The following is a 46,638-nucleotide window of genomic DNA, read 5'->3' as shown; positions in this document are numbered from 1 at the left end:
CTGGCCCTGGAGCCGTCTCAGGCGGGGGCCACCGATGCCGCGCCTGCGCCTGAAGCGCCTGCCGCCGCTGCCCCGGCCCCAAGCACCCCGGCCGCACCTGTGGCAGCTGCACCCGCTGCCCCGGCGGCCGTCGTGCCTGCTCCCGCGCCTGCCGCTACCCCGGCTCCGGCCCCTGCAGCCACCCCGGCGGCCCCTGCCGCTGACCCGGCCCCGGCTGCGGGTAGCGCCTCGCTGCAGTTCCAGTTCGTGGCCGATTGCTGGACCTCGGTCACCGATGGCAACGGCAAGGTGCTGCTCAATGCCACCAAGCGCAAGGGCGACACCCTGGAGCTGACCGGCAAGCCGCCGTTCGCCGTACGCCTGGGCTTCGCCCGTGGCGCACAGATCAGTTACAACGGCCAGCCCGTTGACGTGGCACCGTTCATCAGTGGCGAGACTGCTCGCCTGAAGTTGGGACAATAAGTCATGCACGGCGAATCTCCGATCAAACGTCGCGAATCGCGCAAAATCTGGGTGGGTAATGTGCCTGTCGGCGGCGATGCTCCCATCGCGGTCCAGAGCATGACCAACACCGATACCAACGACGTCGATGCCACCGTGGCGCAGATCACCCGCCTGGTCGATGCCGGTGTCGACATCGTGCGCGTCTCGGTACCGGACATGGACGCCGCCGAAGCCTTCGGCCGCATCAAGCAGCGGGTCAGCGTGCCGCTGGTGGCCGATATCCATTTCGACTACCGCATCGCCCTGCGCGTGGCCGAGCTGGGGGTGGACTGCCTGCGCATCAACCCGGGCAACATCGGCCGTGAAGACCGCGTGCGCGCGGTGGTGGATGCGGCACGTGATCGGGGTATCCCGATCCGCATCGGCGTCAACGCCGGTTCCCTGGAAAAAGACCTGCAGAAAAAGTACGGCGAGCCTACCCCGGCCGCGCTGGTCGAATCGGCGCTGCGCCACGTAGAGCACCTCGACCGCCTGAACTTCCCGGATTTCAAGGTCAGCGTGAAGGCCTCCGATGTGTTCATGGCCGTGGAAGCCTACCGCCTGCTGGCCAAGCAGATCGTGCAGCCGCTGCACCTGGGCATCACCGAAGCCGGTGGCCTGCGCTCGGGTACGGTGAAATCGGCGGTCGGCCTCGGTATGCTGCTTGCCGACGGGATTGGCGATACTATCCGCATCTCGCTGGCGGCCGACCCGGTCGAAGAGGTCAAGGTCGGCTACGACATCCTCAAGTCGCTGCACCTGCGTTCGCGTGGCATCAACTTCATCGCCTGCCCGAGCTGCTCGCGGCAGAACTTCGATGTGGTCAAGACCATGAACGAGCTGGAAGGGCGCCTCGAAGACCTGCTGGTACCGCTGGACGTCGCGGTGATCGGCTGTGTGGTCAACGGCCCCGGCGAAGCCAAGGAAGCCCACGTGGGGCTGACCGGCGGCACGCCCAACCTGATCTACATCGACGGCAAGCCGGCGCAGAAGCTGACCAATGACAACCTGGTGGATGAGCTGGAAAAACTCATCCGTCAGAAAGCGGCCGAAAAGGCCGAGGCCGACGCGGCAGTGATTGCCCGCGGTTGACCGATACCGATTTCGTTAAGGATTTACCGTGAGCAAATCGCTGCAAGCCATTCGTGGCATGAACGACATCCTGCCCGAGCAGACGCCGCTATGGCGCTACTTCGAGAGCACCGTGGCCGGCCTGCTGGACAACTACGGCTACCGTCAGATTCGCACGCCCATCGTCGAGCCGACCGAGCTGTTCAAGCGCTCGATCGGTGAAGTCACCGACATCGTCGAAAAAGAGATGTACACCTTCGCCGACCGCAACGGCGACTCGCTGACCCTGCGCCCCGAAGGCACTGCCGCCTGCGTGCGCGCGGTGCTCGAGCACGGTATCAGCGGCGGTGGCCAGGTGCAGAAGCTGTGGTACATCGGCCAGATGTTCCGCCACGAGCGCCCGCAGAAAGGCCGCTATCGCCAGTTCCACCAGATCGGCCTGGAAGTGTTCAACCTCGACGGCCCGGACATCGACGCCGAGCTGATCGTGATGACCTGGCGCCTATGGGGCCTGCTGGGCATCCGTGACGCGGTCAAGCTCGAACTCAACAGCCTGGGCACCAGCCAGGCGCGTGCCCGCTACCGCGACGCGCTGGTCGAATTCCTCTCGGCGCGCCTGGAGCAGCTGGACGAAGACAGCCAGCGTCGCCTCAAGACCAACCCGCTGCGCATCCTCGACAGCAAGGACGCCAATACCCAGGCGGCCCTGGTCGGTGCGCCGAAGCTGGAAGAGTACCTGGACGAAGAATCGCGCGTGCACTTCGAGGGCCTCAAGGCCCGTCTGGACGCCGCCGGCATTCCGTTCGTGATCAACACCAGGCTGGTGCGTGGCCTGGACTACTACAGCAAGACCGTGTTCGAGTGGGTCACCGACCAGCTCGGCTCCCAGGGCACCGTGTGCGCGGGCGGCCGATACGACGGCCTGGTCGAGCAGATGGGCGGCAAGCCGACCCCGGGCGTGGGCTTTGCCATGGGCATCGAGCGCCTGATCCTGCTGATCGAGACCCTGGGCAAGGTCCCCGAGTCGATCGCACGCCAGGTCGATGTGTACCTGTGCGCCTTTGGCGAACAGGCCGAGCTTGCGGGCCTGGCCCTGAGCGAGCGCCTGCGTGACCGCCTGCCGGCCTTGCGCCTGCAGGTCAACGCCGGTGCCGGCAGCTTCAAGAGCCAGTTCAAGAAGGCCGACAAGAGCAACGCTCTGTATGCCTTGATCCTGGGGGACGACGAACTGGCGCAACAAGTGGTAGGTTTCAAACCCCTGCGTGGTCAGGGCGAACAACAAAACATTGCCTGGGATGCTCTGGCCGAGCACCTGGAAGCTTCCCTCGCGCAGGCGTGAAGCGGGTCAACAGCCGATTTGGTGAAAAGGAGTATTGGGGTGTCGAGTAGCGATGATGAACAGCTGGCCGCATTCAAGGATTGGTGGCAGCGCAACGGCAAACCACTGCTGACCGGCGGCCTGTTGGCGCTGGTTGTGGTGTTGGGCTGGAACACCTGGCAGAAGTACCAGGGCAACCAGTCGCAAGGTGCTTCGAACCTCTACCAGGCCTTGCTGGAAACCACCCTGACGCCGACCGGCCAGCCAGACATGGCCAAGGTCGCGGACCTGTCGGGCAAGCTCAAGAGCGAGTTCGGCGGCTCGGCCTACGCGCAGTACGCCAGCCTGTTCGTGGCCAAGGTCGCGGTCGAGAGCGGCAAGCTCGACGACGCCGCAGCCGAGCTCAAGAGCGTGCTCGACAAGCCGGCTGACGCCACCCTGGGCGAAATCGCCCGGCAGCGTCTGGCACGTGTGATGGCTGCGCAGAACAAGGCCGATGACGCGCTCAAGCTGCTCGACGGCGACGCCGACAAGGCGTTCCTGGCCAGCCGCGAAGAGCTCAAGGGCGACCTGCTGGTACAGCTGGGCCGCGCTGACGATGCTCACGCTGCGTATCAAAAGGCCAAGGCCGCGCTGTCTGACGACGCGGCGATCGGTGGCCTGCAACTCAAGCTCGACGACCTGGCCAAAGGGGATGCGTGACGTGATCGGTTGGAAACATGCAGCAGTGCTGGCCGTGGCCCTTCTGGCCGCTGGTTGCAGCAGCAACAGCAAAAAGGAATTGCCGCCGGCCGAGCTGACCAAGTTCACCGAAGAGGTGGTCCTGAAGAAGCAGTGGAGCCGTTCGATCGGTGACGGTCAGGGCGACAGCTTCAACATGCTCGTACCGGCCATCGAAAATGACCGCATCTACGCCGCCGATGTGACCGGGGTGGTCATGGCGATGGACCGCATGAACGGCGACGTGGCCTGGAAACAGGATCTCGACCTGCCTGTCTCCGGCGCTGTGGGCGTGGGTTACGGCATGGTCATGCTCGGCACCCTCAAGGGCGAAGTGATTGCCCTGGATGCCAGCACCGGTGAAGAGAAGTGGCGTTCGAAGGTGACCAGTGAAGTACTGGCGCCGCCGGCGACCAACGGTGACGTGGTGGTGGTGCAGACCCAGGACGATCGCGTGATCGGCCTGGATGCCAGCACCGGCGAGCGCCGCTGGATCTACGAAAGCACCCCGGCGGTCCTCACCCTGCGGGGCACCGGTGCGCCCATCGTGACCAACCGCCTGGCCGTGGCCGGCCTGTCGACCGGCAAGGTCGTCGCGCTGGACACCCAGAACGGCGTACCGGTGTGGGAGCAACGCGTTGCCATTCCGCAAGGTCGTTCGGAGCTGGACCGCGTGGTCGATATCGACGGCGGCTTGCTGCTGTCGGGCGGCACGCTCTACGTGGCCAGCTACCAGGGCCGTGTTGCGGGCCTGGAACTGGAAAGCGGCCGTGTGCTGTGGCAGCGTGATGCCTCCAGCTACGCCGGTGTCGCCCAGGGCTTTGGCAACGTCTACGTGAGCCTGGCAGCGGGTACCGTCGAAGGCATCGACGAGCGTTCGTCGTCGGCACTGTGGAGCAACGATTCGCTGGCTCGTCGCCAGCTGTCGGCGCCGGAAGTGTTCTCCAGCTACGTGGCCGTGGGCGACCTGGAAGGTTACCTGCACCTGCTGAGCCAGGTGGACGGCCGCTTCGTGGGTCGCGAGCGCATCGACAGCGACGGCGTGCGTGCACGGCCGCTGGTGGTGGGTGACATGATTTATGTGTATGGCAACAGCGGCAAACTCCAGGCGCTGACCATTCGCTGAGTCTATGCTTGAGGCCTGCGGGCCTTGGGCTGCGGCGCCTTCGGGGCGCTGCCCGAACTCCGGCCGCTGCACTGCAGCGGCCTTTGTATTTTTTGAATTCAAGCAGTGGAGAGCCGCATGGTTCCCGTAATCGCCCTGGTGGGCCGACCGAACGTCGGCAAATCTACAATGTTCAACCGCCTGACCAGGACCCGCGATGCCATCGTTGGCGACCTGTCTGGCCTGACCCGTGACCGTCAATATGGTGAGGCGCGCTGGCAAGGGCGCTCCTACATCCTGGTCGACACCGGCGGTATCTCCGGTGACGAGCATGGCATGGACGAAAAGATGGCCGAGCAGTCGCTGCTGGCCATTGAAGAAGCGGATGTCGTGCTGTTCCTGGTGGACGCCCGTGCCGGCCTGACCGCTGCCGACCAGATGATTTCCGAGCACTTGCGCAAGCGCAACAAGCGCTCGTACCTGGTGGCCAACAAGATCGACAACATCGATCCGAACACCGCCATCGCCGAGTTCTCGCCGTTGGGCATGGGTAACGCCATCGGTGTGGCCGGCGCCCAGGGCCGCGGCGTGAACAACCTGCTCGAAGCCGTGCTCGGCGACTTCCCGCGGGACAAGGAAGAAGAGATCGACATGAACGTCGCCGAGGGCGAGGAAGCGGTCCGCATTCCTGGCCCCAGCGAGAAGGATGGCATCAAGATCGCCATCATCGGTCGCCCCAACGTCGGCAAGTCGACCCTGGTCAACCGCATGCTCGGTGAAGACCGGGTCATCGTGTATGACGAGCCGGGCACCACCCGCGACAGTATCTACATTCCCTTCGAGCGCAACGAAGAGAAGTACACCCTGATCGACACCGCCGGTGTGCGCAAGCGCGGCAAGATCCACGAGGAAGTCGAAAAGTTCTCGGTGGTGAAAACCCTGCAGGCGATCAAGGACGCCAACGTGGTGATCTTCGTCATGGACGCCCGCGAAGGCGTGGTGGACCACGACCTGAACCTGCTGGGCTTTGCCCTGGAAGCCGGTCGCGCCATCGTGATCGCGCTGAACAAGTGGGACGGCATGCAGCCGGGCGAGCGTGACTATGTGAAGACCGAGCTTGAGCGCCGGTTGTTCTTCGTCGACTTCGCTGACATCCACTTCATCTCGGCGCTGCACGGCACCGGCGTGGGCAACCTGTACCAGTCGGTGCAGAACTCGTTCAAGTCGGCGGTCACCCGCTGGCCGACCAGCCGCCTGACGCAGATCCTCGAAGACGCGGTCGGCGAGCACCAGCCGCCGATGGTCAACAGCCGCCGGATCAAGCTGCGCTATGCCCACCTGGGCGGTGCCAACCCGCCGATCATCGTGATCCACGGCAACCAGGTGGAGAAGGTGCCCAAGTCGTATTCGCGCTACCTGGAAAACACCTACCGTCGTGTGCTCAAGCTGGTCGGTACGCCGATCCGCATCGAGTACAAGGGTGGCGAGAACCCGTATGAGGGCAACAAGAACACCTTGACTGACCGCCAGGTCAACAAGAAGCGCCGCCTGATGTCGCACCACAAGAAGTCGGCCAAGAAGCGCAAGGACAAACGCTGATCTACAGGCCCGCTCCCGCAACCTTTTTCCTGCCGGTCCAATCCGCTATGCTCGGGACCTGACCGCGCAGGAAAGAGGGCTCCATGATCAGCAGCAAGTTGCCGAACGTCGGCACCACCATCTTTACCACCATGTCCCAGCTCGCCGTGCAGACCGGCGCCCTGAACCTGTCCCAGGGCTTTCCCGATTTCAACGGCCCCCCGGCGCTGCTCGACGCGGTAGGGCGGCACATCAGTGCCGGCCACAACCAATATTCCCCCATGACCGGCTTGCCCGCCCTGCGCCAGCAGGTCGCTGTCAAGGTCGCTCGCCAGTATGGCGTGACGGTCGATGCCGACCACGAGGTGACGATCACCCCGGGCGCCACCGCCGCGATCTTCTGCGCCATCCATGCGGTTATCCGTCCGGGCGACGAAGTCATTGTCTTCGACCCCTGCTACGACAGCTACGAACCTGCGGTGGAGCTGGCGGGTGGCCGCTGCGTGCATGTGCAATTGAGCGCCGACACCTTTGCCATCGACTGGCAGAAACTCAGCGATGCCCTGAGCCCGCGTACGCGGATGATTGTCATCAACTCCCCGCACAACCCCAGCGGTGCACTGATCACCCGCGCCGAACTGGACCAGCTCGCGGCCCTGATCGCCGAGCGCGATATCTACCTGCTCAGCGACGAAGTGTACGAGCACCTGGTCTACGACGGCGTGAGCCACGCCAGCGTACTGGCCCATGAGGCGCTGTACCCGCGCGCCTTCGTGGTCAGCTCGTTCGGCAAGACCTACCACGTCACCGGCTGGAAGACCGGCTATGTGATTGCGCCGCCAGCCTTGAGCAACGAGTTGCGCAAGGTGCACCAGTACGTCAACTTCTGCGGCGTGACCCCGCTGCAATGGGCGCTGGCCGATTTCATGGCCGAGCACCCGGAGCATGTTGCCGAGCTGCCGGCGTTTTATCAGGCCAAGCGCGACCTGTTCTGCGACTTGCTCAAGGCATCGCGCTTCCAGTTCACGCGGGCCGCCGGCACCTATTTCCAGCTGGTCGACTATTCGGCGATCCGCCCCGACCTCAATGATGTCGAGATGTCCGTGTGGTTGACCCGCGAGCACGGCGTGGCGACGATTCCGGTGTCGGTGTTCTACCAGCAGCCGATTGCCGAACAGCGCCTGGTGCGCCTGTGCTTTGCCAAACGCGAGGAGACGCTGCGCCAGGCAGCGGAAAAACTATGCGCGATCTGAGCTCATTGCCCAACCTGACCCTCGCCCTGGTGCAGACTACCCTGGCCTGGCAGGACCGTCTGGCCAACTACGAGCATTTCGAGGCGCTGCTGGAGCAGGCCCGTGGTGCAGACCTGGTCATCTTGCCGGAGATGTTCACCAGCGGCTTCTCGATGGATTCCGAACGCCTGGCAGAGCCTGAACACGGGCCCACCTACAAGTGGCTCAAGGCCCAGGCCAGGCGTCTCGACGCGGTGGTGACCGGCAGCGTGATGATCCAGGCCGAGGATGGCAGCCACCGTAACCGCCTGCTGTGGGCGCGCCCGGATGGCGAGATCCTGTTCTACGACAAGCGCCATCTGTTTCGCATGGCCGGCGAGCACAAGCACTACACGCCGGGCGAGCGCCAGGTGCAGTTCGAGCTCAAGGGCTGGCGGGTGCGGCCGCTGATCTGCTACGACCTGCGTTTCCCGGTGTGGAGCCGTGATGCCCAGGACACCGACCTGCTGCTGTACACCGCCAACTGGCCAGCGGCGCGGCGCCAGCACTGGAACCGGCTGCTGCCGGCGCGGGGCATCGAGAACCTGTGCTATGTGGCGGCGGTTAACCGCGTGGGCACCGACGGCAAAGGCTTTGGCTACAGCGGCGACAGCCAGGTGCTGGACTTCCAGGGCGAAAGCCTGCTGAGTGCGGGGGAGGCGGACGGGGTGTTTACCGTGGTGTTGAGTGCGGCGGACCTGGCGGCCTACCGCACGCGGTTCCCGGCCAACCTGGACGCCGATACCTTCGATCTGCACTGACGGTTTATGGGCTGTTTGCGCAGCCCTTCGCTGGCAAGCCAGCTCCCACGGGGGGCTGCGGTGTTCACAAAACCCTGTGGGAGCTGGCTTGCCAGCGAAGAGGCCCTAAAGGCTAGTACACATCCCGCCGGTACCGCCCAAGCTCGATCAACTGCTCAAGCTGTTCAGCCCCCAGCACGTCGGCCAGCACCGTATCCACCCCCGCCGCCATACCCTGCAAACTGCCGCAGATGTAGATCGATGCGCCCTCGTCCAACCACCGTCGCAGTTCATCGGCGTGTTCGCGCAGCTGATCCTGCACATACACCTTGTGCGCCTGATCCCGCGAAAACGCCAGGTCCAGTCGCGCCAGTTCCCCCCCCCGCCAGCCAGCCCTGTAGTTCCTCCTCGCACAGGAAGTCATGTGCCCGGTTGCGCTCGCCAAACAGCAGCCAGTTGCGCTGCTCGCCATCGGCGATCCGCGCCCTGAGCAGGCTGCGCAGCCCCGCCAGCCCGGTGCCGTTGCCAATCAGAATCATCGGTGCAGGCGCCGTCGGCAAATGAAAACCACTGTTGCGCCGCAACCGCACGCTCACGCTCGCGCCCAGCGCCAGGTGCTCGGTCAACCACCCCGAGCCCAGGCCCAGGCTGCCATCCGGATGCCGCTCCTGGCGCACGATCAGCTCCAGCACGCCATCACTGGCAATCGAGGCAATCGAATACTCGCGCGCCGCCACCGGGATCAACGCATCCACCAGCGCCTGTGCATGCAGCCCGATCAGATGGCTGCGGCTGGCCGGCAACAGTCGCCCGCCCAGTGCCTGGTCCAGGCGTTCCTCCAGGCCCTCGACATGCACCAGCGTGTGGCCCTCAAGGCCAAGGCCATCGAGCAGCGCCTGCACTGTCGCCTGGGCATTGCGCGGCAATACATCGACCAGGTCACCGGCATCCCAGCGCTCCGGCCTGGGTGGCTGCAGGCCCAGCAGGTACACCGGTGCGCCCTGGCTGCCGGGGTTGAGCCGTTCGCGTCGGCACAGTTGCCACGAACTGAACTGCGGTGGTTGCCAGGCGGACAGCGGTGGCGCACCGGTCAGCGTCGCCAACTGCTGCTGCCACTGCTGCAGGGCGGCAGGGTCGGCACTGTCGACCTCCACTGGAGTGAAGCTGGCCGTGGCGCCACGTGTCTCCAGCCAATGCTGCAGACGCCGGGCAAAGCCGCAGAAGTGCGGGTACTGCCGGTCACCCAGTGCCAGCAGCGCGTAGTCCAGATTGTCGAGTGTCCAGGGCTGGCCAAGTACCTTGCGTTCAAAGCCGCGGGCGCTGTCCGGTGCCTCGCCGTCGCCAAACGTGCTGACCACGAACAGCGCGCGTTGCGCCTGCTGCAGGTCGGTTTCGCTCAGGGCAGCCAAGGGCTGCACGCGCACCGGGAAGCCGGCGGCCTGCAACTGCCCCGCGCTCTGCCAGGCCAGTTGCTCGGCAAAGCCGCTCTGGCTGGCGAACCCCACCAGCCAGCCAGTGGCGCTATCGTCGGCAGGGTTCAGGCCCTTGCGTGCCGCGCGCACCTGGCGCTGCTTGCGTCGCCGGTCCAGGTACAGCAGCCAGCCGGTGATGAAGAACAGCGGCATGCTCAGGCTGGCAATGGTCACCACGATGCGACCGGTCAGCCCGAAGTAACTGCCTACATGCAAGGCATACACGCTGGCCAGCAATTGCGCCTTGAAGGATTTGTCGGTGTAGCGCTCATGCTTGCTTACCACGCCGGTTGCAGGGTCCAGCGTCAGCGTGTTGAGCGCGCGCGGGTGCTCGGCATCGTCGAGCAGGTAGAACAGCGTCGCCGGTTGCCCGCCGGTCGGTGGCAGGCGCAGGTTGTAGGTGCTCAGGCCGGGCCCTGCGGCTGCTTGCAGGTTGGTCCAGATGGCGGCGTAGTCCACCACCAGCGGTGGTGCATCCTTGCCGGGGGCTGACGTGCGGGCATGGCGCTCGCCGCGCTTGCGCTGCTCACCCGCCGCTGGGCTGTCTGCCAGCAGCTTGTTCAGACCTTCGCGATACCACTCGTACGACCAGAACAACCCGGTCAGGGCAAACAGCAGGTAGAACAGCAGGCACCAGGTGCCGGCCACCGCGTGCAGGTCCCAGTTGAACGCGCGACCTTTCTTCGCCCAGTCCAGTGTCAGCCACGCCCGCCAGTTCAGCGCCTGGCGCGGCCAGCGCAGGTACAGCCCCGACAGGCAGAAGAAAATCAGCATCAGGGTGCAGGCGCCGGTGATCTGCCGGCCGGTATCCCCCATGGCGAGGAAGCGGTGCAATTGCAGCATCAGGTCGAAAAAGCCCTGGCCGCTGACCTCCGGCTGCAGCGCGCCGGTATACGGGTCGACATAGCGCAGCTTGCCGCGGCGTTCGCCGGGCGGCGGGGTGAAGAAGACACGCGCGGCGTCGTCGCTGCGCACGTTCACCCACAGCATAGAGACGTTGTCGCCCTGTTCGGCCTCGACCCGGCGCACCAGCTCGGCAGGTGGCAGCACGCCCGTGTCCTGCACTTGCACCTTGAGCACATCAGGGTTGAACAGGCGCAGCAGTTCGTCCTGGAACGAATAGGTCGCCCCGGTGACGCCCATCAGGGCCAGCACCAGCCCGGCAGTGATGCCGAAGAACCAGTGCAATTGAAACAGGCTTTTTTTCACCACTTCGACCACCTTGTATTGCCGGGTACGTGAACGCGCCGCGCATTATGCCTGCGTGTTGCCTCAATAAGAATCAATACCAATGGCAACTTCCATGCGAGCTATCGGCGGCACGCATGCACAGGCAAAAAAAAGGCGACGGTGCAAACCGTCGCCTTGGTGGTCGTGGCGGGCTTAGAGGTAGTAAGCCTTCAGCGGCGGGAAGCCGTTGAATTCCACGGCGCTGTAGCTGGTGGTGTAGGCACCGGTCGACAGCCAGTACATGCGGTCACCAATGGCCAGGTTCAGCGGCAGGCCGTACTTGTAGTGCTCGTACATGATGTCGGCGCTGTCGCAGGTGGGGCCGGCGATGACCACTTCTTCCATCTCGCCTTTCTTCTCGGTCCAGATCGGGAACTTGATGGACTCGTCCATGGTTTCGATCAGGCCGGAGAACTTGCCCACGTCGGTGTACACCCAGCGCTCCACGGCGGTACGCGATTTACGCGCGACCAGTACCACTTCGCTGACCAGGATGCCGGCGTTGGCGATCAGCGAGCGGCCAGGCTCCAGGATGATTTCCGGCAGGTCGTCACCGAAGTCTTCCTTGAGGAAGCGGATGATCTCTTCGGCGTAGGTTTCCAGGCTGTTGGTGCGGGTGATGTAGTTGGCCGGAAAGCCCCCACCCATGTTGATCAGCTTGAGGACGATGCCGTCTTCTTCCTTGAGGCGCTCGAAGATCACCTTGACCTTGGCAATCGCCGCATCCCACACGCTGATGTCGCGCTGCTGCGAGCCCACGTGGAAGGAAATGCCGTAAGGCACCAGGCCCAGGTCGCGGGCCAGGATCAGCAGGTCCATGGCCATGTCGGTCTGGCAGCCGAACTTGCGCGACAGTGGCCAGTCGGCGGTGGTGGAGCCTTCGGTGAGAATGCGCACGTAGACCTTGGCGCCCGGCGCGGCCTTGGCGATGTTGCGCAGGTCGGCTTCGGAGTCGGTGGCGAACAGGCGCACGCCTTTGTCGTAGAAGTAGCGGATGTCCTTGGATTTCTTGATGGTGTTGCCGTAGCTGATGCGATCGGCGCTGACGCCCTGGTTCATCACCTTGTCCAGTTCGTAGATCGAGGCGATGTCGAAGTTCGAGCCTTTGTCCTTGAGCAGGTCGATGATCTCGACGGCCGGGTTGGCCTTGACGGCGTAGTACACCTTGGCGAACTCGAAGCCGGCGCGCAGATCGTCATACGCCTGGCTGATCATGGCGGTGTCGATGAGTACGAACGGGGTTTCTTGCTTGTCGGCGAAGGCCTTCATCTTGTTGAAGGTATCGCGCGCGAAATAGTCTTCGACCTGGATCGACATGCTTGGGGACTCCTGGGCAAACTGAATAAATAAGTGGCTGCAGCTGAGCGCCCTCCGTATCCCCACTTTGGTTCGCCTACTTCCCAAGGCATGTCGCCGAAAGCAAAAAGGTCAACCGTGCCGCTGAGCCGGCATTGCGGGTGACCTTGCTGTCTCGTCGTCAGTACTTGAGCCGGATGGATCGTTTCCAGCATGGACGCTCGGCGCGAACTTTAGGACCTGAGGGGTTCAAGATCAACAAAAAATCTCGCGTTTTTTCATCGGTCTGACGCACGTTGCAGGCACCACTCTTTGTAACCGACCCAGATGACGGTCAGATGTTCCCGAAGAATGGCGAAGCGTTAAAAATACCTGCACGTTCGACGCTGTTGTGCGCCAGTTCAGATAAAACAACGTTGGCGTCAACATCGGCGACGTTGGCGTCGAAAAGTCCCGTAAGCCCATTTTTTCGACTTTTCTCCAGGCTTGGAAGGTGGCTGGGCACAGGCTTGGCTGTGCATATTTTTTTCCGCCTGCTGGCGGCGCTGTTTCTAGCGCCGAACAAGGGGCGTTGCCAGCCTTGTTCGGCGCTAGACCGCAGTGCAGCTCTCAGGCCACCGCTTCAGCCGGCGACACGATGCTGGTCTTCATGCCCCGCGAACGCCCCGAACTCAGGTACGCCGCAATCGACTCCTGGGTCACCTCGCCCAGGAATACGTTCTCGGCATCCAGCACCGGCAACCACGAGCGGTTGAACTCGTACATGCGCGACAGCAGGATGCGCAAATGCTCGTCGTGCGCGGCGGTGGCGTTGAACGCCCGCAGGAAGTCGCTGCAGGTGCCCTGCTGACGGTGCAGGTCGCGTCGGCGCACGTAGCCCATGGCCTTGTTCTGGCCATCGGTCACCACCACGTAGCGCCGGTCATGCTCGTCCATCAATTCCAGTGCATCGGCCACTGGCGTCTCGGGGCTGACCGATGGGGCGTTGTCGGCGGCGTCTTCGGCACGCACCAGCAACAGGCGCTTGAGGGTGCTGTCCTGGCCCACGAAGTTGCTCACGAAATCATCCGCCGGGTGCGCCAGCAGCGTGTCGGGGTGGTCGATCTGGATCAGTTTGCCGGCACGGAAAATCGCAATCTTGTCGCCCAGCTTGATCGCCTCGTCGATGTCGTGGCTGACCATGATCACGGTCTTGTTCAGCGCGCGCTGCATCTCGAAGAACTCGTTCTGGATCATCTCGCGGTTGATCGGGTCGACCGCGCCGAACGGTTCGTCCATCAGCAGCAGCGGTGCATCGGCCGCCAGCGCGCGGATCACGCCGATACGCTGCTGCTGGCCACCCGACAGCTCGCGCGGGTAACGGTGCAGGTACTGCTTGGGCTCGAGCTTGATCATGCTCATCAGTTCGCGGGCACGCTCGTGGCATTTCTGCTTGTCCCAGCCGAGCAGGCGCGGCACCACGGTGATGTTCTCTTCGATGGTCATGTTGGGGAACAGGCCGATCTGCTGGATCACATAGCCGATGTTGCGACGCAGGGTCACCTCATCCAGGCCCGTAGTGTCTTCGCCATTGATCAGCACCTTGCCCGAGGTGGGCGCGATCAGGCGGTTGATCATTTTCAAGGTGGTGCTCTTGCCGCACCCGGACGGGCCGAGGAACACGCAGATCTCGCCTTCGTTGACCGTCAGGCTTACCGAGTCGACGGCTTTTACTGCCTTGCCGTTGCTGTGGAAGGTCTTGCACAGGTTTTGAAGTTCGATCATTTGAGCAGTCCTTTTGGAGTCAGCGAGCGTTGCAGGGCTTGCAGCAGCAGGTCGGCGAAGATGGCCAGCAGGCTCACCAGCACGGCACCGACCAGCAGCATCGACATGTCGCTGCGGCTGATGGAGGTCAGGATAAGTACGCCAAGGCCACCGGCACCGATGGTGGCGGCAATGGTCATCACGCCGATGTTCATCACCACGGCGGTACGCACACCGGCCAGGATCACCGGCACCGCAATCGGCAGTTCGACCATGCGCAGGCGCTGGCCGAAGGTCATGCCGATGCCGCGTGCGGCCTCGCGGATGCCCGGCTCCACGTTGGTCAGGGCCAGGTAGGTGTTGCGCAGGATCGGCAACAGTGAATAGAGGAACACGGCAGTGATCGCCGGCAGCGGCCCCAGGCCTTGCCCGAACCTGGAGTAGAACGGCAGCAGCAGGCCGAACAGGGCGATCGAGGGGATGGTCAGCAGCACGGTGGCGCTGGCCTGCAACGGGCCGGCCAGTACCGGGAAGCGGGTCATCAGGATGCCCAGCGGTACGCCGATGACGATTGCCAGGGTGACTGCGATGCCGACCAGGGTGATGTGCTCCCAGGTCAGTTGCAGTACCTGGGCCCAGTCAAGGTGAGCGAAGGTATCAAGCAGGCTCATGGTTGCTCCTCGGCAGGTGGATGCTGGCGCAGGTAGGCCGCGGCGACCTTGTTCGGGCTCTGGTGCTCCACGTCGACCTTGGCATTGAGCTGGCGCATGGTCTGGTCATCCAGTTGTTCGGCCAGCGGCTTGAGCAGCCCGGCCAGTTGCGGGTGGGCGTCGAGCACGGCCTGGCGCACCACCGGCGCTGCGGTGTAGTCGGGGAAGTAGTGCAGGTCGTCTTCCAGTAGCTTGAGGTCGAAGGCATTCAGTCGGCCGTCGGTGGTGTACACCAGGCCGCTGAACACCTGACCATTGCGCAACGCGGTGTAGACCAGGCCGGCGTCCATCTGGCGAATGTCGCGGCGGGTGAACTGCAGGTCGTAGGTCGTGGTCAGGCCCACCAGCCCGTCCGGACGGTTGGCGAACTCGGTGTCCAGCGCCAGTACATGGCCCCGTTCGGGCTCGTCGCGCAGCACCTGGTTGAGCTGGCTGATGCTGTTCACCTGCGGGTACTGCTCGGCGATGTTGCGCGGCAGGGCCAGGGCGTAGGTGTTGCTGAATTTCGACGGCGTCAGCCACACCAGGCCTTTTTTCGCGTCCAGTTGCTTGACCCGGGCATAGGTGGCCTCGGGGCTGTCCATGCGTTCATCGATATGGTTGTAGGACACCAGTGACACGCCGGTGTATTCCCACACCATGTCCAACTGGCCGGTTTCCTGTGCACTGCGTGCCAGGGTGCTGCCCAGCCCGCCGGTGATGCGCACCTCGAAGCCATGGGTGCGCAGGTACTGCGCGGTGATTTCGGCCAGCACGGTCTGTTCGGTGAACACCCGCGCGCCGAGGCGGATCAGCGGTTTTTCCGCAGCCTGGGCGAATCCTGCGAACAGCAGGGCCGCGCCCAGCAACAAGGCGATTCTTTTCATGAAGGTTCCTTCGCTTAGTTGGCCAGGCCGCGTTCAAGCCAGCGGCGACTGCACTGGCTGACCAGCGCGTCGAGCAGCAGTGCCAGCGCGGCCGTGCAGGCGGCGCCCAGCAGCAGTTGCGGCTGATTGTTCAGGGCAATGCCGGGGAAGATCAGGCTGCCCAGGCTGTTGGCGCCGATCAGAAACGACAGCGGCGCGGTGCCCACGTTGATCGCCAGTGCCACACGCACGCCGCCGACGATGATCGGCACGGCATTGGGCAGTTCGACACGCCAGAGTGTCTGGCGCGGGGTCATGCCGATGCCGGTGGCGGCTTCCTTGAGTGAGGCGGGGACGTTTTTCAGGCCTTCGTAGGTGTTGCGCACGATCGGCAGCAGCGAGGCGAGGAACAGCGCGAAAATCGCAGGGCCGGCGCCGATGCCCAGAAAGCTCAGGGCGATGGCCAGTACGGCGAGGGGCGGGACGGTGTTGCCAATGTTGAACAGCTGCATGAAGCGTTCGGCGCGGTCGACCCGGTGCGGTCGACTCAAGGCAATGCCGGCGGGAATACCCACGGCCAGCGCCGCCACCATCGAACACGCCACCAGCATCAGGTGTGCTTGCAGGTAGAACCACAGATCGGCGCGGTAGTGCGCGATCGTATCGATGCCGATCCAGTGGATCAGCAGGGCCAGGATGACGAGTGCGGCGACCCATCCCAACAGCCCCTTGCCATAGCGATTAGCCACAGGCGGACTCCTTTTTTCTGACGGCGGGCACACTCCCGTGGCGGCTGCCATTCCAGGCAGCAGGCAGTGTGATCGCGATAAGCAGCGTGTCGCTCGGGGGGAGCGGAGCACGCCATAAGCGCAGCCTCGTCAGGCGCGTGTTGCCGGTGATACCTACCCTGACGAACGGTCAAAAACCGTATACGTAACATGACGTAACAGGGGAGTGGACGTCTCCGCAGCTGTAAAGGTTCCCATCCGAAGCGGCATCTGGCCAGCGCGGATCGACCCAGTGGTTCAGTTAGGGGGTGAGTTTGGGCTATAATCGGCGCCCTTTTTTGAATCCCCAGCCAGGCGATTTCCCATGACCCACCAGGCCGCCGAAGTCGCGAAACGCCGCACCTTCGCCATCATTTCCCACCCGGATGCGGGTAAGACCACCATCACCGAGAAACTCCTGCTGATGGGCAAGGCGATTTCGGTCGCCGGTACGGTGAAATCGCGAAAGTCCGACCGCCATGCCACCTCCGACTGGATGGAAATGGAGAAGCAGCGCGGTATCTCCATCACCACCTCGGTGATGCAGTTCCCGTACCGCGACCACATGGTCAACCTGCTCGATACCCCCGGCCACGAAGACTTCTCCGAAGACACCTACCGCACCCTCACCGCGGTGGACTCGGCATTGATGGTGCTCGACGGCGGTAAAGGTGTCGAGCCGCGCACCATCGCCCTGATGGACGTGTGCCGTCTGCGGGACACGCCGATCGTCAGCTTCATCAACAAACTCGACCGCGACATCCGCGATCCGATCGAGTTGCTCGACGAAATCGAAGCCGTACTCAAGATCAAGGCTGCGCCGATCACCTGGCCTATCGGCTGCTACCGCGACTTCAAGGGCGTGTATCACCTGGCCGGCGACTACATCATCGTCTACACCCCGGGCCACGGCCACGAGCGTACCGAGGTGAAGATCATCGAGAAACTCGACTCGGACGAAGCCCGTGCGCACCTGGGTGACGAGTACGACCGTTTCATCGACCAGCTGGAGCTGGTGCAGGGCGCCTGCCACGAATTCAATCAGGAAGAATTCATCAATGGTCAGCTGACCCCGGTGTTCTTCGGTACCGCACTGGGCAACTTCGGTGTCGACCACGTGCTCGACGCCGTCGTCGACTGGGCGCCACGCCCGCTGCCGCGGGTTGCCCACGAGCGCACCGTGGAGCCGACCGAAGAGAAATTCAGCGGCTTCGTGTTCAAGATCCAGGCGAACATGGACCCCAAGCACCGCGACCGCATCGCGTTCATGCGCATCTGCTCGGGCAAGTACGAGAAGGGCATGAAGATGCGCCACGTGCGCACCGGCAAGGACCTGCGCATCGGTGATGCACTGACGTTCTTCTCGTCCGAGCGCGAGCAGCTTGAAGAGGCGTTTGCCGGCGATATCATCGGCCTGCACAACCACGGCACCATCCAGATCGGCGATACCTTTACCGAGGGCGAGAGCCTGGGCTTCACCGGTATCCCGCACTTTGCGCCGGAGCTGTTCCGCCGTGTGCGCCTCAAGGACCCGCTCAAGTCCAAGCAATTGCGCCAGGGCCTGCAGCAACTGGCCGAAGAGGGCGCCACCCAGGTGTTCTTCCCCGAGCGCAGCAACGACATCATTCTCGGCGCGGTCGGTGTGCTGCAGTTCGACGTGGTCGCCAGCCGCCTGAAGGAAGAGTACAAGGTCGAGTGCGGCTACGAGCCGATCACCGTCTGGTCGGCGCGCTGGATCAGCTGCGACGACAAGAAGAAGCTCGAGGAATTCAGCAACAAGGCGGTGGAAAACCTGGCCATCGACGGCGGTGGTCACCTGACCTACCTGGCGCCGACCCGGGTGAACCTGGCGCTGATGGAAGAGCGCTGGCCGGACGTGAAATTCCGCGCGACCCGCGAACACCACTGAGTCATCTCGCCTCACCCAACGCCCGTGCATCGATTGATGCGCGGGCGTTTTCGTTTCAGGCTTCGGGCGGCGGCAGCCGGTGCGACCTGTTGCCCAGGCGGTAGACCAGCAAGGTTAGCGAGTCGGCATTCTTGAGCATGATCTTCGAGCGCACCAGCGGGTCGCTCAGGAAGCGTGCGCGTGCCACTGCCAGGTCCTGGGTGCCGGCCAACTGCTGGATGATGCTCAACCCCTTGTTGTCGTCACGGGTGATGTCGCGGCGGGTGCCGTTACGTGAACGCACCACGAACAGGCGCCGGGCGGGCGAGCGGTGGGAGAACCCTTCATCGTGCTGGCGCTTGAGCCAGTCCAGCCTGTCACCGGGCATGATCATCTCGGCGAACGACGCCGAAGCTTCGAGATAGCGCATGTCGCGGGTGTCATAGGCGATATGCGAGAACTCGTGGATCAGGCAGTTGGCCCGCCCGGCAGCATCGGCTTCATGCCAGGAGACGTCGGGCTTGAAGTCGAATTTGTCGACGAAGCTGTAATCGAAGTAGGCGTCCAGGATGAAGATCTGCTTCAGCGGATCGTGGGGCGAGGTAAAGGCGATGCCGTCGTAAGTGCCGACGTTGCTGACCAGTATGTAGCGCTGTGAGCTGGCAGGCGAGTAGGCGGGGGAGGCCATCATGCTCAGGATCTTTTCCACGGGCTTGCGCACCCGCTGCAGCAGCGCGTCGTCAGGTGTGTCGATGCCGAAGAAGTCACACAGGATCTCGCGCGTCTGCACGGCCATGCTATCGGCCGGGTAGTGCAGGTTGTCCAGGCAGGTGCTCAGGTAATCGAGTGCCTGACGGTGTGCTCGGCGTAGCAGGTCGGCACGTGTGGGCATGCGTTGACGAATCTCGCGCATGCCGACGGCACGAATGATCAGGTCCGTGCTGGTCATGACGCGGCGTGCGGCCCATCCACCGAGCCTGCCAAGTACGCCGCCACCGAGCAGGGTCAACGACTGTTTCGGGTCGATCTGCCAAGGCCCGGAGCCCTCCCGGTGCAGACTTGGGCCCGGCTCGTCGATGTCGATGGCACTCAGGTGCCAGCGCTCGTCCAGTTGGCGGGTGCGGTAGACCTTGCCGTCCAGTACCACAAAATGCTCGCTGCCATCGACGCTGGCGTAAATCTGCTCGTGCGCCGTCAGGCCGTCGAGGGCCTGCTGTGGCACTTCATAGCCGGCCAGTTGCTGGTGTGCCGACTGGCTCAGGCGCTGCCAGAACTCGTTCTCGCTGGCAGGCAGGGTGGGCGCGTCTGGCGCGCGCAGGCTGTGCCCGATCAGCAGGCTCTGCAGCAGCACGCAGGTCAGTTCCGAGAGCTGGGCAGACCAGCCCCGCCGGCCGGCACTGTCGACGATCTGCAACAGTGCCAGTTCACTTTGCCAGGCTGCCAGCAACAATCCGATGCGTCCAGGCACGAACATCGTGAGCGGGGTCCAGAGCAGGCCCAGCACGTCGTTGAGGGTGTTCCAGCGGACCTGGGCGCGGGTCACCAGCTGGGCGCTGGCCATGTCCTGGAGCTGGACCAGGTTGGCGTGGAACAGGTAGAGCAGGGCGTTGCCCTGCACCGGGCGATGGGCCAGGGCCACCGGTTGCTGAGGGTACAGCGGCAGTTCGAAGTCGAACTCGGCGCTGAAGGGCAGGTGAGCCTGGGTGAAGCCACCGTGGTCATAGCGTTGGCGCAACGCCTCGGGCAGGCGCGCCAGTACCAGCGCTTGCAGGCTCGGGTCGGTCTTGAGCTGGTGCAGCAGGTCGGCCGGACTGCCGAAGGCCCGGAAGATGCCGCTGGCTTCGTAAGGGATGTACATCACCACCGGGCCCGGCGTCGGACCTTGGCCCATGAACAGGTAGATACCGGGCACGGTATCCGGGGGCATGCCGCGGTCGGCGATCAGTTCCAGGGGCAGCAGTTGCACGGCCGGCATGGGTTGCAGGCCGCGCGCGGTGGCATCGGGGTGCTCGAGGACCGCGCGGATGCAGTCGACACCGGCCGCGCTCAACGTGCCCTTGAGGCGCGCACGCCACGCCGCTTCGAGCAGTTGCCCGGGCAGTTGCCGACAGAACAGCGCCTGGCGCTTCGGGTAATCCGGATGGGTCGGGGTCAGGTGCGTCTTGAGCAGCTGCTGGTAGCCTGCCCCCAAATCCAGTTCGCGCACCAGTGTGCGCAGGTACGCGGCATCGATGCGTGCCGGCACCGTCATGTCGCCCTTGAGTTCGATGGCGGTGATGGGCTGGTCCCAGTCGCGGTAGTGGTTCAGGGCATACTCGATCAGGGTCTGGCGATGGCGAATGCTCGCCGCCGCCTGCGCGGAGGGCACTTCGCCGGGTGGCGGCAGGGCAGTGACCCAGCGTGTGCTGGTGATGAACAGCTCGTCGGCCGGGTAGCGGCCCGCAGCAAAGTCCTGGTCCAGGCGCGCCTGCACACGGGCCTTGGCATAGTCGGGTATCGACGGCAGGTCGAACAGGTAGTCCTGCTGCGACGGGCTCTGCAGCAGGTTGCGCGCCAGCGCCTGCCAGTAACCGTACTGGTCGAGGGCAGACGCCCGGCCGAGCCAGTCGGGCAGCGTGGCACGCAGGCGCTGTGCATTGGCCATGCGCTGCAGGCGGCGCAGATGCTGCAGGTTGCCCGACGCCTGCAGCCCGTTGCGCAGCATGGCGGGCAGGCAGGCCGCCGGCAAACCGCGCCCCTTGAGCCGGGTGAACGCGTGCAGGGCGGTATCGACGCTACGCTTGCTGTCCAGCGCGGCCAGCGCATGCGCGGGCGGGCCGTCGAGCGCCAGCCAGGTGCGCAGCGTGGCGTGGGCGAAGCGCTGGGCGAGGACCGTGTCGAGTGCGGCAAGCGAGGTGAAGGCGCTGAAGCCCTCGTCGCGGGTCCACAGCACCAGCAGCGAAGGGCTGGCGTTCAGGGGTTGCTGGCTCAGCAACAGGGCATCGGCGCAGGCGCTGTGGTCAAGTTCCAGTTGCCACGCCAGTGTCGGCCAGGCGTGTGCGCTGGAGGGCGCCAGCGCTGCATCGATCAGCTCTCGTGCCGGCCGGGCAAGGGCATTGTCGTGCTCGATCAGCCGGTACTCGATGTCCAGTGCCAGTTGCCAGAGGTGCTGGTTGTAGGTGCTCATCTGGCGCTGGTGCTGCCCAAGCGCGCACGCCAGGGCCTGGAGGCTGGTATCGGCCACATGGTTGAGGCACTGCGCAACCAATGCCAGCGGCAAGCCGGGCAACGGCACAGGCTGTTCGGCGAGCACAGGGCCGATGACCTGCCATGAGGGGGCCAGCGCGGCAGCGGTGCCGCTGAGCCGTTGCCACACTTGCTCGGCGAGGCCTGGCGCGCGGTGGTCCTCGGCGCCCTGGCGCACGTTGATCTGGTCGATGGCCAGTGCATTGTGTGGCACCGTGTCCAGCACGGCGGCGAAGGCCTGTTCGAGGCGCGCGGCCGTGACTGTTTCAAGGCCCGGCGCCGCGTCTTGCAGTGCCTCGATGCGCGCGACCAGTGCGCCCAGGTAGGTGTACAGATCGTCCAGGCTGGCCGTACCGGCGCGCACGGCGTTCTCACGCTGGGCCAGGCTGGCGGGGCCGGGCAGGGCGAGCGGCGCCAGGGGGGCGAGTCGACTCAGCTCGGGCGCCAGCTGGGTGCCGATGGCAAGCGCCTGGCGACAGGCCTGGTACGCATCGACGGTGCCTTGCAGGCTGGTTTGCGTCTCTATTTCATGCTGCTGCGCGCGCAGCAACGCGTTGACCCAGGCCTCGAGGGCAGGGAGCGTCAGGGCGTTCAGGTGCAGTGCATTGATGCGCAAGGCCCGAAGGTGTTCTCGTTGCGAAGGGCTGACCAGCGCCAGCCAGCGTTCGCGCTCCAATGGGTCGGCCAGAGCGCACAGCAGCGCACGCCGGCTGACGTGTCGCTCCAGGCCGCGCGCCGCGCAGTAGCTGAACAGCGGACCGCTGGCATCGATGCTGGCGAGCACCAGCAGGCCGTCCAGCGGTTGGCTGTAGCTTTCCAGCGTGGTGACGGTAACGCTCCAGGCGTGCAGCTGCGACCCTGAAGGCTGCTGCAGCCAGGCCAGCAGTTGCGCCTGCTCCTGTGGCGACAGTGTGGTGGCCCAGGCCTGTCGAATGACGGCCTCGCGCAACCGCCCGCGCATCAGTTGCGTCAACTGTTGGGCCGCAGGGGTACCGAGTGTGCCTTTTGTGTACCAGTACCGGCGCAGTTGCTGGCTGCAGTAGCGCGCCGCACTCAGGCGCCGGTGCGCCGGGGGGGTAGCGGCCGTGGTGCTGGCCAGCGCCTGCTCCCACAGGGTATCGGCGTCTGGCTGCTCCAGCAGCAGGCGTTCGAGCTCCCCCAGGCTCAGGCCCAGCTGTCGGTTGATGGTCAGCATCAGGTACTCGAATACCGAGCCTTCGAGCAGTTCGACCTGGATGTCTTCGACGGCGTCCTGCGCGAACCGTTGGCGGTCGGCCTGGGTGGCGTAGTGCAGCAGCGGGCCGCTGGGTGCGGTGGCCAACTGCTCGATGAGGTGGGCCTTGAGTTGCGCACGGTCGTCGAACCGGAGCAGGCCGGCCAGCGGGTGATACAGGTACACGGGCGTCTGCGTGCTGCGGCTGAGCAGCAGGCTGGCGGTCAGCTCGATGACGGTGCCGGTATCGGTGATGGCGCTCAGGCGATCGACTCGCAGCGCTTCGCCAGCGTCCGGTGGTGCGTCACGCGTGGCCAGCAGCGCGCTCTTGAGCCAATCCTGCTGATCGGTCGCGAGGGCTTGCTCGCGGTGGGCCTGGTCGAGGTGGTCGACAAAGCGCCGGCGTAGGGCATCGACATGAAAGTACGGCAGGGTTGTGACGTGCATGGGGCGTGCTCCGGGCAATGGAATCAAGGCGCGGGGCAACGCGTGTGTGGCATGTGCTACCCCGGCGAGCGTTGCAAACTGCCGGGGTGCACCCTGGGCGCGGTGGTACTTATTGCGGCCACCTTCAGTTGCCGGCCTTGATGCGGGTCCAGATGCGGGTTCTGATGCGGTCGATCTTGGCTGGCATGGCCTCCAGTGCCTATAGCCGGGGCCGTCGGGGAGGTCGGGTGCGGCCATGGCGATGGCTCTGGCAGAGTGAAAAATGCAGCGTGTCGCAGTGACCTTTTCGCTGGCCAGCCAGCCCCCACAGGATCCTTGTGGGAGCGGGCTCGCCCCGCGATGGGCTGCGCAGCAGCCCTAGAGAAACTGCTCCGCGTAATGACACGCCACCTGCCGTGTGCCCACCGCCCTGAACGCCGGCTCTTCACTGGCACAGCGCTGGGTGGCATACGGGCAGCGCTTGTGGAACGCGCAGCCCGACGGCGGGTTCAGCGGGTTGGGCAACTCGCCGACGATCTTGATCCTGGGCTTGAGCGGGTCGGGGTGAATGGCCGGTGTGGCCGACAGCAACGCCTGGGTGTAAGGGTGCAGGGGCCTGGCATAGATGTCCTCCTTGGGCCCCATTTCCGCCGGGCGCCCCAGGTACATCACCAGCACCTGGTCGGCCACATGCCGTACCACTGCCAGGTTGTGCGAGATGAACACGTAGGCGGTGTTGAACTGCTTCTGCAGGTCCATGAACAGGTTCAGCACCTGCGCCTGGATCGACACGTCCAGCGCCGAGGTCGGCTCGTCGGCCACCAGCACCTTGGGCTGCAGCATCATGGCCCGTGCCAGCGCAATCCGCTGGCGCTGGCCTCCCGAGAACATGTGCGGGTAGCGCTGGTAGTGCTCGGGCCGCAGGCCCACCTGCTGCATCATGGCCTGGACTTTTTCACGGCGCTCGGCCTTCGACAGCGAGGTGTTGATCAACAGTGGCTCGGCCAACTGGTCACCGATCTTCTGCCGCGGATTGAGCGAGGCATACGGGCTCTGGAACACCATCTGCACATCGCGGCGCAGCTGCCTGCGCTGCTGCTTGCTGGCACCGGTCACCTCCTGCCCGGCAATCTGCAACGAACCGGAGGAGGGCTCCTCGATCAGGGTCAGGGCGCGTGCCAGGGTCGACTTGCCACAGCCGGACTCGCCGACCACGGCCAGGGTCTTGCCCGCCGCCAGCTCGAACGACACGCCATTGAGGGCGCGCACCAGGGCATGGCCCTTGAACAGGCCCAGCGAGACTTCGTAGTGACGGGTCAGGTCACGGGCGGTCAGTACGACGCTCATCACGCCACCTCCTGGTTCAGCGGGTAGAAGCAACGCACCAGGCTGTGGGCCTGCGGGTCGAGTGCCGGGCGCTGCTGGCGGCAGCGTTCCTGCACATAGGGGCAGCGCGGCGACAGCAGGCAACCGTCGGGCCGGTCATAGCGCCCCGGCACGATGCCCGGCAGGGTCGCCAGGCGCTCGGCGCCTGCGCTGTGTTCGGGGATCGCGGCCAGCAAGGCCTCGCTGTAGGGGTGTGCCGGTACCTCGAACAGGTCGGGCACCTGGCCCACTTCGACCGCCTGCCCGGCATACATCACGCACACCCGGCGCGCGGTCTCGGCGACCACGGCCAGGTCGTGGGTGATCAGGATCAGTGCCATGTCCTGCTCTTTCTGCAGGTTGAGCAGCAGCTCCATGATCTGCGCCTGAATGGTCACGTCCAGCGCCGTGGTCGGCTCGTCGGCAATCAGCAGCTTGGGCTCACCGGCAATTGCCATGGCAATTGCCACGCGCTGGCTCATGCCGCCGGAAAGCTGGTGCGGGTAGGCGTCGAGCCGGCTTTCAGGGGCCGGGATCTCGACTTTCTTCAGCAGCTCCAGGGCGCGCTGGCGCGCCGCCTTGCCACGCAGGCCCAGGTGCTGGCGCAGCACCTCTTCGATCTGGAAGCCTACGGTGTAGCTGGGGTTGAGGGCGGTCATGGGGTCCTGGAAGACCATCGCCATGTCCTTGCCGACCACCTTGCGCCGTTGCCGGCCGCTCAGCGTGAGCATGTCGCTGCCATTGAAGTTCAAGGTGTCGGCGGTGATGCGCCCGGGGGCGTCGATCAGCCCCATCAGCGCCATCATGGTCACCGACTTGCCCGAACCAGACTCGCCGACGATGGCCAGCACCTCGCCTGTTTCCACACGCAGGTCAAGGCCGTCGACCACCGGTACCGCCGTGGCGTCGCCGAAGCGCACGCTCAGGTTGTTGATCTGTAGAAGTGACATGGGCGACTCCTCAGGCGGCATTCTTGAGTTTCGGGTCCAGCGCATCGCGCAGCCCGTCGCCCATCAGGTTGATTGCCAGCACGCTGAGCAAAATGGTCAGGCCCGGCAGGCTCACCACCCACCAGGCACGTTCGATGTAGTCGCGGGCCGAGGCCAGCATGGTGCCCCACTCCGGGGTGGGCGGCTGCACGCCCAGGCCCAGGAAGCCCAGCGCCGCGGCGTCGAGGATCGCCGAGCTGAAGCTCAGGGTGGCCTGCACGATCAACGGCGCCATGCAGTTGGGCAGCACGGTGACGAACATCAGGCGCGGCAGCCGGGCACCGCCCAGGCGCGCTGCGGTGACGTAGTCGCGGTTCAGCTCGCCCATCACCGCGGCGCGGGTCAGGCGCACGTAGGCCGGCAGCGAAACGATGGCGATGGCGATCACCGTGTTGATCAGGCCAGGGCCGAGGATGGCCACGATCGCCACGGCCAAAAGCAGCGACGGCAGCGCCAGCATCACGTCCATCAGGCGCATGATCGAGGGGCCCAGAAGGCGCGGGAAGAACCCGGCGAGCAGGCCCAGCAGCACGCCGGGGATCAGCGAGATCAGCACCGACGACAGGCCGATCAGCAGCGACAGGCGCGAGCCCTGGATCAGTCGCGAGAGCAGGTCGCGGCCCAGCTCGTCGGTGCCCAGCAGGAACCGCCACTGGCCGCCTTCGAGCCACACCGGCGGGGTCAGCAGAAAGTCGCGGTACTGCTCGCTGGGGTTGTGCGGCGCCACCCACGGTGCGAACAGCGCACAGAACACGATCAGGCACATGAACAGCAGGCCGGCCAGCGCGCCCTTGTTGCGCGAGAAGGCGGTCCAGAATTCCTTGTAGGGCGAGGGGTAGAGCAGGCTCGGGTCGAGCGCCGGGGCGTCGCCAGCGGCGGTTTTTGCAAGGGGAGTCGTCATGAAAAGGCCTCAGCGCTGATGACGGATGCGTGGGTTGGCCAGGCCGTAGAGAATGTCCACGACGAAGTTGACCAGGATCACCAGGCAGGCAATCAACAGGATGCCGTTCTGTACCACGGGGTAGTCACGGGCGCCGATGGCTTCGATCAGCCATTTGCCGATGCCCGGCCAGGAAAAGATGGTTTCGGTGAGCACCGCGCCGGCCAGCAGTGTGCCAACCTGCAGGCCGAACACGGTGAGCACCGGGATCAGCGCATTGCGCAGGCCGTGCACGAACACCACGCGTACCGGCGACAGGCCCTTGGCGCGGGCGGTGCGAATGTAGTCCTCGCGCAGCACCTCGAGCATCGAGGAGCGGGTCATGCGCGCGATCACCGCCAGCGGGATGGTGCCCAGCACGATGGCGGGCAGTATCAGGTGCATCAACGCGTCCTTGAAGGCGCCCTCTTCGTCGCTGAGCAGGGTGTCGATCAGCATGAAGCCGGTTGTCGGCTCGATGTCGTAGAGCAGGTCGATGCGCCCCGACACCGGGGTCCAGCCCAGGCCCACGGAAAAGAACATGATCAGGATCAGGCCCCACCAGAAGATCGGCATCGAGTAGCCGGCCAGCGAGATGCCCATGACCCCGTGATCGAACAGCGAGCCGCGCTTGAGCGCGGCGATCACCCCGGCCAGCAGGCCGACGATGCCGGCGAAGAGCAACGCCGCCAGGGCCAGTTCCAGGGTGGCCGGGAACAGCGCGAGGAATTCGCTCCACACGCTTTCGCGGGTGCGCAGCGATTCGCCCAGGTCGCCCTGGGCCAGCTTGCCCACGTAATCCAGGTACTGCTCCGGCAACGGCTTGTTCAGCCCCAGCCGTTCCATGGCCTGGGCGTGCATCTCGGGGTCGACCCTGCGCTCACCCATCATCACCTCCACCGGGTCACCGGGGATCAGGCGGATGAGCGCGAACGTGAGCAGGGTGATGCCGAAAAAGGACGGGATCAACAGGCCCAGACGCCGTGCAATAAAACTAAACATCGTGTGATGGTCCTCATCAGCCCTAAAGGCATGCCCGCGAGCGCCCTGAACCGCCTGGGGCGGCCGGGCAGTGCGCTGCGGACGTTTTCGTTCTACTTCACCCGCGTGGTGGCGAAGTTGTTGTTGGTCATCGGGTTGATGACGTAGCCCTCGACGTTCTCGCGCAGTGCGGTGAACATCCTGGGGTGCGCCATGCTGAGCCACGGTTGGTCCTCATCGTACACCGCCAGTGCCTGGACATAGAGCACCGCGCGCTGATCGGGTTCGCTCAACTGGCGCGCCTGGTCGATCAATGCCTGGAATCGCTGATTGCACCAGCGGGCATAGTTCTCCCCATTTCTGGCCGCGGCGCAACTGAGCAGCGGGGTCAGGAAGTTGTCCGGGTCGCCGTTGTCACCGGCCCAACCGGTGGACACCATGTCGGCTTCGCCGCGCTTGGCCCGGCGCAGCATCTCGGCCCACTCCATCACGCGAATGTCCAGGCGGATGCCGATCTGCGCAAGGTCGGCCTGGAGCATTTCGGCGCTCAGGCGCGGGTTGGGGTTGGTCGGGCCGCCGCCGTTGCGGGTGAACAGGGTGAGTACCGCGCCCTCAGGCACGCCGGCCTGCTTGAGCAGCGCGCGAGCCTTGTCGAGGTCGCGTGGCGGGTTCCGGTTGTGGGTGTTGTAGCCCATCAGGGTCGGTGGGTAGGGGTTGACCGCCACCAGCGCGTTGCCCTTGCCGAACAACTGGTCGACATGGTGCTGGCGGTCGAAGGCCAGGCTGATGGCCTTGCGCACGCGCACGTCGCTCAGGTACTTGTGCTCGGTATTGAGCGCAATGTAGCCGGTGGTCAGGGCCTCGATCTCGGCCACTTTCAGGCGCGGGTCGGCCTTGATCGACGGCACGTCGTCGGGCTTGGGGTACAGCGCTACCTGGCATTCGTTGGCGCGCAGCTTTTGCAGGCGCACGTTGTTGTCGCTGGTGATGGCGAAGATCAGCGCATCACTCGGCGGCTTGCCGCGAAAGTACTCCGGGTTGGGCGTGTAGCGTACCTGGGCATCCTTGGTGTAGCGCTGGAAGACGAACGGGCCGGTGCCCACCGGCTTGCTGTTGAGCTCGCCGGTCTTGCCGGCCTTGAGCAACTGGTCGGCGTATTCGGCGGAGTAGATCGAGGTGAAGGCCATGGCCAGGTCCCGCAGGAAGGGGGCTTCGGGACGTGTCAGGTGGAACACCACGGTATGCGCATCGGTTTTTTCCACGGCCTTGAGCAGGTGCTGGAAACCCATGCTTTCGAAGTAGGGGAAGCCGATGCTGGTCTTGTCGTGCCAGGGGTGATTGGGGTCGAGCTGGCGCTGGAAGCTCCACAGCACATCGTCGGCATTCAGCGCGCGGGTGGGCGTGAAGTACTCGGTGCGGTGAAAGGTGACGTCCTGGCGCAGGTGGAAGGTGTAGGTCAGGCCATCGGCGCTGATGTCCCAGCGCTCGGCCAGGGCCGGCTGGATGTCGGTGGTACCGGGCCTGAAGTCGACCAGGCGGTTGAACAGGGTTTCGGCGGCGGCATCGGCGGTGACGGCGGTGGTGTACTGCGCGATGTCGAAGCCTTCGGGGCTGGCCTCGGTGCACACCACCAGCGGCTTGGCTGCAAGGCTTGCGGCAGCGCTCAACAGGAGGGCTGCCAGGGCAGCCTGTAGGGGTAACGGTTTCATGACACTTCCCTGCATTCGATTAAACCAGCGTAGCCACCACGCCGATTCGGCGAATCGGCCGTGGGGTGGTGCCCTAGAGGATGTTGAACGGAATGGTGGTCACCACCCGCAGCTCGTCCAGGCTGCCGTCGCCCTGCAGCCTGCTGGCGCGGTGGGTGGTGTAGGTGGCGCGCACGGTGGTGTCCTTGAGTGCACCGCTCTGCACCGCGTAGCTGGTGCCGATGCCCCACTCGTAGTGGTTCTCACCGTCGAGGTTCTTCACGTCGTAGCCACTCCCCTTGTAATGGGTGCCGTCGATACCCCAGCCGCGCGCGTTGTACAGGTTGAACTTGAGCCCCGGCACACCGAACGGCGCCATGTTCAGCACATAGCCGATCTGCAGCGACTTTTCATTGGGGCCGTTGAAGTCCGACAGCAGCGAGTTGGCCAGGAAGATCGCATTGGTGTCGTGCAGGTAGTCGAAGTACTCGTTGCCGTTGACCTGCTGGTAGGCCAGCGACAGGGTGTGCGCCTGATGGGTCAGGCCGAACGACAGGCTGAAGGTATCGTTGTCGATCGCCCCCAGCTTGCTTTTGCCCTCGTCGCGGGTCTTGTAGTAGTTGAACCCGGTGTTCAGGCCGAGCACGGCATTGTCGCCCAGTACATGGTTGGCGCCGAAGTAGTACTGGTTCCACAGGTCTTCGACCTTGGACACGTACAGGCTGGTGGTCAGGCTCTTGAATGGCTGGTAATTGACCCCGGCCATGCTGACCCGGTCGGTGAACTGGCTGGAATCGCCGTACTCGGAGCGGAACTTGCTCTGGCCCTGTTCGGTACGCATCGAGACGCGGTCGAAGGTGCCGGCGTCGAAGGTAAGGTTGTCGAACTCGGCGCTGTGCAGGCTCACGCCCTGGAAGCTCGAGGGCAGTGCGCGGTTGCCGATGTAGGCGATCACCGGGGTGTCGATGGATTGCCGGCCGGCGGTCAGGGTGGTGTTGGAGACCCGTGCCTTGAGGTTGGCCAGGCCCAGCTTGCTCCACTGGTCGACCACTTCGCCGTCGCCGTGGGTCAGGGTGCGGTTGTTTGGCCCGGCCACGCTGGCACGTCCGCGCTCCAGGGCGATGGCGTTGTACAGCGCCACCTCGGTGCTCAGGCCCACGGTGCCTTGGGTAAAGCCGGAGGTGTAGTTGAGAATCGAGCCCTGCACCCAGTTGTTGCGTCGGTCGGTAGGGTGACGGCTGCCGTCGCTTTTGCTGTACGACCACAGCGGCCCGCGCCTGGCGCGTTCGCGGGCATACCAGTTGCGGGTCGAGCCGGACAGGCGCTGGCCGTCGAAAAAACCGCTGGCCTGGTCCTGGGCGCTGGTGCTGCTCAGGGTAAGCGGGACGAACGCCTGGCTGGCAGGTTCGGCGTGGGCCATGACGCTCAGCCCGCCGAGGGCAAGGGCGAGTACTGCGTGGTTGACTGGTTTCAAGGTTGAAGCTCCCATTATGTTTTTTTTATGCCGCCAGGCCTCGTGAGCCGGGCGGGTGCTGCGGTGCAACCGGTGCTGATCGGGGAGGGGCGCGGGGTCAGTCGACACTCACGCCGCTGAAGGTGTTGCGCCCGAACGGGCTGACCTTGAAGCCGTGAACGCGCGTGCTCAGCGGCTGGTGCACGGTGGAGTGCGCAATCGGGGTGATCGGCACCTGCTGCTTCATGCGCTGCTGGGCCTGCTGATACAGCGCGGTACGCGCGGCGGGGTCGGTCAGGCGCTTGGCCTGTTGCACCAGGGCGTCGTACGCGGGGTCGCACCACATCGAGACGTTGTTGCTGCCGATGGCCCCGCAGCTGTAGAGGGTGCCCATCCAGTTGTCCGGGTCGCCGTTGTCGCCGGTCCAGCCCAGCAGCATCACGTCGTGCTCGCCGTTCTTGGTGCGCTTGATGTACTCGCCCCATTCGTAGCTGACGATCTTCACGTCCAGGCCGACCTTGCCCCAGTCGGCCTGGAGCATCTCGGCCATCAGCTTGGCGTTGGGGTTGTAGGGGCGCTGCACCGGCATGGCCCACAGGGTGATGCGGGTGCCGGGCTTGACGCCGGCTGCGGCGAGCAGCGCGTGGGCCTTGTCGGGATCGTGGGCGGCGTCCTGGATGCGGGTGTCGTAGGACCACTGGGTGGGCGGCATGAAGTTGACCGCCAGTTGCCCGGCCTGCTGATACACGGCCTTGACGATGGCCGCCTTGTTCACCGCCATGTCCATGGCCTGGCGGACCTGCAACTGGTCGAATGGCGCGCGCTGCACGTTGTAGGCGATGTAGCCCAGGTTGAAGCCGGGCTGTTCGAGCAACTGCACGGACGGGTCGCTGGCCAGCGCCGAGAGGTCGGCGGGGCGGGGGTTGACGGTAGCCTGACATTCACCCTTGCGCAGCTTTTGTACCCGCACCGAGGCGTCGGTGTTGATCGAGAAGATCAGCTGTTCGAGCTGCACCTGGCTCGGGTCCCAGTAGCCGGGGTTGGCGCGGTAGCGGATCTGCGCGTCCTTCTGGTAACGCTGGAAGACGAACGGGCCGGTGCCGATCGGCTTCTGGTTGAAGTCGCTGGGGCGCCCGGAAGCCATCAGGTGTTCGGCGTACTCGGCCGACACGATCGAGGCGAAGTTCATCGCCAGGTTCTGGATGAAGGCCGCATCGACCTTGTTGAGGGTGAATACCACCGTCAGCGGGTCGGTCTTCTCGACCCGGTTGATGTTCTTGTCCAGGTCCATGCTGACGAAGTAGGGAAACTCGGTGGGGTAGGCCAGGCGGAACGGATGCTGGGTATCGAGCATGCGCCGGAAGGTGAACAGCACGTCGTCGGCATTGAAGGTGCGGGTGGGGGTGAAGCCCTGATTGGCGTGGAACTTGACGCCCTCGCGCAAGTGGAAGGTGTAGCTCAGGCCATCGTCGGCGACTTCCCAGCGCGTGGCCAGGGACGGTTCGACCTCGGTAGAGCCGCGCTTGAAGCCGACCAGGCCGTTGTACAGCGGCTCGGCGGCGTCACCTTCGATGGAGGTGGTGTACTGGGCGATGTCGAAGCCCCCAGGGCTGCCTTCGGAGCAGAACACCAGGTTGCCCTTGGCCAGCACGGCCGGGCCGTGGGCCAGTGCCCCCAGGCCCAGCAGTGCGGCGAAAACCGGAAAAATACGCATGCGGTCCCATTCCTTTGTTGTTGTATGAGGCGTGGACGTGCGCGGCGAGAGTCTTGGCGGCCAGCACAACCACGCGCTCCACGGTAGGGACGTGGGCGGGGGGCGAGGAGGTAAGAAAGTGGGCGCTTTGCGTGGGAAAAATCTGTGAGTGGCGTCGTAGCTTTCGAGTGGGTGTCAGTCATCCGCTGGCCCCGAGGCGGTCGGGGTCAACGGGGACAGGCCAAACATCGCGTTCCGGGTTTACTGGCCGATGCCGACCCCGTAGAAGGCGTTCAGGGCGAAGGGGCTGATCTTGAAGTCCTGCACGCCCTTGCGCATCGGCTGGTAGACCGTCGAGTGGGCGATCGGGGTGATCGGCACCTGCGCCTTGATAATGTGCTGGGCCTGCTTGTACAACGCGGTGCGCTGGCCCTGGTCGGTGGTGGCCTTGGCCTGCTTGATCAGCGCGTCATAGGCAGGGTCGCACCACTTGGAGTAGTTGTTGCCGTCTACCGCGTCGCAGTTGTACAGGGTGCCCAGCCAGTTGTCGGGGTCGCCGTTGTCGCCGCTCCAGCCAATCAGCATGGCGCCGTTCTCGCCCGCCTTGGCGCGCTTGATGTACTCGCCCCATTCATAGCTGACGATCCTGGCCTTGATGCCGATCTTGGCCCAGTCGGCCTGCAGCATCTGGGCCATCAGCTTGGCGTTGGGGTTGTAGGGGCGTTGCACCGGCATGGCCCACAGGGTGATCTCGGTGCCGTCCTTGACCCCGGCCTCCTTGAGCAGCGCGCGGGCTTTTTCGGGGTCGAAGGGCGGGTCCTGGATGCTGTCGTCATAGGACCACTGGGTCGGCGGCATGGCATTCACGGCCTTCTGGCCGGCGCCCTGGTACACCGAGTCGATGATCTGCTGCTTGTTCACCGCCATGTCCAGTGCCTGGCGCACCTTGAGCTGGGCCAGCGGGTTGGGCTGCGTGCTGCCCTTGATGACGGGCATCACGTTGTAGGCGATGTAGCCCAGGTTGAAGCCGGCCTGCTGCGGCATGTTCAGGTTGGGGTCGGCCTGCAGCGCCTGGAGGTCGGCGGGGCGTGGGAACAGGGTGACCTGGCATTCGTTCTTCTTGAGTTTCTGCATGCGCACCGAGGCATCGGTGGTGATGGCGAAGATCAGGTTGTCGATCTTCACATCCTCGGGTTGCCAGTAGTCCTTGTTGCCCTTGTAACGGATCTGCGCGTCTTTCTGGTACTTGCTGAACACGAACGGGCCGGTGCCGATCGGCTTCTGGTTGATGTCGGCCGGCCTGCCCTGCTGAAGCAGTTGCGCGGCATATTCAGCCGACTGGATCGAGGCGAAGCTCATGGCCATGTTCTGGACGAACGCGGCATCCACGCTGGCCAGGGTGAACCTGACCGTGTGCTCGTCGAGCTTCTCGACGCGGGTGATGTTGGTGTCCATGCCCATGTCGGTGAAATAGGGGAACTCGGTGGGGTAGGCCTTGCGAAACGGCATGTCCTTGTCGAGCATGCGGTTGAAGGTGAACAGCACGTCGTCGGCGTTGAACGGGCGGGTCGGCTTGAAGTAGTCGGTGCTGTGGAACTTGACCCCTTCGCGCAGGTGAAAGGTATAGCTCAGGCCGTCGTCGCTGATGGCCCAGTGCGTCGCGAGCCCTGGGATCACCGCCGTGCCGCCGCGCTCGAACTGGGCCAGACGGTTGAAGATCGGCTCGGCCGAGGCATCGAAGTCGGTGCCGGTGGTGTATTGGCCCGGATCGAAACCGGCCGGGCTGCCCTCGGAGCAGAACACCAGGTTGCTGGCGGCGTGGGCGAAGGGGGCGCTGGCAATCAGGCCGGCGCCGACCAGAAAGGGAATGACCGCGTGTTTGAGCATGGTGGCCTCGTTGTTGTCCTGTGGAGGCGTGCCGCCCTTGGCGTGCACGGTGTATGCAGGGGCCGGCCTGACGGCCAGCGCGACACACAAACCATAGTCGACAGCAAACGAGGCGTTGCACGGCGGCCGCAGCCACCGTGCAACGGCGGGGTGATCAGGGCATCAGCACTTCGATGGTGCCGTCGGCACTGAGGCTGACCTGGCTGGTGCCGGCTTCGATTTGCGGGCTTGGCGCCGCTTCGGCGTCCATGCTGGCCTTCATCATCATGGCGCCACGGGCGTACGGGTGCGGGTAGCCGCTGCTGTTGAGGTTCAGGTTGACCACTTTGTAGCCTTTGCCGCCGAGGGCTTCGGTGGTCAGTTGGGCGCGGGCCTTGAACGCGTCGATGGCGTCCTTGAGCAGCGCGTCTTCACTGGTCTTGCGCGTGGCCGGGGCGATGGCGAAATCCATGCCGCCCATTTTCAGCTCCTGCAGCAGTTCGCCGGTGAGCGTGGACAACGCCGGGAAGTTCGCGCTTTCCAGGCGCAGCTCGGCGCGCTCGCGCCAGCCGGTGATCTTCTGGGTCTTGTTGTCGTAGATCGGGTAGCTGTTGCGGCTGTCCTGGCTGAGCTTGACGTCCTTGACCGTGCGCGCCTTTTCCAGCGCCTTGTTCATGCTGGTGGTGATGTCGTTGGCCAGCTTGGCCGGGTCGCTGTTCTGCGCTTCGGTGTAGAGGGTCACCACCATCAGGTCACGGGCGACTTCCTTGCTGACCTCGGCGCGCAGCGAGACCTGGTTGTAGCGAGGCTCTTCGGCCAGGGCCGGGAGGCTGGCGAACAGGCCGGCGGCCAGCACCAGGGTTGCGCTGCTGCGAGAAGGGCTGTGCATGTGTGGCTCCTTGAAAGTGAGGCGTAGCACCGTGATTCCTGCTACGCAGACCCATCAGACCACGAATGGGGTGAAGTGGTTCAAAAAGCCATCATGCCCTGAAACGGCCCTGTGGCGCTTTGCCGCATTGCTGCAGTGGGGGGCGCAGCTTGGGTATACTCGGCACGATTCGCCTGGAGCACTCATCAGGAGAGCCCATGCTCACCCCCGTACCCATGTTGTCTGCCACGCGTCAGAACCTCTGGCGCCTGACCTTTATCCGCACTCTGGTGCTGGCCGCCCAGGCTGGTTCCGTCGCGGTCGCCTACTGGACCGAGCTGCTGCCGCTGCCCTGGCTGGCGCTGAGCATCACCCTGGCGTTTTCCATGGTGCTGTGCGTGCTGACGGCGATCCGCCTGCGCACCTCGCTGCCGGTCACCGAGCTCGAATATGCCGTACAGCTGGCCTGCGACCTGCTGATTCACAGTGCGCTGCTGTACTTCTCCGGCGGCTCGACCAACCCCTTCGTGTCGTATTACCTGGTGCCGCTGGCGATTGCCGCGGTGACCTTGCCGTGGCTGTATTCGCTGATCCTCTCCGGCATCGCGCTGGTGGCCTACACCCTGCTGCTGGTGCAGTACTTTCCGCTCGAAACCTTCCCCATGGCCCGCGAGAAGATGCAGATCTACGGCATGTGGCTGAGTTTTGCCCTGGCTGCCGGGGTGATCACCTTCTTTGCCGCCAAGATGGCCGAAGAATTGCGTCGCCAGCAGCAGTTCCAGGCCCAGCGCCGCGAGGAAGGTCTGCGCGACCAGCAACTGCTGGCCGTGGCTACCCAGGCCGCAGGCGCTGCCCACGAGCTGGGCACGCCGCTGGCGACCATGAGCGTGTTGATCAAGGAAATGCGCCAGGACCACACCGACCCTCTGCTGCAGGAAGACCTTGAGGTGCTGCAGGAGCAGGTCAAGCAGTGCAAGCACACCTTGCAGCAACTGGTGCGCGCCGCCGAAGCCAACCGGCGCATGGCGGTCGAGGACCAGGACGTGAGTTTCTGGCTGGACGAGGCGCTCAACCGCTGGCACCTGATGCGCCCCGAGGCCAGCTACCGCTTCCAGCGCCTGGGCCAGGGCACGGTGCCACGCGTGGCGCCGCCGCCGGACCTGACCCAGGCCCTGCTGAACCTGTTGAACAATGCCGCCGATGCCTGCCCGGACGGGCTCGAAGTGCGCCTGGACTGGGACGCCGAAGACATCGTGATCAGCATTCGCGACCATGGCCCGGGCGTGCCGGTGGCGATCGCCGAGCAGATCGGCAAACCCTTCTTTACGACCAAGGGCAAAGGCTTCGGCCTGGGCCTGTTCTTGAGCAAGGCCAGCGTGACCCGTGCTGGCGGCTCGGTAAAACTCTATAGTCATGAGCAAGGCGGTACGCTCACCGAGCTACGCCTGCCGCGTGACGCGCGAGGAGACGTGTGATGAGTGAAGAAATCCAGGTTGAAGGCGAAGAACTGCCGCACCTGCTGCTGGTAGATGACGACGCCACGTTTACCCGGGTGATGGCCCGGGCCATGAGCCGCCGCGGTTTTCGCGTGAGCACGGCAGGTTCTGCCGAGGAAGGCCTGGTGATCGCGCAAGCGGACGTGCCGGACTACGCCACGCTGGACCTGAAGATGGAGGGTGACTCCGGGCTGGTACTGCTGCCCAAGCTGCTGGAACTGGACCCGGAAATGCGCGTGGTGATCCTCACCGGCTATTCGAGCATTGCCACGGCCGTCGAGGCGATCAAGCGTGGCGCCTGCAACTACCTGTGCAAGCCGGCCGATGCCGATGATGTACTGGCTGCGCTGTTGTCCAAGCACGCCGACCTGGACACCCTGGTGCCGGAAAACCCGATGTCGGTGGACCGCCTGCAGTGGGAGCACATCCAGCGTGTGCTGACCGAGCACGAAGGCAACATCTCCGCCACCGCGCGAGCGCTGGGCATGCACCGGCGCACCTTGCAGCGCAAACTGCAGAAGCGCCCGGTCCGGCGCTGAGCCTCAGGGCCCCTTCGCCGGCAAGCCAGCGCCCAGGGTTTCAGTGGTCTTGCGTCATGCGCTGTACCTGTGGGCGCTGGCTTGCCAGCGAAGGGCTGCAACGCAGCCCACCACTTGGCTTATGATTAGCTCCCTAACGACGCCGACGGGACCACCTGCATGCTCGCTCTTTTTCTCCAGACCCTGAACATCACCGCGCCGGTGTTCGCGATGATGTTCATGGGCGTGCTGCTGCGCCGCATCAACGCCATCAACGACAGCTTCATCCAGACCGCCTCGGCGCTGGTGTTCAACGTCTGCATGCCGGCGTTGTTGTTCCTGGGCATCTACCACGCCGACCTGGAAGCCGCCGCCAAGCCCGGCCTGCTGTTGTACTTCACCGTTGCCACGCTGGTCGGTTTCGGCCTGGCCTGGCTGATTGCGATCTGGCGCTGCCCGCGCGAAGACCGTGGCATCTATGCCCAGGGCGGCTTTCGCGGCAACAACGCGGTGATCGGCCTGGCGCTGGCCGCCAGCATGTACGGCGATCACGGCATTTCCATCGGCGCGGTGCTGGCGGGGCTGGTGATCCTGCTCTACAACTCGCTGTCGGCGGTGGTGCTGGCGGTGTACAGCCCCACGATCAAGTCCGACCCCTGGAGCATCCTCAAGAGCATCCTGCGCAACCCGCTGATCATCAGCGTGCTGGTGGCCGGTGTGCTGGCCTACGCCAAGGTCGGCCTGCCCAACTGGCTGCTGACCTCTGGCGACTACCTGGCACAGATGACCCTGCCGCTGGCGCTGATCTGCATCGGTGGCACCCTGTCGCTGGCCTCGCTGCGCGCCAGTGGCGGTCTGGCGCTGAGCGCGAGCCTGGTGAAAATGGTCTGGCTGCCGCTGGTGGGCACCCTCGGCGCCTGGCTGTGCGGCTTTCGCGGCGCGGAGCTGGGCGTACTGTTCCTGTATATCGCCAGCCCCACGGCAGCCTCCAGCTACGTGATGGCCCGCGCAGCCAACGCCAATCATCAACTGGCTGCTTCGATCATCGTGATTACCACGCTGATGGCAGCAGTAACGACGAATATCGGCATATTTCTCTTGCAGTGGGGCGGCTGGATCTAGATCCTGTCGCCCACAACACCTAAAACTGCCTCTCCTGTCCGAGGACACTTCATGCAAGACCAAGCCACGCCGGAGCGTTTGCAACGCGGCCTGAAGAACCGTCACATCCAGTTGATCGCGCTGGGCGGCGCAATCGGCACCGGGTTGTTTCTGGGCATCGCCCAGACCATCCAGATGGCGGGCCCGGCCGTACTGCTGGGCTACGCCATTGCCGGTCTGATGGCCTTCTTCATCATGCGCCAGCTGGGCGAAATGGTGGTCGATGAACCGGTGGCCGGCAGTTTCAGCCACTTTGCACACCGCTACTGGAACGAATTCGCCGGCTTTGTCTCGGGCTGGAACTACTGGGTGGTCTACGTGCTGGTAGGCATGGCCGAGCTGACCGCGGTGGGCATCTACGTGCAGTACTGGTGGCCGGACTTCCCGACCTGGGCGACCGCAGCGATCTTCTTCGTGGCCATCAACCTGATCAACCTCACCCAGGTGAAGGTGTACGGCGAGCTGGAGTTCTGGTTCGCGTTGGTCAAGGTGGTCGCCATCGTCAGCATGATCGGCTTCGGCGCCTGGCTGCTGGCCAGCGGCAACGGCGGGCCGGATGCCAGCGTGGCCAACCTGTGGCAGTTCGGCGGCTTCTTCCCCAACGGCATCACCGGGCTGGTGATGGCCATGGCGGTGATCATGTTCTCCTTTGGCGGCCTGGAACTGGTCGGCATCACCGCGGCCGAAGCGGACAACCCGCGTCACAGCATTCCGCGCGCCACCAACCAGGTTGTGTACCGCATCCTGATCTTCTACATCGGCGCGCTGGCGGTGCTGCTGTCGCTGTACCCGTGGCAGAAGGTGGTGCAGGGCGGCAGCCCGTTCGTGATGATCTTCCACAACCTGGACAGCAACCTGGTGGCCACCCTCCTCAACGTGGTAGTGCTGACGGCGGCCTTGTCGGTGTACAACAGCTGCGTGTACTGCAACAGCCGCATGCTGTTCGGCCTGGCCAGCCAGGGCGATGCGCCGCGTGCGCTGCTCAAGATCAACCGCCGTGGCGTGCCGCTGACGGCCCTGGGCGTGTCGGCCCTGGCCACGGGCCTGTGCGTGGTGATCAACTACCTGATGCCGGGCGAAGCCTTCGGCCTGCTGATGGCACTGGCGGTGTCGGCGCTGGTGATCAACTGGGCGAGCATCAGCATTACCCACCTGAAGTTTCGCAGGGCCAAGATCGCCGCCGGCGAGCCGACGTTCTACAAGAGCTGGGGGCACCCGATCACCAACTACCTGTGCCTGGCGTTCATCGTGCTGATCCTGGTGGTGATGTTCCTGACGCCACCGATCCGTATTTCGGTGCTGTTGATCCCGGCGTGGATTGCCGCGCTGGGCGTGGCCTTCTGGCTCAAGAAAAAAGGCCAGAAGGCTGCCATTGCCGCGAGCTGATGTTCAGTGCTGGCGGCGCCAGGCGCGCGCCGTGGTGTACAACACCACCACGGCCAGCGCCGGCAGCACATAGAACAGCATCAGCTGCTCCAGGCGGGTGGCCAGCGGCATGCCGGTGGTGAAGGCCACCACGTGCAGGCCGTAGGCCAGGTACAGGCACAGAAATACCAGGCCTTCGGCGCGCGTCACGCGGTAGCCGGAATAGAACACTGGCAGCGTCAGCACCGCGACGCCGAGCATCACCGGCAGGTCGAACGCCAGTGCATTGGGCGAGATCGACAGCGGCGCGGGGGCCACCAGCGCGGTCAGGCCGAGCACTGCCAGCAGGTTGAACAGGTTGCTGCCGATCACGTTGCCCACGGCGATCTCACGTTCCCCGCGCAGGGCTGCGATCAGCGAGGTGGCCATCTCCGGCAGCGAGGTGCACACCGCCACCACCGTCAGGCCGATGACCCGTTCCGACAAGCCAAGGTCAACCGCCACTTCCACCGCCGCTTCCAGCAGCAGGTGCCCGGCCAGGCTCAGCAGCCCCAGGCCGCCGAGCATCAGCGTCAGGGTGCCCAGCCAGAAGCCCGCGCCGCGCTGCAGGCGCGGGCCCGGGGCGGGGTAGGTGCGCGCATGGTGGCGTGACTGGTGCCACAGGATCGCCAGGTAGCCGAGCAGGCCGCACAGCAGCAGGGCGCCTTCGAGGCGGCCGATGCGCTCGTTGAGCGCCAGCAGGTACACCAGCAGGCTTGCGCCGATCATCAGCGGGATGTCCAGGCGCACCAGCTGGCGCGATACGCGCAGCGGAATGATCAGTGCGGCCAGGCCCAGGGTCACCAGTACGTTGAAGATATTGCTGCCGATCACGCTGCCCACCGCCACGTCGGGTGCGCCGGTGTAGGCGGCTTGCAGGCTGACGGTCAACTGCGGCGCGCTGCTGCCGAAGGCCACCAGGCTCAGGCCGATGATCAGCGGGCGTACCTGCAGGCTGGCAGCCAGGCGCAGGGCGGCGCGCACCAGCAGCTCGGCGCCGGCGATCAACAGCAGCAGGCCCAGGGCCAGTTGCAGCAGGCTGAAGGTGGGTAAAGCGGCCAGGTCGAAAATGGTCGTGCTCCGAAACAGGGTCAGTCGCTCAGACGTTGTACCCGTACGCGCGCGGTTCCGCTACGGATCATGCCCAGTTGCTCGGCGGCGGCGCGGGACAGGTCGATCAGGCGGCCACGGGTGTGCGGGCCGCGATCATTGATGCGTACCACCACGCGGCGGTCGTTGGCCAGGTTGGTGACCTGCACGCGGGTGCCGAAGGGCAGGCTGCGGTGGGCGGCGGTCAGGCCGTGCTGGTTGAAGGGTTCGCCACTGGCGGTGCGTTTGCCGTGGTGGCGGGCCCCGTAATAGGAGGCGGTACCGGTCTGGTCGTAACCGCGGGGGTCGATGTCATGGCCGGCACAGCCGGCGAGCAGGGTGAACAGCGCTAGCGCGCTAGAGAGACGCCACATGTATCCGGTTACTCCGTGGTGTGGCCTTCGCTGGCAAGCCAGCTCCCACAGGCCCCCCACTGTCTTCACGTTCAGTGCGGTCCCTGTGGGAGCCGGCTTGCCGGCGAATGCAGGCGACGCGGTTTACCCTTCGAGCTTGCTCTTGAGCAATTGGTTCACCTGTTGCGGGTTGGCCTTGCCCTTGGACGCCTTCATTGCCTGGCCGACGAAGAAGCCGAACATCTTGCCGCGCTTGGCTTCATCCGCTGCACGGTACTGCTCGACCTGCTCGGCGTTGGTCGCCAGCACGTCGTCCAGCACCTTCTCGATCGCGCCGCTGTCAGTCACCTGTTTCAGGCCTTCGGCCTCGATGATCTGGTCGGCGTCGCCTTCGCCTGCGGCCATCTTCTCGAACACCACCTTGGCGATCTTGCCGCTGATGGTGTTGTCGAGGATGCGCTGCAGCATGCCGCCCAACTGCGCGGCACTGACCGGCGCCTGGTCGATCTCCAGGCCCAGCTTGTTCAGCAGGCTGCCCAGCTCGACCATGACCCAGTTGGCCGCAAGCTTGGCATCAGCGCACACGCCGACCACCTGCTCGAAGTAGTCTGCCTGTTCGCGGCTGGAGGCCAGCACGTTGGCGTCGTACGCCGACAGGCCGAACTGGCTCTGGAAGCGCTCGCGCTTCTGCGGCGGCAGCTCGGGCAGGGTGGCGCGGATGGCGTCGAGGAACGCCGGCTCGATGACCACTGGCAGCAGGTCGGGGTCTGGGAAGTAACGGTAGTCGTTGGCTTCCTCCTTGCTGCGCATGGAGCGGGTCTCGTCCTTGTTCGGGTCGTACAGGCGGGTTTCCTGGATGACCCGGCCACCGTCCTCGATCAGCTCGATCTGGCGCTGCACTTCGGTGTTGATGGCCTTCTCGATGAAGCGGAACGAGTTGACGTTCTTGATCTCGCAGCGGGTGCCGAACTCGACCTGGCCTTTGGGCCGGATCGACACGTTGCAGTCGCAGCGCAGCGAGCCCTCGGCCATGTTGCCGTCGCAGATGCCCAGGTAGCGCACCAGCGCGTGGATCGCCTTGACGTAGGCCACGGCCTCCTTGGCGCTGCGCATTTCCGGCTCGGAGACGATCTCCAGCAGCGGTGTGCCGGCGCGGTTCAGGTCGATGCCGCTGGCGCCGCTGAAGTCTTCGTGCAGGCTCTTGCCGGCGTCTTCCTCCAGATGCGCACGGGTGATGCCGATGCGCTTGACGGTACCGTCTTCAAGGGCGATATCCAGGTGGCCCTTGCCGACGATCGGCAGTTCCATCTGGCTGATCTGGTAGCCCTTGGGCAGGTCGGGGTAGAAGTAGTTCTTGCGTGCGAACACGTTGTGCGGACCGATCTGGGCGTCGATCGCCAAGCCGAACATGCACGCCATGCGCACCGCTTCTTCGTTGAGCACCGGCAGTACGCCGGGCATGCCCAGGTCGATCAGGCTGGCCTGGGTGTTCGGCTCGGAGCCGAACGTGGTGGCGCTGCCGGAGAAAATCTTCGACTGGGTGGCGAGCTGGGTATGAATTTCCAGCCCGATCACAACTTCCCATTGCATGTGTCAGTCCCTCAGAAGCCGGTAGGTGCGCGAGTGTGCCAGTCGGTCACTTGCTGATAGCGGTGCGCGACGTTGAGCAGGCGGCCTTCCTGGAAATACGGGGCCAGCAGTTGCACGCCGACCGGCAGGCCGTCGACAAAACCGGCCGGCATCGACAGGCCTGGCAGGCCGGCGAGGTTGGCGGTGATGGTGTAGACGTCTTCCAGGTAGGCGGCGACCGGGTCGCTGTTCTTGGCGCCGAGCTTCCAGGCCGGGTTGGGCGTGGTCGGGCCGAGGATCACGTCGACCTCTTCGAAGGCAGCCATGAAGTCGTTCTTGATCAGGCGACGGATCTTCTGTGCCTGCAGGTAGTAGGCGTCGTAGTAGCCGGCCGACAGCGCGTAGGCGCCGACCATGATGCGCCGCTGCACTTCGGCACCGAAGCCTTCACCGCGCGAGCGCTTGTACAGGTCGGTGAGGTCCTTGGGGGCATCGCAGCGGTAGCCGTAGCGTACGCCGTCGAAACGCGACAGGTTGGACGAGGCTTCGGCCGGGGCGATCACGTAGTACGCAGGTATCGCGTGCTGCATGTTCGGCAGGCTGATCTGCTTGACCACCGCGCCGAGCTTCTCGAGCTCCTTGACGCTGGCCTGGATCAGGTCGGCGATGCGCGGGTCCAGGCCGGCGCCGAAGTATTCCTTCGGCAGGCCGATGCGCAGGCCTTGCAGCGACGCATTGAGCGGTGCGCTGTAGTCGGGTACCGGCTCGTCGATGCTGGTGGAGTCCTTGGCGTCGAAACCGGCCATGGCCTGCAGCAGCAGCGCGCAGTCTTCGGCGGTACGCGCCAGCGGGCCACCCTGGTCGAGGCTGGAGGCGTAGGCGATCATGCCCCAGCGCGAAACGCGACCGTACGTCGGCTTGAGGCCGGTGAGGTTGGTCAGCGCGGCTGGCTGGCGGATAGAGCCGCCCGTGTCGGTGCCGGTGGTCGCCGGCAGCAGGCGCGCAGCCACGGCTGCGGCCGAACCGCCGGACGAGCCGCCTGGCACGTGCTCGAGGTTCCAGGGGTTCTTCACCGGGCCGTAGTGGCTGGATTCGTTGGCCGAACCCATGGCGAACTCGTCCATGTTGGTCTTGCCCAGGGTGACCATGCCGGCGTCGGCCAGCTTGCTCACCACGGTGGCATCGTACGGCGAGACGAAGTTGTCGAGCATCTTCGAACCGCAGCTGGTACGGATGCCCTGGGTGCAGAACAGGTCCTTGTGCGCGATCGGCGCGCCCAGCAGGGCACCGCTCTGGCCGGCGGCGCGGCGGGCGTCGGCGGCACGCGCCTGGCCCAGGGCCAGGTCTTCGGTGACACTGATGAAACTGTTTATCTGCGGGTCGAGCTGCTGGATGCGCGCCAGCAGCGTGCGGGTCAGCTCTTCGGCAGAAAAGGCTTTGTCGGCGAGTCCGCGGGCGATCTCGGCCAGGGTCAGTTGATGCATGGCAGGCTCTTTTCCCTTACTCGATGACTTTAGGAACCAGGTACAGGCCGCTTTCGGTCGCCGGGGCGATGGCCTGGTAGCTGTCTCTCTGGTTACTTTCTGTTACCACGTCGGCACGCAAGCGCTGACGGGCTTCCAGGGGGTGGGCCAGTGGCTCGATGCCAGTGGTATCGACCGCTTGCATCTGGTCGACCAAACCCAGAATACTGTTCAAGGCATCGGTAGTGCGCGGAAGATCGGCTTCATTGAGGCCCAGACGGGCCAGATGAGCGATCTTTTCCACGTCGCAGCGTTCAAGCGCCATGGGGATCTCCAGGGGAAAACAAAAAACGGATTTGGTCCGCGAATGAGGAACATGCTGGCAGATTTACGGTCATAAGGCCGCGATTGTGTGCTGGCTTGCTCGGAAAAACTGCCAATTTAACATATTGGCGCCTTGCCCAAAATCCCCGCCGTTGTTAGAGTTTGCCGCACTTTTTTACCCACGCGTTGCCTAGGGTCACTTTCCCATGTTCAAGAAACTGCGTGGCATGTTTTCCAGCGATCTTTCCATCGACCTGGGCACTGCCAACACCCTTATTTACGTGCGTGAGCGCGGTATCGTCCTGAATGAGCCTTCGGTTGTGGCCATTCGTACACACGGCAACCAGAAAAGTGTCGTCGCTGTGGGCACCGAGGCCAAGCGCATGCTCGGCCGTACACCTGGCAATATCGCTGCCATTCGTCCGATGAAGGACGGTGTGATCGCCGATTTCAGCGTTTGCGAAAAAATGCTGCAGTACTTCATCAACAAGGTTCACGAAAACAGCTTCCTGCAGCCCAGCCCGCGTGTGCTGATCTGCGTGCCGTGCAAATCGACCCAGGTCGAGCGCCGTGCCATCCGTGAATCGGCCCTTGGTGCCGGTGCACGTGAAGTATTCCTGATCGAAGAGCCAATGGCCGCTGCCATCGGTGCCGGCCTGCCGGTTGAAGAAGCTCGCGGTTCGATGGTCGTCGATATCGGTGGTGGTACCACTGAAATCGCGCTGATCTCCTTGAACGGCGTGGTCTACGCCGAATCCGTACGGGTGGGTGGCGACCGTTTCGACGAAGCCATCGTCACCTACGTGCGCCGCAACTACGGCAGCCTGATCGGCGAATCGACTGCCGAGCGCATCAAGCAGGAAATCGGTACGGCCTACCCAGGTGGCGAAGTACGTGAAGTCGACGTACGCGGCCGTAACCTGGCCGAAGGCGTGCCACGTGCCTTCACCCTGAACTCCAATGAAGTGCTCGAAGCGCTGCAGGAGTCGCTGGCGACCATCGTGCAAGCGGTCAAGAGTGCCCTTGAGCAGTCGCCGCCGGAGCTGGCCTCCGACATCGCCGAGCGCGGCCTGGTGCTGACCGGTGGTGGCGCGTTGCTGCGTGACCTCGACAAGCTGCTGGCCCAGGAAACCGGCCTGCCGGTGATCGTCGCCGAAGACCCGCTGACCTGCGTGGCGCGTGGCGGTGGCCGTGCGCTGGAAATGATGGACAAGCACACCATGGACCTGCTTTCCAGCGAGTGATCTGCTGACAGCCTCCTGCGTCGCCCGGTTTACAGGTAGCACGCTACAGTGCTACCTGTATGTGCTGGGCTCACGTGTGTGGGCGTCGTTTCCATCCAACCTGCAAGCAGGCCGGTGCGTTGCCGTATGAATGACCCCCTGAATCTTCGAGGAGCGGCTTATTAAACCGCTTTTCGCCAAAGGCCCTTCGCTGGGCGTGCACCTGCTCGTGCTGGTTGTGCTGTCGATCGCCCTGATGGTGGTCGATGCCCGCTTTACGCTGCTCAAGCCGCTGCGCAGCCAGATGGCGCTGGTGCTGATGCCTTCCTATACCATCAGCGATCTGCCGCAGCGCCTGTGGCAAGGTGTGGCCAGCCAGTTTGGCAGCCGCACGGAGCTGGTGGCCGAGAACGAAAAACTCAAGACCGAAGCCTTGCTGCTGCAAGGGCGCCTGCAGAAGCTGGCGGCCCTGACCGAGCAGAACGTGCGGCTGCGCGAATTGCTCAATTCCTCGGCGCTGGTCAACGAGAAGGTCGAGGTCGCCGAACTGATCGGCGTCGACCCCAATCCCTTCACTCACCGAATCCTGATCAACAAGGGCGAACGCGATGGCGTGGTGCTCGGTCAGCCGGTGCTCGATGCGCGTGGCCTGATGGGCCAGGTGGTGGAACTGATGCCGTACACCTCGCGGGTGCTGCTGCTGACCGACACTACCCACAGCATTCCGGTGCAGGTCAACCGCAACGGCCTGCGCGCGATTGCCAGCGGTACCGGCAACCCTGAGCGCCTCGAACTGCGTCATGTAGCCGACACGGCCGACATCAAGGAAGGCGACCTGCTGGTGAGCTCGGGCCTTGGCCAGCGCTTCCCGGCCGGTTACCCGGTGGCCACGGTGCGTGAAGTGATTCACGACTCCGGGCAGCCCTTTGCAATCGTGCGCGCCGTACCCACCGCCGCGCTCAACCGCAGCCGTTACATGCTGCTGGTGTTCTCCGACAGCCGCACCCCCGAGCAGCGCGCCGCCGATGCGGCGCACGCCCAGGAGGCGGCTGATCGCCAGGCGCAGAACCCGGTCGACGGCACGCTGCCGGCCACGCCTGCGGCCCCGGCGCCCG

Annotated in this window: 35 protein-coding genes and 1 pseudogene; 15 read left to right on the top strand and 21 right to left on the bottom strand. The window is 64.7% G+C overall.

Features of this window, described 5'->3' with window-relative positions:
• The 8 genes from KUO17_RS23775 to KUO17_RS23740 form a co-directional block, all read left to right on the top strand.
• Window positions 1-462, top strand: a 462-nt coding sequence (locus tag KUO17_RS23775; RefSeq protein WP_217978019.1) for a DUF4115 domain-containing protein, incomplete at its 5' end; no start/stop codon positions are given.
• 3 nt (window positions 463-465) lie between these two features.
• Window positions 466-1,575, top strand: coding sequence for a flavodoxin-dependent (E)-4-hydroxy-3-methylbut-2-enyl-diphosphate synthase (gene ispG / locus KUO17_RS23770; protein ID WP_163950046.1), 1,110 nt, complete (start codon window positions 466-468; stop codon window positions 1,573-1,575).
• A 28-nt stretch (window positions 1,576-1,603) separates the two neighbouring features.
• Window positions 1,604-2,893: a histidine--tRNA ligase gene (hisS, locus tag KUO17_RS23765; protein WP_217978018.1), complete on the top strand. Its 1,290-nt coding sequence runs from the start codon at window positions 1,604-1,606 to the stop codon at window positions 2,891-2,893.
• A gap of 39 nt (window positions 2,894-2,932) precedes the next feature.
• Window positions 2,933-3,574 (top strand): YfgM family protein, encoded by a 642-nt coding sequence (locus KUO17_RS23760; RefSeq protein WP_217978017.1) that lies wholly within the window; start codon window positions 2,933-2,935, stop codon window positions 3,572-3,574.
• Window positions 3,567-4,718, top strand: a complete 1,152-nt coding sequence (bamB, locus tag KUO17_RS23755; RefSeq protein ID WP_217978016.1) for an outer membrane protein assembly factor BamB — start codon at window positions 3,567-3,569, stop codon at window positions 4,716-4,718. The genes KUO17_RS23760 and bamB overlap by 8 nt, the downstream gene beginning before the upstream one ends.
• Before the next feature lie 117 nt (window positions 4,719-4,835).
• Complete coding sequence (der, locus tag KUO17_RS23750) at window positions 4,836-6,296, top strand: ribosome biogenesis GTPase Der (protein WP_217978015.1); 1,461 nt, start codon at window positions 4,836-4,838, stop codon at window positions 6,294-6,296.
• An 83-nt stretch (window positions 6,297-6,379) separates the two neighbouring features.
• Entirely contained in the window at window positions 6,380-7,528 is a 1,149-nt protein-coding gene (locus KUO17_RS23745; protein WP_217978014.1) for a pyridoxal phosphate-dependent aminotransferase, read from the top strand.
• Entirely contained in the window at window positions 7,516-8,307 is a 792-nt protein-coding gene (locus KUO17_RS23740) for an amidohydrolase (RefSeq protein WP_217978013.1), read from the top strand. Before KUO17_RS23745 ends, KUO17_RS23740 begins: the two co-directional genes overlap by 13 nt.
• A 112-nt stretch (window positions 8,308-8,419) precedes the next feature.
• Here the strand turns inward: KUO17_RS23740 and KUO17_RS23735 are convergent.
• The 6 genes and pseudogenes from KUO17_RS23735 to KUO17_RS23710 all read right to left on the bottom strand — a co-directional run bounded on the left by KUO17_RS23735 (window position 8,420) and on the right by KUO17_RS23710 (window position 16,331).
• Window positions 8,420-10,970 (bottom strand): annotated as a pseudogene (locus KUO17_RS23735) (PepSY domain-containing protein).
• A 171-nt stretch (window positions 10,971-11,141) separates the two neighbouring features.
• Window positions 11,142-12,305, bottom strand: a complete 1,164-nt coding sequence (locus tag KUO17_RS23730) for a type III PLP-dependent enzyme (protein WP_217978012.1) — start codon at window positions 12,303-12,305, stop codon at window positions 11,142-11,144.
• A 588-nt stretch (window positions 12,306-12,893) separates the two neighbouring features.
• Window positions 12,894-14,048 (bottom strand): osmoprotectant ABC transporter ATP-binding protein OsmV, encoded by a 1,155-nt coding sequence (locus KUO17_RS23725; RefSeq protein ID WP_217978011.1) that lies wholly within the window; start codon window positions 14,046-14,048, stop codon window positions 12,894-12,896.
• Entirely contained in the window at window positions 14,045-14,698 is a 654-nt protein-coding gene (locus KUO17_RS23720; protein WP_217978010.1) for an ABC transporter permease, read from the bottom strand. Before KUO17_RS23720 ends, KUO17_RS23725 begins: the two co-directional genes overlap by 4 nt.
• Entirely contained in the window at window positions 14,695-15,603 is a 909-nt protein-coding gene (locus tag KUO17_RS23715; RefSeq protein ID WP_217978009.1) for a glycine betaine ABC transporter substrate-binding protein, read from the bottom strand. Before KUO17_RS23715 ends, KUO17_RS23720 begins: the two co-directional genes overlap by 4 nt.
• 14 nt (window positions 15,604-15,617) lie before the next feature.
• Entirely contained in the window at window positions 15,618-16,331 is a 714-nt protein-coding gene (locus KUO17_RS23710; protein ID WP_217978008.1) for an ABC transporter permease, read from the bottom strand.
• A 343-nt stretch (window positions 16,332-16,674) separates the two neighbouring features.
• On the opposite strand from KUO17_RS23710, the gene KUO17_RS23705 reads away from it, so the two are divergent.
• A complete protein-coding gene (locus KUO17_RS23705; protein ID WP_217978007.1) occupies window positions 16,675-18,258 on the top strand; it encodes a peptide chain release factor 3 in 1,584 nt (527 codons plus the stop codon).
• Between the two features lie 55 nt (window positions 18,259-18,313).
• Here KUO17_RS23705 and KUO17_RS23700 read toward each other — a convergent pair whose 3' ends face one another.
• From KUO17_RS23700 to KUO17_RS23655, 10 genes are all read right to left on the bottom strand, one after another.
• The gene (locus KUO17_RS23700) at window positions 18,314-23,122 is read right to left on the bottom strand and encodes a dermonecrotic toxin domain-containing protein (RefSeq protein WP_217978006.1); all 4,809 of its coding nucleotides are present in this window, start codon (window positions 23,120-23,122) and stop codon (window positions 18,314-18,316) included.
• Window positions 23,123-23,479: 357 nt separating this feature from the next.
• Window positions 23,480-24,448 (bottom strand): peptide ABC transporter ATP-binding protein, encoded by a 969-nt coding sequence (locus KUO17_RS23695; protein ID WP_217978005.1) that lies wholly within the window; start codon window positions 24,446-24,448, stop codon window positions 23,480-23,482.
• Window positions 24,448-25,416, bottom strand: coding sequence for an ABC transporter ATP-binding protein (locus tag KUO17_RS23690; protein WP_217978004.1), 969 nt, complete (start codon window positions 25,414-25,416; stop codon window positions 24,448-24,450). Before KUO17_RS23690 ends, KUO17_RS23695 begins: the two co-directional genes overlap by 1 nt.
• A gap of 10 nt (window positions 25,417-25,426) precedes the next feature.
• Window positions 25,427-26,356, bottom strand: coding sequence for an ABC transporter permease subunit (locus KUO17_RS23685; RefSeq protein WP_217978003.1), 930 nt, complete (start codon window positions 26,354-26,356; stop codon window positions 25,427-25,429).
• 9 nt (window positions 26,357-26,365) lie between these two features.
• A complete protein-coding gene (locus KUO17_RS23680) occupies window positions 26,366-27,376 on the bottom strand; it encodes an ABC transporter permease subunit (protein WP_217978002.1) in 1,011 nt (336 codons plus the stop codon).
• A 92-nt stretch (window positions 27,377-27,468) separates the two neighbouring features.
• Window positions 27,469-29,064: an ABC transporter substrate-binding protein gene (locus KUO17_RS23675; protein ID WP_217978001.1), complete on the bottom strand. Its 1,596-nt coding sequence runs from the start codon at window positions 29,062-29,064 to the stop codon at window positions 27,469-27,471.
• Between the two features lie 73 nt (window positions 29,065-29,137).
• Window positions 29,138-30,463 (bottom strand): OprD family porin, encoded by a 1,326-nt coding sequence (locus tag KUO17_RS23670; protein WP_255263761.1) that lies wholly within the window; start codon window positions 30,461-30,463, stop codon window positions 29,138-29,140.
• Window positions 30,464-30,614: 151 nt separating this feature from the next.
• Complete coding sequence (locus tag KUO17_RS23665; protein WP_217977999.1) at window positions 30,615-32,210, bottom strand: ABC transporter substrate-binding protein; 1,596 nt, start codon at window positions 32,208-32,210, stop codon at window positions 30,615-30,617.
• A 240-nt stretch (window positions 32,211-32,450) separates the two neighbouring features.
• Entirely contained in the window at window positions 32,451-34,076 is a 1,626-nt protein-coding gene (locus KUO17_RS23660; RefSeq protein ID WP_217977998.1) for an ABC transporter substrate-binding protein, read from the bottom strand.
• 154 nt (window positions 34,077-34,230) lie between these two features.
• A complete protein-coding gene (locus tag KUO17_RS23655; RefSeq protein ID WP_217977997.1) occupies window positions 34,231-34,944 on the bottom strand; it encodes an SIMPL domain-containing protein in 714 nt (237 codons plus the stop codon).
• A 197-nt stretch (window positions 34,945-35,141) separates the two neighbouring features.
• Between KUO17_RS23655 and KUO17_RS23650 the strand changes: the two genes are divergently transcribed.
• From KUO17_RS23650 to KUO17_RS23635, 4 genes are all read left to right on the top strand, one after another.
• Entirely contained in the window at window positions 35,142-36,398 is a 1,257-nt protein-coding gene (locus tag KUO17_RS23650) for an ATP-binding protein (RefSeq protein WP_217977996.1), read from the top strand.
• A complete protein-coding gene (locus KUO17_RS23645; RefSeq protein ID WP_217977995.1) occupies window positions 36,398-36,958 on the top strand; it encodes a response regulator transcription factor in 561 nt (186 codons plus the stop codon). The genes KUO17_RS23650 and KUO17_RS23645 overlap by 1 nt, the downstream gene beginning before the upstream one ends.
• Window positions 36,959-37,117: 159 nt before the next feature.
• On the top strand, window positions 37,118-38,059 hold the full coding sequence (locus KUO17_RS23640; protein ID WP_217977994.1) for an AEC family transporter: 942 nt from the start codon (window positions 37,118-37,120) through the stop codon (window positions 38,057-38,059).
• A gap of 51 nt (window positions 38,060-38,110) precedes the next feature.
• Complete coding sequence (locus KUO17_RS23635; protein ID WP_217977993.1) at window positions 38,111-39,484, top strand: amino acid permease; 1,374 nt, start codon at window positions 38,111-38,113, stop codon at window positions 39,482-39,484.
• 3 nt (window positions 39,485-39,487) lie between these two features.
• Here the strand turns inward: KUO17_RS23635 and KUO17_RS23630 are convergent, their stop codons facing one another.
• The 5 genes from KUO17_RS23630 to gatC form a co-directional block, all read right to left on the bottom strand.
• Window positions 39,488-40,531 (bottom strand): calcium/sodium antiporter, encoded by a 1,044-nt coding sequence (locus tag KUO17_RS23630; RefSeq protein ID WP_217978021.1) that lies wholly within the window; start codon window positions 40,529-40,531, stop codon window positions 39,488-39,490.
• A 62-nt stretch (window positions 40,532-40,593) separates the two neighbouring features.
• Window positions 40,594-40,965 (bottom strand): septal ring lytic transglycosylase RlpA family protein, encoded by a 372-nt coding sequence (locus tag KUO17_RS23625; RefSeq protein ID WP_217977992.1) that lies wholly within the window; start codon window positions 40,963-40,965, stop codon window positions 40,594-40,596.
• A gap of 123 nt (window positions 40,966-41,088) precedes the next feature.
• Window positions 41,089-42,534 (bottom strand): Asp-tRNA(Asn)/Glu-tRNA(Gln) amidotransferase subunit GatB, encoded by a 1,446-nt coding sequence (gatB, locus tag KUO17_RS23620; RefSeq protein ID WP_217977991.1) that lies wholly within the window; start codon window positions 42,532-42,534, stop codon window positions 41,089-41,091.
• Between the two features lie 11 nt (window positions 42,535-42,545).
• Window positions 42,546-43,997, bottom strand: coding sequence for an Asp-tRNA(Asn)/Glu-tRNA(Gln) amidotransferase subunit GatA (gene gatA, locus KUO17_RS23615; protein WP_217977990.1), 1,452 nt, complete (start codon window positions 43,995-43,997; stop codon window positions 42,546-42,548).
• A 16-nt stretch (window positions 43,998-44,013) separates the two neighbouring features.
• Window positions 44,014-44,301, bottom strand: a complete 288-nt coding sequence (gene gatC, locus KUO17_RS23610) for an Asp-tRNA(Asn)/Glu-tRNA(Gln) amidotransferase subunit GatC (protein WP_043862477.1) — start codon at window positions 44,299-44,301, stop codon at window positions 44,014-44,016.
• Between the two features lie 205 nt (window positions 44,302-44,506).
• Between gatC and mreB the strand changes: the two genes are divergently transcribed.
• Window positions 44,507-45,544 carry a rod shape-determining protein MreB gene (gene mreB, locus KUO17_RS23605; protein WP_008371426.1) on the top strand — a complete coding sequence of 346 codons (1,038 nt, stop codon included), beginning with the start codon at window positions 44,507-44,509 and terminating at the stop codon, window positions 45,542-45,544.
• A gap of 208 nt (window positions 45,545-45,752) precedes the next feature.
• A partial coding sequence (mreC, locus tag KUO17_RS23600) for a rod shape-determining protein MreC (RefSeq protein ID WP_341869646.1) occupies window positions 45,753-46,638 on the top strand: 886 nt, incomplete at its 3' end.

It is taken from the genome of Pseudomonas aegrilactucae (genome assembly GCF_019168305.1).
GTDB lineage: Bacteria > Pseudomonadota > Gammaproteobacteria > Pseudomonadales > Pseudomonadaceae > Aquipseudomonas > Aquipseudomonas aegrilactucae.
Note: the sequence above shows the minus strand (reverse complement) of the source record. Positions and strands in the feature narration are given on the sequence as shown.

Coding starts and splice junctions, on each gene's coding strand:
- ispG (WP_163950046.1), top strand. CDS start 466: ATGCACGGCGAATCTCCGATCAAACGTCGCGAATCGCGCAAAATCTGG.
- bamB (WP_217978016.1), top strand. CDS start 3,567: ATGCGTGACGTGATCGGTTGGAAACATGCAGCAGTGCTGGCCGTGGCC.
- der (WP_217978015.1), top strand. CDS start 4,836: ATGGTTCCCGTAATCGCCCTGGTGGGCCGACCGAACGTCGGCAAATCT.
- KUO17_RS23745 (WP_217978014.1), top strand. CDS start 6,380: ATGATCAGCAGCAAGTTGCCGAACGTCGGCACCACCATCTTTACCACC.
- KUO17_RS23740 (WP_217978013.1), top strand. CDS start 7,516: ATGCGCGATCTGAGCTCATTGCCCAACCTGACCCTCGCCCTGGTGCAG.
- KUO17_RS23730 (WP_217978012.1), bottom strand. CDS start 12,305: ATGTCGATCCAGGTCGAAGACTATTTCGCGCGCGATACCTTCAACAAG.
- KUO17_RS23725 (WP_217978011.1), bottom strand. CDS start 14,048: ATGATCGAACTTCAAAACCTGTGCAAGACCTTCCACAGCAACGGCAAG.
- KUO17_RS23720 (WP_217978010.1), bottom strand. CDS start 14,698: ATGAGCCTGCTTGATACCTTCGCTCACCTTGACTGGGCCCAGGTACTG.
- KUO17_RS23715 (WP_217978009.1), bottom strand. CDS start 15,603: ATGAAAAGAATCGCCTTGTTGCTGGGCGCGGCCCTGCTGTTCGCAGGA.
- KUO17_RS23705 (WP_217978007.1), top strand. CDS start 16,675: ATGACCCACCAGGCCGCCGAAGTCGCGAAACGCCGCACCTTCGCCATC.
- KUO17_RS23700 (WP_217978006.1), bottom strand. CDS start 23,122: ATGCACGTCACAACCCTGCCGTACTTTCATGTCGATGCCCTACGCCGG.
- KUO17_RS23695 (WP_217978005.1), bottom strand. CDS start 24,448: ATGAGCGTCGTACTGACCGCCCGTGACCTGACCCGTCACTACGAAGTC.
- KUO17_RS23690 (WP_217978004.1), bottom strand. CDS start 25,416: ATGTCACTTCTACAGATCAACAACCTGAGCGTGCGCTTCGGCGACGCC.
- KUO17_RS23685 (WP_217978003.1), bottom strand. CDS start 26,356: ATGACGACTCCCCTTGCAAAAACCGCCGCTGGCGACGCCCCGGCGCTC.
- KUO17_RS23680 (WP_217978002.1), bottom strand. CDS start 27,376: ATGTTTAGTTTTATTGCACGGCGTCTGGGCCTGTTGATCCCGTCCTTT.
- KUO17_RS23675 (WP_217978001.1), bottom strand. CDS start 29,064: ATGAAACCGTTACCCCTACAGGCTGCCCTGGCAGCCCTCCTGTTGAGC.
- KUO17_RS23670 (WP_255263761.1), bottom strand. CDS start 30,463: ATGGCCCACGCCGAACCTGCCAGCCAGGCGTTCGTCCCGCTTACCCTG.
- KUO17_RS23665 (WP_217977999.1), bottom strand. CDS start 32,210: ATGCGTATTTTTCCGGTTTTCGCCGCACTGCTGGGCCTGGGGGCACTG.
- KUO17_RS23660 (WP_217977998.1), bottom strand. CDS start 34,076: ATGCTCAAACACGCGGTCATTCCCTTTCTGGTCGGCGCCGGCCTGATT.
- KUO17_RS23655 (WP_217977997.1), bottom strand. CDS start 34,944: ATGCACAGCCCTTCTCGCAGCAGCGCAACCCTGGTGCTGGCCGCCGGC.
- KUO17_RS23650 (WP_217977996.1), top strand. CDS start 35,142: ATGCTCACCCCCGTACCCATGTTGTCTGCCACGCGTCAGAACCTCTGG.
- KUO17_RS23645 (WP_217977995.1), top strand. CDS start 36,398: ATGAGTGAAGAAATCCAGGTTGAAGGCGAAGAACTGCCGCACCTGCTG.
- KUO17_RS23640 (WP_217977994.1), top strand. CDS start 37,118: ATGCTCGCTCTTTTTCTCCAGACCCTGAACATCACCGCGCCGGTGTTC.
- KUO17_RS23635 (WP_217977993.1), top strand. CDS start 38,111: ATGCAAGACCAAGCCACGCCGGAGCGTTTGCAACGCGGCCTGAAGAAC.
- KUO17_RS23625 (WP_217977992.1), bottom strand. CDS start 40,965: ATGTGGCGTCTCTCTAGCGCGCTAGCGCTGTTCACCCTGCTCGCCGGC.
- gatB (WP_217977991.1), bottom strand. CDS start 42,534: ATGCAATGGGAAGTTGTGATCGGGCTGGAAATTCATACCCAGCTCGCC.
- gatA (WP_217977990.1), bottom strand. CDS start 43,997: ATGCATCAACTGACCCTGGCCGAGATCGCCCGCGGACTCGCCGACAAA.
- gatC (WP_043862477.1), bottom strand. CDS start 44,301: ATGGCGCTTGAACGCTGCGACGTGGAAAAGATCGCTCATCTGGCCCGT.
- mreB (WP_008371426.1), top strand. CDS start 44,507: ATGTTCAAGAAACTGCGTGGCATGTTTTCCAGCGATCTTTCCATCGAC.